Annotated in this window: 46 protein-coding genes, 3 tRNA genes, 1 other RNA gene and 2 pseudogenes (1 of these 52 running past the window's edge); 24 read left to right on the plus strand and 28 right to left on the minus strand. The window is 64.3% G+C overall.

Annotated elements, in window-relative coordinates:
- Positions 1 to 116 precede the first annotated feature (116 nt).
- The 11 genes from ffs (at position 117) to GGD90_RS13820 (ending at position 8,870) form a co-directional block, all read left to right on the plus strand.
- An RNA gene (gene ffs, locus GGD90_RS13770) (signal recognition particle sRNA small type) lies at positions 117 to 215 on the plus strand.
- A gap of 131 nt (positions 216 to 346) precedes the next feature.
- Positions 347 to 2,086, plus strand: coding sequence for a DNA polymerase III subunit gamma/tau (dnaX, locus tag GGD90_RS13775; RefSeq protein ID WP_153116448.1), 1,740 nt, complete (start codon positions 347 to 349; stop codon positions 2,084 to 2,086).
- Positions 2,087 to 2,105: 19 nt separating this feature from the next.
- Positions 2,106 to 2,429, plus strand: coding sequence for a YbaB/EbfC family nucleoid-associated protein (locus tag GGD90_RS13780; protein ID WP_153116447.1), 324 nt, complete (start codon positions 2,106 to 2,108; stop codon positions 2,427 to 2,429).
- Between the two features lie 61 nt (positions 2,430 to 2,490).
- A complete protein-coding gene (gene recR / locus GGD90_RS13785) occupies positions 2,491 to 3,087 on the plus strand; it encodes a recombination mediator RecR (RefSeq protein ID WP_153116446.1) in 597 nt (198 codons plus the stop codon).
- Between the two features lie 130 nt (positions 3,088 to 3,217).
- Positions 3,218 to 3,814 carry a ubiquinol-cytochrome c reductase iron-sulfur subunit gene (gene petA / locus GGD90_RS13790; protein ID WP_153116445.1) on the plus strand — a complete coding sequence of 199 codons (597 nt, stop codon included), beginning with the start codon at positions 3,218 to 3,220 and terminating at the stop codon, positions 3,812 to 3,814.
- 3 nt (positions 3,815 to 3,817) lie between these two features.
- On the plus strand, positions 3,818 to 5,119 hold the full coding sequence (locus GGD90_RS13795) for a cytochrome b (protein ID WP_153116444.1): 1,302 nt from the start codon (positions 3,818 to 3,820) through the stop codon (positions 5,117 to 5,119).
- A complete protein-coding gene (locus GGD90_RS13800) occupies positions 5,116 to 5,841 on the plus strand; it encodes a cytochrome c1 (RefSeq protein ID WP_153116443.1) in 726 nt (241 codons plus the stop codon). Before GGD90_RS13795 ends, GGD90_RS13800 begins: the two co-directional genes overlap by 4 nt.
- A gap of 99 nt (positions 5,842 to 5,940) precedes the next feature.
- Positions 5,941 to 6,540: a glutathione S-transferase N-terminal domain-containing protein gene (locus tag GGD90_RS13805; RefSeq protein WP_153116442.1), complete on the plus strand. Its 600-nt coding sequence runs from the start codon at positions 5,941 to 5,943 to the stop codon at positions 6,538 to 6,540.
- Positions 6,541 to 6,652: 112 nt separating this feature from the next.
- Positions 6,653 to 7,078, plus strand: a complete 426-nt coding sequence (locus GGD90_RS13810; protein ID WP_153116441.1) for a ClpXP protease specificity-enhancing factor — start codon at positions 6,653 to 6,655, stop codon at positions 7,076 to 7,078.
- A 281-nt stretch (positions 7,079 to 7,359) separates the two neighbouring features.
- The gene (ybiB, locus tag GGD90_RS13815) at positions 7,360 to 8,343 is read left to right on the plus strand and encodes a DNA-binding protein YbiB (RefSeq protein ID WP_153116440.1); all 984 of its coding nucleotides are present in this window, start codon (positions 7,360 to 7,362) and stop codon (positions 8,341 to 8,343) included.
- Positions 8,344 to 8,459: 116 nt separating this feature from the next.
- On the plus strand, positions 8,460 to 8,870 hold the full coding sequence (locus GGD90_RS13820; RefSeq protein ID WP_153116439.1) for a sirohydrochlorin chelatase: 411 nt from the start codon (positions 8,460 to 8,462) through the stop codon (positions 8,868 to 8,870).
- A gap of 84 nt (positions 8,871 to 8,954) precedes the next feature.
- On the opposite strand, the gene GGD90_RS13825 is transcribed toward GGD90_RS13820, so the two are convergent.
- From GGD90_RS13825 to cbiT, 4 genes and pseudogenes are all read right to left on the minus strand, one after another.
- On the minus strand, positions 8,955 to 9,710 hold the full coding sequence (locus tag GGD90_RS13825) for a fused MFS/spermidine synthase (protein ID WP_153116438.1): 756 nt from the start codon (positions 9,708 to 9,710) through the stop codon (positions 8,955 to 8,957).
- Positions 9,711 to 9,759: 49 nt separating this feature from the next.
- Entirely contained in the window at positions 9,760 to 10,545 is a 786-nt protein-coding gene (cobA, locus tag GGD90_RS13830; RefSeq protein ID WP_153116437.1) for a uroporphyrinogen-III C-methyltransferase, read from the minus strand.
- A 20-nt stretch (positions 10,546 to 10,565) separates the two neighbouring features.
- Positions 10,566 to 11,054: a cobalamin biosynthesis protein gene (locus GGD90_RS18085; RefSeq protein ID WP_228273704.1), complete on the minus strand. Its 489-nt coding sequence runs from the start codon at positions 11,052 to 11,054 to the stop codon at positions 10,566 to 10,568.
- Positions 11,031 to 11,573, minus strand: a pseudogene (gene cbiT / locus GGD90_RS18090) (precorrin-6Y C5,15-methyltransferase (decarboxylating) subunit CbiT); the annotation flags it as partial. The gene GGD90_RS18085 and the pseudogene cbiT, both read right to left, overlap by 24 nt.
- 453 nt (positions 11,574 to 12,026) lie before the next feature.
- On the opposite strand from cbiT, the gene GGD90_RS13840 reads away from it, so the two are divergent.
- On the plus strand, positions 12,027 to 13,094 hold the full coding sequence (locus tag GGD90_RS13840) for a serine/threonine protein kinase (protein WP_456114921.1): 1,068 nt from the start codon (positions 12,027 to 12,029) through the stop codon (positions 13,092 to 13,094).
- 227 nt (positions 13,095 to 13,321) lie between these two features.
- Here GGD90_RS13840 and GGD90_RS13845 read toward each other — a convergent pair whose 3' ends face one another.
- The 5 genes from GGD90_RS13845 to GGD90_RS13865 all read right to left on the minus strand — a co-directional run bounded on the left by GGD90_RS13845 (position 13,322) and on the right by GGD90_RS13865 (position 18,765).
- The gene (locus GGD90_RS13845; protein WP_153116436.1) at positions 13,322 to 14,002 is read right to left on the minus strand and encodes a hypothetical protein; all 681 of its coding nucleotides are present in this window, start codon (positions 14,000 to 14,002) and stop codon (positions 13,322 to 13,324) included.
- 10 nt (positions 14,003 to 14,012) lie between these two features.
- The gene (locus GGD90_RS13850; RefSeq protein WP_153116435.1) at positions 14,013 to 16,118 is read right to left on the minus strand and encodes a hypothetical protein; all 2,106 of its coding nucleotides are present in this window, start codon (positions 16,116 to 16,118) and stop codon (positions 14,013 to 14,015) included.
- Between the two features lies 1 nt (position 16,119).
- Positions 16,120 to 17,766, minus strand: coding sequence for a hypothetical protein (locus GGD90_RS13855; RefSeq protein ID WP_153116434.1), 1,647 nt, complete (start codon positions 17,764 to 17,766; stop codon positions 16,120 to 16,122).
- A 40-nt stretch (positions 17,767 to 17,806) separates the two neighbouring features.
- A complete protein-coding gene (locus GGD90_RS13860) occupies positions 17,807 to 18,280 on the minus strand; it encodes a hypothetical protein (RefSeq protein ID WP_153116433.1) in 474 nt (157 codons plus the stop codon).
- 410 nt (positions 18,281 to 18,690) lie between these two features.
- Positions 18,691 to 18,765, minus strand: a tRNA-Arg gene (locus GGD90_RS13865).
- Positions 18,766 to 19,030: 265 nt separating this feature from the next.
- Here GGD90_RS13865 and GGD90_RS13870 point away from each other — a divergent pair.
- The 3 genes from GGD90_RS13870 (at position 19,031) to GGD90_RS13880 (ending at position 23,641) form a co-directional block, all read left to right on the plus strand.
- A complete protein-coding gene (locus GGD90_RS13870; RefSeq protein ID WP_153116432.1) occupies positions 19,031 to 21,070 on the plus strand; it encodes a methyl-accepting chemotaxis protein in 2,040 nt (679 codons plus the stop codon).
- A gap of 62 nt (positions 21,071 to 21,132) precedes the next feature.
- Positions 21,133 to 21,657 carry a peroxiredoxin gene (locus tag GGD90_RS13875; RefSeq protein ID WP_153116431.1) on the plus strand — a complete coding sequence of 175 codons (525 nt, stop codon included), beginning with the start codon at positions 21,133 to 21,135 and terminating at the stop codon, positions 21,655 to 21,657.
- Positions 21,658 to 21,661: 4 nt separating this feature from the next.
- Entirely contained in the window at positions 21,662 to 23,641 is a 1,980-nt protein-coding gene (locus GGD90_RS13880) for an ATP-binding cassette domain-containing protein (protein WP_153116430.1), read from the plus strand.
- Between the two features lie 286 nt (positions 23,642 to 23,927).
- Here the strand turns inward: GGD90_RS13880 and GGD90_RS13885 are convergent, their stop codons facing one another.
- Entirely contained in the window at positions 23,928 to 25,703 is a 1,776-nt protein-coding gene (locus GGD90_RS13885) for an ABC transporter transmembrane domain-containing protein (protein WP_153116429.1), read from the minus strand.
- Between the two features lie 429 nt (positions 25,704 to 26,132).
- Between GGD90_RS13885 and GGD90_RS13890 the strand changes: the two genes are divergently transcribed.
- Together GGD90_RS13890 and GGD90_RS13895 are read left to right on the plus strand one after the other, a co-directional pair.
- Positions 26,133 to 27,728 carry a FecR family protein gene (locus tag GGD90_RS13890; RefSeq protein WP_184415194.1) on the plus strand — a complete coding sequence of 532 codons (1,596 nt, stop codon included), beginning with the start codon at positions 26,133 to 26,135 and terminating at the stop codon, positions 27,726 to 27,728.
- Between the two features lie 29 nt (positions 27,729 to 27,757).
- Positions 27,758 to 30,673 carry an EAL domain-containing protein gene (locus tag GGD90_RS13895; protein ID WP_184415196.1) on the plus strand — a complete coding sequence of 972 codons (2,916 nt, stop codon included), beginning with the start codon at positions 27,758 to 27,760 and terminating at the stop codon, positions 30,671 to 30,673.
- A 70-nt stretch (positions 30,674 to 30,743) separates the two neighbouring features.
- On the opposite strand, the gene GGD90_RS13900 is transcribed toward GGD90_RS13895, so the two are convergent.
- From GGD90_RS13900 to glgC, 14 genes are all read right to left on the minus strand, one after another.
- Positions 30,744 to 31,574 (minus strand): hypothetical protein, encoded by an 831-nt coding sequence (locus GGD90_RS13900; protein ID WP_153116426.1) that lies wholly within the window; start codon positions 31,572 to 31,574, stop codon positions 30,744 to 30,746.
- 141 nt (positions 31,575 to 31,715) lie between these two features.
- Positions 31,716 to 31,792, minus strand: a tRNA-Pro gene (locus tag GGD90_RS13905).
- A 37-nt stretch (positions 31,793 to 31,829) separates the two neighbouring features.
- A complete protein-coding gene (locus GGD90_RS13910; RefSeq protein ID WP_153116462.1) occupies positions 31,830 to 32,225 on the minus strand; it encodes a MerR family transcriptional regulator in 396 nt (131 codons plus the stop codon).
- Positions 32,209 to 32,511, minus strand: a complete 303-nt coding sequence (locus tag GGD90_RS13915) for an integration host factor subunit alpha (RefSeq protein WP_153116425.1) — start codon at positions 32,509 to 32,511, stop codon at positions 32,209 to 32,211. The genes GGD90_RS13910 and GGD90_RS13915 overlap by 17 nt, the downstream gene beginning before the upstream one ends.
- Positions 32,512 to 32,523: 12 nt before the next feature.
- The gene (gene pheT / locus GGD90_RS13920; protein ID WP_153116424.1) at positions 32,524 to 34,899 is read right to left on the minus strand and encodes a phenylalanine--tRNA ligase subunit beta; all 2,376 of its coding nucleotides are present in this window, start codon (positions 34,897 to 34,899) and stop codon (positions 32,524 to 32,526) included.
- A gap of 49 nt (positions 34,900 to 34,948) precedes the next feature.
- Complete coding sequence (gene pheS / locus GGD90_RS13925; protein ID WP_153116423.1) at positions 34,949 to 35,995, minus strand: phenylalanine--tRNA ligase subunit alpha; 1,047 nt, start codon at positions 35,993 to 35,995, stop codon at positions 34,949 to 34,951.
- Positions 35,996 to 36,062: 67 nt separating this feature from the next.
- Positions 36,063 to 36,422: a 50S ribosomal protein L20 gene (gene rplT / locus GGD90_RS13930; RefSeq protein WP_153116422.1), complete on the minus strand. Its 360-nt coding sequence runs from the start codon at positions 36,420 to 36,422 to the stop codon at positions 36,063 to 36,065.
- Positions 36,423 to 36,433: 11 nt separating this feature from the next.
- Positions 36,434 to 36,631: a 50S ribosomal protein L35 gene (rpmI, locus tag GGD90_RS13935; RefSeq protein WP_153116421.1), complete on the minus strand. Its 198-nt coding sequence runs from the start codon at positions 36,629 to 36,631 to the stop codon at positions 36,434 to 36,436.
- 117 nt (positions 36,632 to 36,748) lie between these two features.
- Entirely contained in the window at positions 36,749 to 37,270 is a 522-nt protein-coding gene (gene infC, locus GGD90_RS13940) for a translation initiation factor IF-3 (RefSeq protein ID WP_153116420.1), read from the minus strand.
- A gap of 26 nt (positions 37,271 to 37,296) precedes the next feature.
- Entirely contained in the window at positions 37,297 to 39,213 is a 1,917-nt protein-coding gene (thrS, locus tag GGD90_RS13945) for a threonine--tRNA ligase (protein WP_153116419.1), read from the minus strand.
- 230 nt (positions 39,214 to 39,443) lie between these two features.
- Complete coding sequence (gene glgA, locus GGD90_RS13950) at positions 39,444 to 40,919, minus strand: glycogen synthase GlgA (RefSeq protein WP_153116418.1); 1,476 nt, start codon at positions 40,917 to 40,919, stop codon at positions 39,444 to 39,446.
- Positions 40,920 to 41,063: 144 nt separating this feature from the next.
- The gene (locus GGD90_RS13955; protein ID WP_153116417.1) at positions 41,064 to 43,061 is read right to left on the minus strand and encodes an alpha-amylase/4-alpha-glucanotransferase domain-containing protein; all 1,998 of its coding nucleotides are present in this window, start codon (positions 43,059 to 43,061) and stop codon (positions 41,064 to 41,066) included.
- Between the two features lie 12 nt (positions 43,062 to 43,073).
- Positions 43,074 to 44,720, minus strand: coding sequence for a glycoside hydrolase family 57 protein (locus tag GGD90_RS13960; RefSeq protein WP_228273700.1), 1,647 nt, complete (start codon positions 44,718 to 44,720; stop codon positions 43,074 to 43,076).
- Complete coding sequence (glgC, locus tag GGD90_RS13965; protein ID WP_153116416.1) at positions 44,717 to 46,042, minus strand: glucose-1-phosphate adenylyltransferase; 1,326 nt, start codon at positions 46,040 to 46,042, stop codon at positions 44,717 to 44,719. The genes GGD90_RS13960 and glgC overlap by 4 nt, the downstream gene beginning before the upstream one ends.
- Positions 46,043 to 46,100: 58 nt before the next feature.
- Here glgC and glgB point away from each other — a divergent pair, with 58 nt between their 5' ends.
- Positions 46,101 to 47,999, plus strand: a complete 1,899-nt coding sequence (glgB, locus tag GGD90_RS13970; RefSeq protein WP_221227782.1) for a 1,4-alpha-glucan branching protein GlgB — start codon at positions 46,101 to 46,103, stop codon at positions 47,997 to 47,999.
- Between the two features lie 4 nt (positions 48,000 to 48,003).
- Here glgB and GGD90_RS13975 read toward each other — a convergent pair whose 3' ends face one another.
- Together GGD90_RS13975 and GGD90_RS13980 are read right to left on the minus strand one after the other, a co-directional pair.
- Entirely contained in the window at positions 48,004 to 49,005 is a 1,002-nt protein-coding gene (locus GGD90_RS13975; protein WP_153116414.1) for a glucokinase, read from the minus strand.
- Positions 49,006 to 49,530: 525 nt separating this feature from the next.
- On the minus strand, positions 49,531 to 50,751 hold the full coding sequence (locus GGD90_RS13980) for a hypothetical protein (RefSeq protein WP_153116413.1): 1,221 nt from the start codon (positions 50,749 to 50,751) through the stop codon (positions 49,531 to 49,533).
- A gap of 213 nt (positions 50,752 to 50,964) precedes the next feature.
- Between GGD90_RS13980 and GGD90_RS13985 the strand changes: the two genes are divergently transcribed.
- The 4 genes and pseudogenes from GGD90_RS13985 (at position 50,965) to GGD90_RS14000 (ending at position 53,867) form a co-directional block, all read left to right on the plus strand.
- Positions 50,965 to 51,354, plus strand: coding sequence for a hypothetical protein (locus GGD90_RS13985; protein WP_153116412.1), 390 nt, complete (start codon positions 50,965 to 50,967; stop codon positions 51,352 to 51,354).
- Positions 51,355 to 51,730: 376 nt separating this feature from the next.
- Entirely contained in the window at positions 51,731 to 52,576 is an 846-nt protein-coding gene (locus tag GGD90_RS13990; RefSeq protein WP_153116411.1) for a replication initiation factor domain-containing protein, read from the plus strand.
- Positions 52,573 to 52,716 (plus strand): annotated as a pseudogene (locus tag GGD90_RS18410) (helix-turn-helix domain-containing protein); the annotation flags it as partial. The gene GGD90_RS13990 and the pseudogene GGD90_RS18410, both read left to right, overlap by 4 nt.
- A 59-nt stretch (positions 52,717 to 52,775) precedes the next feature.
- On the plus strand, positions 52,776 to 53,867 hold the full coding sequence (locus GGD90_RS14000; protein ID WP_153116410.1) for a tyrosine-type recombinase/integrase: 1,092 nt from the start codon (positions 52,776 to 52,778) through the stop codon (positions 53,865 to 53,867).
- 66 nt (positions 53,868 to 53,933) lie between these two features.
- On the opposite strand, the gene GGD90_RS14005 is transcribed toward GGD90_RS14000, so the two are convergent.
- Positions 53,934 to 54,010 (minus strand) — tRNA-Val (locus GGD90_RS14005).
- Between the two features lie 225 nt (positions 54,011 to 54,235).
- On the opposite strand from GGD90_RS14005, the gene zapE reads away from it, so the two are divergent.
- The gene (gene zapE, locus GGD90_RS14010) at positions 54,236 to 55,366 is read left to right on the plus strand and encodes a cell division protein ZapE (protein ID WP_184415198.1); all 1,131 of its coding nucleotides are present in this window, start codon (positions 54,236 to 54,238) and stop codon (positions 55,364 to 55,366) included.
- Positions 55,367 to 55,422: 56 nt separating this feature from the next.
- The gene (locus GGD90_RS14015) at positions 55,423 to 56,271 is read left to right on the plus strand and encodes a secretin N-terminal domain-containing protein (protein ID WP_221227783.1); all 849 of its coding nucleotides are present in this window, start codon (positions 55,423 to 55,425) and stop codon (positions 56,269 to 56,271) included.
- Positions 56,272 to 56,402: 131 nt separating this feature from the next.
- On the opposite strand, the gene GGD90_RS14020 is transcribed toward GGD90_RS14015, so the two are convergent.
- On the minus strand, positions 56,403 to 57,671 hold the 3' portion of the coding sequence (locus GGD90_RS14020) for a homoserine dehydrogenase (protein WP_153116409.1). It continues 42 nt past the right edge of the window; the window shows 1,269 of its 1,311 coding nt (coding positions 43-1,311); the start codon falls outside the window, past its right edge; its stop codon occupies positions 56,403 to 56,405.

A 57,671-nucleotide genomic window follows, 5' to 3' on the forward strand; every position in this document is an offset into this window, starting at 1 on the left:
CCAACGCCCTCCCCGCTATCCAGCGGCGAGGGCGTCGGCCGTCTACTGACATCCCCTCCCCGCACCTACCGCAGAGTACCGCCAGCGCACTCCCCGGCTGTGGTATTATTTGCCCCGGCGGGTCTCCCCGCATTGCAGGATGGTGAACCTGGTCAGGTCCGGAAGGAAGCAGCCACAGCCGTTATCTGCAAGTGCCGGGGGTAAGGCTCGCCACTTCCTTTTCTGCGTCGCATTCGCTGGCGGCGCTTCCGGAGGCCGGGTTCGTCCTTCCTGCTGATTTTTGCGCCGCATCGTCAGGCAGTTCGCTGCGGTCCGGCGGCTGAGTGCTTCTGCTAATATTCCGCGCATGAGCTACCAAGTCCTGGCGCGTAAGTGGCGTCCAAAATCCTTTTCCAGTCTGGTCGGGCAGGAGCATGTGGTGCGTGCTTTGGAGCACGCGCTGAATGAAAAACGTCTGCACCACGCTTATCTGTTCACCGGCACGCGCGGCGTTGGCAAGACGACCATTGCGCGCATTCTCGCCAAGTCGCTGAACTGCGAGCAGGGCATCTCGGCGCAAGCCTGTGGCGTCTGTTCGGCCTGCCAGGAAATTGACGCCGGCCGTTTTGTCGATCTGCTGGAAGTCGACGCGGCCACGAACACGCGCGTCGAAGAGATGCGCCAGTTGCTCGAGAACGCGGTGTATGCGCCGACGCGCGGTCGCTTCAAGGTCTACGTGATCGACGAAGTGCACATGCTGTCAAGCTCTGCCTTCAACGCCATGCTGAAGACGCTCGAAGAGCCGCCGGAGCACGTCAAGTTCATCCTCGCGACGACTGATCCACAGAAAATTCCGGTCACCGTCCTCTCGCGCTGCCTGCAATTCAATCTCAAGCAGATGACGGTGCCGGCAATCGCCGCTCATCTGAAAACCATCCTGGTTGCAGAGTCGATTTCCGCCGAGCCGGCAGCGCTGACGCTGCTGGCGCGTTCGGCGGCCGGCAGCATGCGCGATGCGCTGTCGCTGCTCGATCAGGCCATCGCCCACGGCGCCGGCCGCGTCGAAGAGGCGCTGGTCCGTGACATGCTGGGTACGGTCGATCTCGACTACCTTTTCGATATTTTCGCCGCGCTGATTGCCGGTGATGCGACGGCGATGCTTGCCGTTGCCGACGCGATGGCGCAGCGCAGCCTGTCAGCCGAACTCGCCTTGCAGGAGATGGCTAGTCTGCTCACGCGCGTTCAGGTCGCGCAGATCGCTGGTGCCGCCGATGCCGATTCGCTCGGCGTCGATGCGGCGCGCATCAGCGAGCTGGCTGAGCGTCTCGAGATCGAGTTCGTCCAGCTGGCCTATCAGATTGTCGTGCACGGCCGCCGCGATCTGGCGCTCGCTCCCGACGAAAACTCGGGCCTGTTGATGACCTTGCTGCGCCTCTTCGCTTTTCGGCCGCAGTCGCGTGCTGAACCCGTAGGCGCTTCATCGCTGTCATCGCGCAGCGTGATGCCTGCTTCGCCGCGGCGGTTGCAGACGCCAGGCGCTGTGGCAACCAGCGCCGTCGCCGAGAATCCGCTCGTCTCCGCAACGCCACCGCAGCCGGCTCCGGCAGTATCCGTGAGTACGCCGGCGTCGGCGCTCCCCGTAGAAGACTTCGTCGCGAGCGTTACACCGGCAGTGCAGCCGGCAAGCGCTCGGCACGTCGCCAATGAGCCGCCAGCGGCGGCGGAGTCCGCTGTGCTCGATTGGCACGTCCTTTTGACGTCCCTGGCGGTCAGCGGCATGGCGCGCGAACTCGCTCAGCACTGCGAAGTGCGCCGCTTTGGTGCGAGCGAAATGGTGTTGCGGCTGTCGTCCGCGCATCGCCATCTGCTGATGCGCGCCTCGCAGGAAAAGCTGCAGCAGGTGTTGTCCGAGCACTTCGGGCGCGCACTCAAACTCAATGTCGAAGTCGGCGATGTCGAAAACGTCACGCCGGCCGAGTCGGCGCGCCAGGAGCGGCGCGAACGTCAGGACCGGGCCGTCGTCGCGATCGAGCAGGACGGTTTCGTACGGGCGGCGATCGATCTCTTCGCTGCTTCGCCGGTTGAATCGTCAATCCAGCACCTTTAACAGCACTGAGGAAATAATCATGATGAAAGGCGGAATCGCCGGCCTGATGAAACAGGCTCAGCAAATGCAGGAAAACATGAAGAAGGCGCAGGAGCAGTTGGCGCTGGTTGAGGTCGAGGGCCAGGCCGGCGCCGGCCTCGTCAAGGTGGTCATGACCTGCAGCAACGAAGTGCGCCGTGTGAGTATCGACGCCTCGGTCATGGATGATCGCGAGATGCTTGAGGATCTCGTCGCAGCGGCTTTCAACGCGGCCGTCCGTCGCGGGCAGGAAGTCAGCCAGGAGCAGATGGCCGGCCTTACCTCCGGACTCAATCTGCCGGCCGGCTTCAAGTTGCCGTTCTGATCGCCGGCAGCAAGCGGTCAGGCGGGTCAGCTTCTTCGTCGACCACCGCGCAGATTCCGTCGTGAGCCCCTCAAGTCTCGAAAGTCTCGTTGAAGCCTTGCGCTGTTTGCCGGGTGTCGGTCCGAAATCGGCGCAGCGCATGGCGTATTACCTCCTGCAGCGTGACCGCGAGGGTGCCGCTCAACTCGCTGCTTCGCTGGTCACGGCTTTGTCGGCTTTACGCCACTGTCAGCGTTGCAACACGCTCACCGAGGCGGATGTCTGCGAGCGCTGCGCGTCGCCGCGGCGCGACGCGAGCCTGCTCTGCGTCGTTGAAACGCCGGTCGACATGAACATGATGGAGCAGACGTTGGCGTATTCCGGCCTTTACTACGTACTGATGGGGCGCCTGTCGCCACTGGACGGGATCGGGCCACGTGAACTGGCGCTTGAGCGCGTCGTCGCCCGCGCCAGTGGTGGCGAGGTTCGCGAAGTAATTCTGGCGACGAATTTCACCAACGAAGGTGAAGCAACGGCCCACTATCTGAGCGAGCACCTGAGTGCCAGAGGTGTGCGCGTGACGCGTATCGCCCGCGGCGTTCCGGTGGGTGGCGAGCTTGAGTATGTCGATTCAGGAACGCTCGCGCAGGCCTTCCGCGAGCGTCGTTCTTTGGCTTGATTTGTGCTTATTGATGGCGCCGCAAGCGGCGCCAGGGTGCTGCAGCGACCGTCCTCTCTTTCAATGATCGAGATTACGGGCGTATAATCGCGGGTTTTCAATTCCTTCCATAGTCCTAGGGATCTGCGCTATGAGCAACGAAAGCAAAGTGGACGGCGGCAGGCGGCGGTTGATAGTCGCTACGGCGGCCGTCGGTGGGGTGGGAGCGGTCAGCGCACTCGTCCCTTTTCTGTCCAGTATGTTGCCGTCCGAGCGCGCCAAAGCGGCGGGCGCGCCGGTTGAGGTCGATGTCAGCAAGCTGGAGCCGGGTCAGATGATGACCGTCGAATGGCGTGGCAAGCCGGTGTGGATCATCAACCGTACCGAAGAAATGCTGCAGTCCTTGGTCAAGGCCGCCGATCTCCTGGTTGACCCCAAGTGTGAAGAGCCGCAGCAGCCGGAATACTGCAAGAACGATACGCGCTCGATCAAGCCGAACCTGATGGTCGTCGTCGGCATCTGCACCCACCTCGGCTGTTCGCCGGGGCAGAAGTTCAAGACGGGTGCCGAAGAAGGCATGCCGCCCGAGTGGCTGGGCGGCTTCCTCTGCCCCTGCCACGGCTCGACCTTCGACTTCGCCGGCCGCGTGTACAAGAACAAGCCGGCACCGATCAATCTCCCGGTGCCGCCGCACACGTATCTTTCCGATACGCGTCTCGTCATCGGCGAAGAAAAGAAGGGGGCGTAAGCGATGGCCAGCACCAACTTTGAAAAGTACAAGTCCGACGGTTCGCTGCAGGGCAATGTGCTGGAGTGGTTCGACGCGCGCTTCCCGGCAACGTCGATGTGGAAAGCACACCTGTCCGAGTATTACGCACCGAAGAACTTCAACTTCCTTTATTTCTTCGGTTCGCTGGCGATTCTGGTGCTTGTCATCCAGGTCGTCACCGGCGTCTTTCTCGTCATGCACTACAAGCCGGACGCCTCGCTCAACGCGAGCGGCATTCCGGTGGCCTTCGCCAGCGTCGAATACATCATGCGCGACGTGCCGTGGGGCTGGCTGATCCGGTACATGCACTCGACCGGTGCCTCGGCCTTCTTCATCGTCGTGTACATGCACATGTACCGTGGCCTGATCTACGGCTCGTACCGTCAGCCGCGCGAACTGATCTGGATCTTCGGCTCGCTGATCTTCCTCTGCCTGATGGCCGAAGCGTTCATGGGCTACCTGCTGCCGTGGGGACAGATGTCCTACTGGGGCGCGCAGGTCATCGTGAACCTGTTCTCGGCGATTCCGCTGGTCGGTGAGCCGCTGTCGACCTGGATTCGCGGCGACTTCGTCATCGGCGATGCGACGCTCAACCGCTTCTTCTCCTTCCACGTCATCGCCGTGCCGCTGGTGCTGATCGGCCTCGTCGCCGCGCACATCCTGGCGCTGCACGAAGTCGGGTCGAACAACCCGGATGGTGTCGAAATCAAGAAGAAGAAGGACGCCAACGGCATCCCGCTCGACGGCATTCCCTTCCACCCGTACTACACGGTGAAGGACATTGCCGGTGTGGTCGTCTTCCTGATGGTCTTCTCGGTCATCCTGTTCTTCGCTCCTGAAGGCGGCGGCTACTTCCTCGAGTACAACAACTTCTTCCCGGCCGATCCGCTGAAGACGCCGCCGCATATCGCGCCGGTGTGGTACTTCACGCCGTACTACTCGATGCTGCGCGCCATGGTCTGGCCGTTCCTCGGTCTTGACGCGAAGTTCTGGGGCGTCGTGCTGATGGGCGCCGGTGTCGTCATCATCGCCTTCCTGCCGTGGCTCGACCGGAGTCCGGTCAAGTCGATCCGCTACCGTGGCCCGATCTACAAGGGCTTCCTCGTGGCTTTCCTCGCCGCCTTCTTCATGCTCGGCTACCTCGGCACGCAACCGCCGACCCCCGTGGGTAACTTCCTCTGTCAGGTCGGCTCGCTGGTGTACTTCGCCTTCTTCCTGGCGATGCCCTGGTACACCAAGATCGACAAGTGCCAACCCGAACCGGAAAGGGTGACGTTCAAATGAAATCGCGTTCGCTGAAAAATCTGCTGCTGGCGCTCTGTTTCGCGCCCTTGGCTGCTTTCGCCAACAGCGGGATCCAACTCGACCGGGCGCCGGACGTTCAGGGCGATCAGGCAGCATTGCAGAACGGCGCCAAGCTGTTCGTGAACTACTGCCTGTCCTGCCACGGTGCCAGCTACGTTCGGTACAACCGTCTGATGGAACTTGGCCTGAGCGAAGAGCAGGTCAAGGAAAACCTGATGTTCACCGCCGACAAGGTCGGTGAGCCGATGCGCATCGCGGCGCGTCCGGAAGAGCAGAAGAAGTGGTTCGGCGCCAGCCCGCCCGACCTCTCGCTGATCGCCCGCGCGCGCGCTTCCGGCGACGGCAGTGGTGCCGACTGGCTGTACACCTATCTGCGTTCCTTCTATCGCGACGAGGATCGTCCGACCGGCTGGAACAACGTGATTTTCGCCAATGTCGGCATGCCGCACGTGTTCTATCAGTTGCAGGGTGTGCAGCATCTCAACCACGAAACGCATCAGCTGGAACTGGCCGAGCCGGGTCAGCTGTCGGCCGCCGAGTACGACAAGCAGGTCGCCGATCTGGTCGGCTTCCTGGTGTGGATGGCCGAGCCCGATGCCGGTTTCCGCAAGAAGCTCGGCGTCGGCGTTCTGCTCTTCCTCGGTGTGCTCTTTGTCGCCGCCTACGCGCTGAAGAAGGAATACTGGAAGGACGTGCACTAAGCGTTCTGCCTGCTCCGGACTTCCGGTTTGCGGCATCGTCGACAGGGGGCGTAAAGCCCCCTGTTATCACGATGCCGAATTTATTTTGAGGGATTGATCATGATGAACCTCTACTCGGGAACTACCTGCCCGTTCAGCCACCGTTGCCGCATCGTTCTCTACGAGAAGGGGATGGACTTCCAGGTGATCGACGTTGATGTCTTCAACAAGCCCGAAGACATCGCCGTCATCAACCCGCACAACCGCGTGCCGGTTCTTGTCGAGCGCGATCTGGTGCTGTACGAGCCGAATATCATCAACGAGTACATTGACGAGCGTTTTCCGCATCCGCAGCTGATGCCGGCCGATCCGATCATGCGCGCCCGCGCACGGCAGCTGCTGATCACCATGGAGCGCGAAATCTTCGCCTACATCGAGCCGCTGGAGAAGAACCAGAAAGCGGCCGCGGACAAGGCGCGCCAGCATATCCGCGATCGTCTGACCGAGATGGCGCCGGTGTTCGCCAAGCAGAAGCACATGCTCGGCGATGAGTTCTCGATGCTCGACGTGGCGATCGCGCCGCTGTTGTGGCGTCTTGATCACTACGCGATCGAACTGCCGAAGAGCGCGGCGCCGCTGATGAAGTACGCCGAGCGCATTTTCAGCCGCCAGGGCTTCATCGACGCGCTGACGCCGTCGGAAAAGGCGATGCGCAAGTAAAGAGCGACGTGCCGGTGCGCTTCTCGCCGCACCGGCAAGCCGTTTCCCGACCGTCGTTTGACCCATCTCCGCCGGGATTCAGCAGAATTCCGGCTGCTTACGCGGAGCCTCTGTGGACCTGCCGTCGACCAAGCCCTACCTGATTCGCGCCATCCATGAGTGGTGCACCGACAACGGTTTCACGCCCTATCTGGCCGTGACCGTTGACGCGCACACCGTCGTTCCGCGCGAGTACGTCCGCGACGGGCAGATCGTCCTCAATATTGCCTACGACGCGACCAATCGCCTGACGATCGGCGCTGAGTGGATCGAGTTCCAGGCGCGTTTCGGCGGCGTTGCACGTGAGTTGTCGGTACCGGTGGCGGCTGTCAGCGCCATCTACGCCCGCGAGAACGGCGCCGGCATGGCTTTCGAGCCCGAAGCTTCAACGTCGCCGGCGACAGCGGTCTTGGCGTCCGATGGCACGACTTCGCCCGATTCTCCCCCCTCCGATTCGCCTCCGCCGGCGAGTCGCCCACGCCTGCAGCGCGTCAAGTAATTCGCCCTGCGGCGGGGCGTCTTGCCCAATCTTTGCACCACGATGATGCGCCAAGGCTGGCCGGACGACTGTCCCGTCAGCCTTTTTGCTTTTCTTGCACTTGGCATGGCTGTTGCTGAGTAGTCCGCCACGGAGCAATGTGAGCGGATTGTGCCAGTGCCCGACGCGCTTGATGGTGTGTCGAAGCGCTCAGGTGTGCCGCAGCAGGAACGAAGACCTGGCCAGGCAGTGGCCAGCAAAAAGACAAGGGCCGGCGCGTATTGCTGCCGCGAGGAGAGACCATGAATTACACCAGTGCCATCCGCGAGATCGCGCGCGGCACCGAAGGCGCCCGCGACCTTACGCGCGACGAAGCCCGACAGCTGTACGCGGCGATTCTCGACGGCGGCGTTCCCGACCTGGAGCTGGGAGCGATCACCATCGCCCTGCGCATGAAGGGGGAAACCGTCGACGAAATGTCCGGTTTCCTTGCCGCTGCCGGCGAACGGGTGAACGCCTTGCGCGCGCCGTCGGGGAGCTTGCGCCCGGTGGTCATCCCCAGCTACAACGGTGCACGCAAAGGCGCCAATCTGACACCCTTGCTCGCCTTGCTGCTGCAGCGTTACGGCGTGCCGGTGCTGCTGCACGGGCTGATCGAAGGCTACGGCCGCGTTACCAGTGCGCAGATCCTGCGCGAGTTCGGCATTCTGCCCTGCACCAACCGCACCCAGGTGCAGCAGGCGATCGACGGGCGCGAACTGGTTTATGTACCCTTGTCGCTGTTGTCACCGGGGCTTGCCGATCAACTGGCGCTGCGCAGCCGGCTTGGCTTGCGCAATTGCGCGCACAGCCTAGTCAAGATGCTCGACCCGTTCAACGGCAGTGGCCTGGTTCTGGCGGCGGCGACGCATCCCGATTACCTTGACAGCATGCGCGAAATCCTGCTCGCCAACGGCGCGCACGCGCTGCTGCAGCGGGCGAGCGAGGGCGAGCCCTACGCCAACCCGCTGCGCCGGCCGCGCATCGAGCATCTGCACGAAGGCGTCGGTGAGGTACTTTTCGAGGCCGAACACGAGAGTCTGAAATCGTTGCCCAACCTGCCGGAAAACTGCGAGGCGCGCGCCACCGCCGACTGGATTCGCCGCGCGCTGGCCGGCGAACTGCCGATCCCGCAGCCGATCTGCAACCAGCTTGCCGCCTGCCTCTTTGCCAGCGGCTATGCGACCGACCTCAATCAGGCCAAGGCCATCGTCGCCGTCGATGGCGCCGGCGCGGCGCATGCCTGACTGAAACGCAGCGGGCGCAGGTTCAGCCCACATCGCTTGGCTTCCTCTCGCCGGGCGTGGGCTCCAGGATCCGGCTCGCGCGACGCGGCCGCTTGATTACGCTAGACTGCGGCGCCATGACCGCCGCTCAGACTTCCGCCGAAACGCCTGCCACACCGACGCTGATCCTGGTCGCCCATGGCGCGCGCGATCCGCTCTGGGCGGCGCCTTTGCAGCGGATCGCTGCGGCGGTGTGCGCGCAAGCCCCGCAGCAGCGGGTGCGCACGGCTTTTCTCGGCATGCTCGCGCCGTCGCTCGAAGAGTGCATTGCCGAAGCGATTGACCGCGGTGAGCAGGATTTCCTGATCGTTCCGGTATTCATCGCCGAAGGCGGCCATCTCAAGCGCGACCTCCCGGACCGACTCGTCGCCTTGCGTGCGCAGTATCCACAAGCGTGTTTTACGCAGGAGCGCGCCCTTGGCGAAGCCGAGTCGGTGGTGCAGGCGATGGCGGCGCATGCCCTGGCGCAGGTGCAGCGCGCTGATTGAGTCAGCCCGCTGACTCCCGCCGAGCAGCCGCATGATCGGGTCGTTGGGCAGGAACCTGCCGCTTTCAGGGCGCCGCCAGATGCCTCAGAAGCAGAGTCTGCCGCCGCTGAAGGCGCCGGCTGCGGCGAGCCGTGCCACCGTCGGCAGCAGGTTCAACCCGCTTTCCAGACGCAGCGCCTCGGCGCGTGCTTTCAGCGTGTCGGGATCGACGTCGACCTTTTCGCCGACGGCGGCAAAGGCGATGACGTTGCCGCTGTCGCATGAGGGAAAGACACAGCAACGATCGTCGAAAGCCGCCGCAATGCGTGCCGCGCTCGCCTGAAAACCGCGGTTGCGGCCGAGCAGATTGACCGAGAGCAGTCCAGTGTCGGTGAGATGCGCGCGACAGGCGGTGTAGAAAGCGGCGGTATCGAGCGCGCCGGCGCGGCCACTGCTGTCGAAACCGTCGAGCAGGATCAGGTCGAAGCTTCGCTCCTCGCGCAGCAGGTAATCGACGGCGTCGGCGATGACGACATTGAGGCGCAGCGGATCGTCGGGCAGGCGGAAATGCAGGCGCGCCGCCAGTTCGACGCGCTCGTCGATTTCAACGACCGTGCTGCGCGTCTGCGGCAGGTTGCGATGGATGAACTTCGCCAGCGAGCCGGCGCCGAGGCCGACCAGCAAGGCGTTCTTCGGCCATGGCGCGTCGCGCAGCAGCAGGCCGGCCATCATCTCGCGCGTATAGGCGAGTTCGAGATCAAAGGGCCGACGCACGCGCATCGCGCCCTGCACCCAGTCGGAGCCGAAGTGCAGCGAGCGGATGCCGGCTTCTTCGCTGATGTCGATGCTGTAGCGTGCCATGCGGATGGGCTTCCGGTCGCCGAGGGAGCTGCGAGAGTGGCGCGGCCGCTCAGGCCGCCGGGGAGGTGGCAGTGTCGCTGGCGCCCGTGTCGGCGGCGCGCGCGGCAACCTCGCCGACCAGCAGCAGTGCCGGCGCCTTGATTGCACGTTCGGCGATGCGTGCGGTCAGCGTCGCCAGTGTCGCCGCGTGGATGCGCTGTGCCGGCGTCGCGCCGCGCTCAATGATCGCCACCGGCATGCTGCCGGCCATGCCGTGCGCCAGCAGCTCGCGCGCAATCTCGCCGGCGTTGGCCACCCCCATGTAGAAGGCGATGGTCTGTCCGGGACGGGCCAGCGCTGCCCAGTCGGGCTCCTGCGCGCCGGGCTTGCCGTGGCCGGTGGTCAGCACCAGCGAGCGCGCTTCGTCGCGATGCGTCAGCGGAATGCCGGCGGCCGCCGCGCAGGCCGCGGCTGCGGTCACGCCGGGGATGATGTCGACGGCAATGCCGGCGGCGCGCAGCGCGTCCATTTCCTCGCCGCCGCGACCGAAGATGAACGGATCGCCACCTTTCAGCCGTGCCGTGCGCTTGCCTTCGCGTGCCAGGCGCACCAGCAGCGCATTGATTTCTTCCTGCGGCAGCGTGTGCCGCGAGGCGCGCTTGCCGACGTAGATGCGCTCGGCGTCGGCGCGCGCAAAGTGCAGGACGTCGTCGCCGATCAGGTTGTCGTACACCAGCGCGTCGGCGGCTTCGATCGCGCGCAACGCGCGCAGCGTCAGCAGGTCAGCGGCACCAGGGCCGCAGCCGACGAGGGTGACGGGCGCCGGCGTGGCAGCGCCACTGGGCGGGCAATTCATCGTGACTTCTCCAGACTGCATCAGACGGCGCCGGATGTTGAGCTCGGCGCGGTGGTGAGATCGGTGGTGCTCAGCCGGGCAATGGCGACGGTGACATGCTTGCCGTCGGCGCCACGGAACTTCTGCTTGCCGACGAGCAGATCGCCGCCGGCCGCAGCCAGCCGTGCTGCCGCTTCGGCGACCGAGGCGCTGCCGGCATGCTGCAGCGCCTGCGGCGAAGGATTGGGGACGGTAACGCCGTCGAGTTCGCTTGCCGCAAAGAAGTGCAGCGGCCAGCCCTGACCAGCGGCGAATTCGCGCAGGCCGGCTTCGTCGGCCTTGTGCTCGCTGCTGGCGATGACACTGACCGCGTCGGCACCGATGCCGCCAACAGTCAACGCAGTTTCGACGGCCAGCGCAATGCTCGCCGCGCTGCTGCCGCGGTCGCAGCCGACGCCGACGCCGACGGCAAAGCGTGCGGCTTCGTTCGCAGCCGCCGTCGCGCATTTCGTCGCAGTGAGTATCCACACCGGGTTCTCGGCCGCCAGCCGCAGCGTCTTCAGGATCGGGCGGCTGCGTGCGGCCTGCAGTTGCACCATTTCCCAGGAGGCGACGCCAGCGTCGGCGGCCGCGTCGAGCGCGCTTGTTGCGCGCGTCAGATTGTCGAGGGTGACCAGGTTGATGACCAGTCGACCGCCCGGACGCAGACGCGTCAGCGCCAGTTCGATCAGCATCGCCAGTTCGCCGCCCGATCCGCCGATGAAAACTGCGTCCGGCGTCGGCCAGTCGCCGAGGCCGGCAGGTGCCTTGCCGACGCAGAGCGCATAGTTGCGCACTCCCAGCCGGGTGGCGTTGTCGGCGGCGATGGCGGCGTCGGCAGGGTTCTTCTCGATGGCGTAGACAAAGCCGTCAGCGGCGATCCGCGCGGCTTCGATCCCAACCGAGCCGGAGCCGGCACCGATGTCCCAGACGACGCTGCGCCGGCCGAGCGCGAGCTTGGCCAGCGACACCGCGCGCGCTTCGAACTTGGTGATCAGTCCGCCGCGTGGCTGGCTTGCGTCCGTTGCGCCATTGGTACCGGCATCGTCACGCGGATGGCGGCAGAGAAAGGCGTCGTCGGCCAGTCCGAAAACGACAGCGTCTGTTTCTTGCGGCGGCAGCTTGCCGCCATCCGGCGCGCGCGACATCTTCAGCCGGCCGTCGACGTCGGGCGCCGGGCGGTGCGAAGGAAACGGCAAGGGCGGCGACGGATCATCGACGGGCAAGGGAGGCTGCTCATGGCGGGAGCGGCTGCGGCGGAACCGCCGGGCCGGGCGAACAACGCGCGTAAGCGCTTGATCGAGGGGCGCATCTTACCCGCACGAGGCCTTGCCGGGCAAGCTGAGCCGGGCGCTTCCCGGCCATACTGCCCGTATCTTTTCGCCGCTGCCGGCGCGCGTCCCGGTTCGCCTGCCGCAGACGCCGGGTGTATGCTGGCGCGCCACGGCGCAAGAGCGCAGGAGATGAGCAATGAAGGAGCAACTGGCGACGCGACGCACCCTGCGCAGGAATCGGGGCAGGGCATGAGCGATAACCCACCAGCCACGCCTGCCGCGTCCGACACGCCGTTCTCGACGCTGACGCCCGACGCGCTGCTTGACGCACTGGTTGCCGTCGGCCTCGAACCGGACGGCCGCCTGCTCGGACTCAACAGCTTCGAGAACCGCGTCTATCTGGTCTGGCTCGACGATGGTTCGTCGCGAGTGGTCAAGTTCTACCGTTCCGGGCGCTGGAGCGATGCGGCGATCCTCGAAGAGCACGCGTTCGTGCAGGAACTCGTCGCGCATGAAATCCCGGCGGTGGCGCCGCTGTGTATCGATGGCCGTACGCTGCACCGCTTTGGCGACCTGCGTTTTGCCGTCTTCCCCCGCCAGGGCGGCCGCGGCCCCGAATTCGAACAGCCGGAAACACTGCTCCGTATGGGGCGCGTGCTCGGCCGTCTGCACGCGGTCGGTGCGCTGCGTCCGTTCCAGGAGCGGCGCACGCTCGACGTGCACAGCTTCGGCGAAGCGCCGAGCGATTACCTCTACGAGGAGCGCTTCCTGCCGGATGAGCTGGAAGACGTCTACTTCGGTGTCGTCGAGCAGGTGCTCGAGGGCGTCCGCTACGCCTTCGACCGCGCCGGTGGCGTTGCGCAGCTGCGTCTGCACGGCGATTGTCATGCCGGCAATGTTCTATGGACTCCGCAGGGGCCGCACTTCGTCGATTTTGACGATGCCTGCACGGGACCGGCGGTGCAGGACCTGTGGATGCTGCTCTCGGGCGACCGCGCCGAACAGCAGCGGCAGCTTGGCGAAGTCCTTTCCGGCTACGAGGATTTCCGCGAATTCGACCGGCGCGAACTGCATCTGATCGAAGCACTGCGCAGCCTGCGCCTGATCCACTACGCCGGCTGGCTGGCGCGTCGCTACGACGACCCTGCCTTCGTGCAGGCTTTCCCGTGGTTCAACACGGTGCGCTACTGGCAGGAACGCATTCTCGAGCTGCGCGAACAGATCCCGCTGATGGAAGAAGCGCCGCTCGTCGTTTGAGCACCTGTCCGAGCGACTAGGGCGCCAAACTCAGCAGATTCCTGGAAAGATGTTTTTGGCAGGTCACAATGAATGGCTTCACCCCGGTTGTCGATCCCGGGAGGAAAAAACTTTGCGCGATTCTTCGCTGAATGTTCATCAGGATAGCCATTTGATTGGGCGCCGCACGCATCGCTGCATGCGGCGCCTGTTGACCCGCAGGCGTGCGGGGTTACTTCGTTATCAAACTAGATGCTGCTAATGTCCTGCGGCTTCGAATCGGCGGTGACCTTCGGCAGCTCGATCTTGGCGCCGCGGAGAACGTTGACGAACTTCGGCAGAACCTTGCCCGCGTTGCTCGCGGCATCGCCGAGCAGCGGCAGTGCGTCCTTCACCGACGCCAGCTTCGGCAATGCCATCGGATTGCCGCTGGCGCCCTGCAATAGCGCCTGTCCCGACTTGGAAAGGTCAACCGCACGCGCGCCGGCAATCAGGTAGTTGGTGACGGCAGCACCGACCTGCTTCTGCTTTTCCTTGTCGAGGCTCTTCGTTTTGTCTCCGAGATCCTTCGATTCGGCGAGTTGTGCGACCTTGGCGCCTTCCGACTTGTTGATTTCGGTGACGATTGCGTTCTGCTCCTTCGGGTCGGTCGTAGCATTCAGCTTTTCCAGCTTGGCTACCGCGTTAGCGCGTTCTTCATCGCTCGCATAGGCGGCGGTGATCGCCAGCAGTGCCTGAGCCGCGTACTTATTGACCTGCGAACTCTTCTCGGTGAAGTTTTTGATGTCGTTGTCCAGTGTGCCGGAATCGGCGCTCCCAGCCTTGGCACCACCACCGAAGCCGCCAAGGCCGCCAAACTGTGCCATTGCTGGCGTTGCGGCGGTGATGGAAACGATTGCGGCGACGACCAGTGCGTTGAACTTGTTCATGCATTGCTCCTTACTTTGGGTTGAACTTCCGGGATAAATCTTCGAGCGTGCGCAGGCTTTCCTCCATCGATTTCAGTCCGATGAAGTTGTTGCGTTCGGCTTCGGCGAATCCTTCGATCGTTACCTCTTGCGCCACGACTGCTTGCTGTGTTCGCGCACCGCCCTTTTCGACGATGACCGAGCCAGCGCTGAGGAAGGTCGAGGTGCACGACTCCTTGCACTCACCGCTTTTCTGGACCAGCTTGTAGCCAGGTTTGAAACAGAACTCGGTCGGCGTGAAATGTGGCAGGCGGAACCGGTAAAAGCCCGAGGCGAGCAGACGGTTGGCGTCGCTGTAGAAATCGGCGTCGGAAATGCTCACCAGATAGCGCGGGCTGCGATAGGCGACATGGTTGAACAGCGGCGCCAAGTAGTCGGCTTTCAATGAGCCTTCGGCGCGATAGATGTCTCCACAAGCCGACATTTCCGGCAAGTGGCCGCGCAATGGTGTGAGGACGCGAACGATGTCCCCCTTTTCCGGCTTCGGCACATCGGGCGATGAGATCGAATAGGCGAAGCGCGCCTGTCCGCCATCCTGCTCTGGTGGCTGCGTCGTTCCGTCGAGAGCCTGCTTCATCAACGCAGGCTTGCCGTTGATGCTGACCGAGAGCGGGCGCAGCACTTCGTAGACGATGTTCTGTCCCGTTGCCGGCAGGCCATCGACCCAGAAATTTCCGTCGCTGACGCGCGCGATACGGAAATCGGTCGGCGTCAGCTTGATGGATTTCCTGAAGTTCTCAGCCAGACGCGAAGTTGCGTTCTTGAGCGCGACTTCCTGCGCGTTGGCTAGGCTCAGGCCGCGGTTGTCGACCTTGTCGAGTTCATAGCGGTCGCTGCCGAGCTCGGCAAAGACAACGTTGCCGTCGTTGTCGACAACCTGCGCGCTCACCGCGCTGATGAAGGTTTCCGACGTCTTGACGCTGTTCGCTGCCTTGTTCAGCGCTACCGGTGACAGCGAGTGCTCGAAACGCAGGAAGAACTGCGGCGCGTCACTGCGGCTGTCGGAGACCGTCCGCGCGGCCGGATACTTGTCCCAGGGGACGCAGTTTGCCAGCGCACGCACCGAATCCATCGTGTCGCTGAAGTTGACGTCGACCGGCGCCAGCTGGAACGGCGCGTTGAAGCCGATGTCCTTGGCAAACAATTCTGCGACGCGATTCGACCAGAGCTTTTCCGGCTTGTTGCTCGTCACCGGCATAAGTTTCGGCTTGCGCGCGTCGTCGACGCCGGTCTCGAAGGTGAACAGGTAGTCTTCGCCTTCGCTGACCGAGCCGGCAATCGGCAGCAGAACGGTGTAGCCGCTGTCGACGCTGATCACGCGGAACAGCGCCTGCTTGCCCGCCGCAGTGACCGCCTCGAGTTCGAGCCCGGGCTGGAAACCGATCTCGAAGCCCTTGTTGGCGACTAGGAACTTGCCGTCGCGACCGATGATCCTGACCGGCGTCTCGTTCGGATTGAAGTTCCGGCGCGCAGTTTCGAGCAGCGAACTGATCAGCTTCCTGCTGTTGTCTGCCAGTGCGTTGCTGATCGATGCCGCGGTTTTCGGCAAGCCCATTTCCTGTTTGGTGAACAGGAACGGCGTGTAGATCGTTTCACTGATCGTATACGCAATCTTGCCCCGCTCCGGCTTGATCAACTGCAGGTTGATCGTCAGCGGGATTAGTAGTTCGACGTTTGCGCCGCGATCAACCTCGAAGTAGGAGGCCCGCGTGACGCCGATCGCGATCGCGTAAGCCGAGCCGACCGGTGCCACAAATCCTTCGCCACATGCCTGATTGTCGTTGTTGACGAACTTGTAGCTGCCCTTGACCGTATCGCGCACCTGTCTTGCATGGACGGTCGATTGCGGATAGATGCTGGCGACGCCGGCAACGAAGTAGCCGAGCAGATCGCGCTGCATCTCCGGCGTGAAGTACTTGACTACGCGACGGTCGACCAGCGGGCGCACTGTTTCCGTGGCTCGCTCGCTCAGCCCCTCGATTTCCTTGACCGGGAAAATGTAGAACTGCGACGCGCCGACGTTCGTCGCTGCGATCGCCGCGGCAAACGCTATCGACAGATGGCTTCGGCGCAGCATCTCAGAAGTCCTTCGGGCAGCTGCCTTCAACGCAGATCACCATCCGGTTGCCATTGGCCTTGGTCGATGCCAGCTTCATTTCACCCATCGAGTCGGCCATGTCCTCGACCAGATCTTGCACCTTGCTGCGGAAGTTGCCCTTCGCCTGCATCACGTAGGTACGTGCGTTGTCGGTCACGTTGTCCTCGGCGAACTGCTCGGCCATTCCCTGCAATTTGTCGGTGATCTCGCGGCGGACTCGCGGCGGGATGCGCGTCTTGCTGTAGATCGTCACGTAGAAGCTCTGCCCCTGCGTCGCCGCGATCTGCAGTTCGCGCGTCGCCGTGTTGCCGACGACCTCGGCGAGCTCGGTTGCCATTGCGGTCGCCAGGTTGGCGCGGCAATCCTGGTCCGAAGAGCCCTGAGCGCGCTTGTTAATTGTCCCGGAAACGAGACCGTCACCGCTGTCAACGTTGAATGACTGAAGCTTCAGCGAGCCACTGCACACCGATCCGCCGCTCGGCGAACTTCCCTCAGAACTCATCACCGATTCACCGTACACGACGTATTTCGCCTTGAACGCGCCGCTGCCGGCCTTGACTGTGTATTCGGCAAACTTTCCCTGCCGTTCGATTTCCGAGATGCGTGTCTTGCCGCTGCCCGGTTTGACACGCAGGTCGCGCTCCGGCGTATAAACGATTCCGAACTGCTTGACGACCTGCTCAAGGCGCGCAGAGATCAGTGCAGCTGCCCCGTCGGCCGGTTTGGCATTGTTGGTGTCGGGAAAGGTCTGCTTCATCCTGAACGAGACCTTGTCGTTCTGCTGGTTGACGTTCTTCACGTCAGAGCCATATGAGGCTTGGCGCGACGAAGACGCCGAGTTGGCGCTCGCCGAACTGGCGCTGCCGGCGAAACTCGATTGCGACGAACCGGCATAGCTGCTTTGCTGAGCGCCCGCGACCCGCGTGTCGCGGGCCGCAGCGGCAGAGCCGCCGTAGCCGTCAGAGATCGCCGCTGCGCGCTGGTCGCGGGCTGCATACGCGCTCGACTGGTTGCCGGCAACTGAGGTTCTGTCACTGGCGGCCACGGCCACCGACGAGCGCGACGCCGATGACGCCGATGACGCGGCGCTCGACGCTGACGCTACTTTGGCGCTCTTGTCCGAAAAGCTGCTCTTGTCGTGGGCGTATTCGACCTCGGTCGTCAGCGGCTGTCCCGGCTGCAGGTTGGTGGCAATGCCGTAGTACTCGTCGATCAGGAATACGACCTTGGCTTGCGCCATCGACGTATTGGACATCAGGCCAAGGCTACGTGCCAGATCGAAAACCTGTGCACTGTCGGCTTCGAGGTTAGTCCTCGCGGTGAGAAAGTCGCCCTCGGTAACGAAGCTGGTTTTCAGATTGGGCGACAGTTGCGTGGCGAGATCGCTGATCGCTCCGGCGGTTCTGCCGTCGGCTGCGCTGAGATTCATGCGTAGGCGTAGCAACGCGGCGACAGCGTCACGTTCAGCTGCTTCACGGGCGACGCGGCGCGCGTTGATCAGATCGCCATTGCCGGAAACGCTCACCTGCGCCTGACCATTGGCGGAAAGGGTTTCGGCGACGCTCGTTGCAGAAACGCTGCCCAGGGCACAGGCGGCCAGGGCGAGCACGATTTTTTTCAGTTGCATGGGGAAACTCCCTGCGAGGAATGAAGGGACTGACTGCGGATCAGTTCGTGATGCTGGCGCGCGCGCCTCCGGCACGAACTTCGATGCCATTCGGCCCGATGCTGGCCGCGGCGCCGCCATTGCTTGGGTCGAGAGCAGAGGGGCTTGGCGGCAGGGCGAGTTGCGCCGGGGGAGCGGGGTTTTCCTTTGTCACGATCACGGTCGTGCTGACGCTCGATCCCTTGTTCATCATCTGCATGTGGCGAACTGCGCTCTCAGTGTCGCCCGTCGCCATGTACAGTTTCGCGAGCGTCGCGTGCAAACTTCCCTCGGTATCGGCAGTGGATTTCAGAAAATCCTCTCCGAGCCGCACGGCGTCGGCAGGCTTGCCCTCCTCGGCCAGTTTCAGCACACGCAGATTGATTTCGACGCTCGTCGGTGGCCGCAAGAGGTCGGCGGTTTTTTGCTGCGCCTGCTCGCATGCAGCCAAAGTCAGCGCAGAAATACAGAGAAACAGAAATGTAGATATTTTCATTGCTGACTCATTGGTCTTTTTAAAAAAATACCATGGCCAATACAAGTTATGCAATATGACTTACGCCATAGAATATGCAGCGTTTCGGTAGCCATGAGTGGGATGGCCCTCTGTAGGCTGCAGCCGGTTTCGCTGACACCTCGTTAAGCTGGAAGATGAGACAGGAGGTGGCAGAGTAAGGACTGAGTGCGACAGGGGATGTCGTTTCGCTATGCGAAGCACTTGATGCGGTTGATCACACTGGGACGTGTGCCACCGTGTAGGCCGGGAGTATTTCGACACCCCCGACCGCCTCGGATTTGGCGAGAACTGATTGGGCTGGTAAAGGATGTCGTGGGCGTGAAAAAGGCCGAAACCCCTTGCTGATTCAGGGGGGTTCGGCCTTCTTTGGTCTTCGCTGGATCGCTGATTGGTCCCCCCGACAGGAATCGAACCTGTATTTGTCGCTTAGGAGGCGACTGTTCTATCCATTGAACTACGGAGAGAGGGCGCACATTGTAGCCGGAGCGGCGGCTTCGGCCAAATCGGCCCGCAGGCCGGGAGTTCGGCGGATTTTCCGCGTCGTCGGTGATTGCTCTGCGTGAAATTCGTGCCTGACGATTTTGCAAATTTTGGTGCAAATGGCTAAAATATTGGCATATTCGTCCTTGTTCGTCGGCTTGCATTCCCGGCGAGTGGGAGTTTTGCGCAGGATGTCAAACGAATGCCCGGCTTTCGCAGGGCGTTTACTGGCTGACAGGAGTCGCTGAATTGAACCTCTACCGCCGTTTGCCCGTTGCCCAGCAGCTCATTTTTGCGACTGTTGCCCTTTTGCTGCTCGTATTTACGGCGCTGACCTTCATCGGTCAGTGGATGGCCGGACGCGCTGCGTTGCGTGCGGCGAGCGAGTCGCTTGATCAGCAGACGCACATCATGCTCGGTACGCTCGATAGCTATTTCGACAGCGTGCAGGCGCGGGGCGAACGGCAGTCACGGTTTTTCCTGAAATCTCTCGGTGGCGAAATCACCCTCGGCGAGGGCTCGGTGCGTACCGGCGACGTCGAGACGCCGGTGATTCTCGTCGGTGGGCAGGTCATCAACGGCACGAATCGCCAGCTGGTCGAGTTCAAGACGCTGACCGGCGACGAGGCAGGCATTCTGGTTGTCCATCAGGGCAAGGTCCTGCGTGCGTCGACCCTGTTCAAGAAGGACGACAAGGTGATGTACGGCAGTGAGGTCCCGGCCAGCGATCCGATGGCGGCGGCGCTGCTCAAGGGCGAGGAGTATCGCGGACTGACCGTGCGCAACGGCGTCAATTACTTCAGCGTCGTCTATCCGCTCAAGGATGCGCAGGGCAAGGTCTACGGCGGCGTTTCGATGCGCATCAACCTCGAAACCGAAATGAAGCAGATCCGTGATCTGTTCGGCAAGATTGTCGTCGGTCGCACCGGCTACGTCTTCATCATGCGGCCTTTGCCCGATGAAAAGGCGGTCGCCGAACTCGTGCTGCACCCGACGGCACAGGGCAAGACGCTTGCCGAAGCGGCCTCCGATCCCGGCGCGCTGGCCGCCTTGCGCGACATGCTCGCGCGCAAGAATGGCGAGGCCCGCTATTTCATGCCCGATGGCGACGGCCAGATACGCGAAAAGCTGACGGTGTCGGCAACGTCCGACAAGTGGAACTGGACGCTGGTCACCAGCGGCTGGCTCGACGAGTTCCTTGAGGAAAGTGTCCAGCTGCGCAATACCCTGATCATCGTTTCGCTCGTTTCGGCGGCGATACTCTGCCTGGCGATCTTCTTCCTGGTGCGGCAGCGTCTGGCGGCGCTTGGCGCGCTGTCCGGCGAGGTGGCCAAACTGGGCGAGGGCGATCTGCGCGTCAACATCCCGGCGGCGGCGGCCGACAGTCGCAACGAGGTGGACGTTCTGGCACGGGCCATCAACCTGATGGTCGAGCGCTTGCGCGCCCTGCTCGGCGAGATTACCGGTGCCGCCGGTCGGCTTGGTGGCGCTGCCAGCCAGTTGCAGTCGGCGGCCCAGGAAACCACGGAAAGTGCCGAGCTGCAGTCGCAGTCGGCGTCGGGGATTGCCGCGTCGGTCGAGCAATTGTCGGTGAGCATCAGCCACGTCGCCGACAGCGCGCGCGACGCCAGCGAATACTCGAGCGAAGCCAAGGGCTCGGCGGCGAAGGGGCGCGAGGTCGTGGCGCGGACGATGGGCGAGCTGGAGAACATCGCCACGGCAATCCATGCCTCGGCACAGCAGATCGAGTCGCTCGGCGAACGTTCGCAACAGATTTCCGGCGTCGTCGGCGTCATCCGCGAAATCGCCGAACAGACCAACCTGCTGGCGCTCAACGCGGCGATCGAGGCAGCACGTGCCGGCGAGCAGGGGCGCGGTTTCGCCGTCGTCGCCGACGAGGTGCGCAAGCTGGCTGAGCGGACGGCGCTGTCGACCGCCGAGATCGAAACGACGATCACGGCGATCATCGGTGACACCGGGACTGCCGTCGAACGCATGCAGGCGGTCAGTCGCGAGATGGGTAGCGGCGTCGATCTGGCGCGCGCCACCGGCGATTCGCTGTCGCAGATCGACGCGCAGGCAGAACGAGCGCTGGTCACGGTGCGCAGCATCGCCGAGGGAACGCGCGAACAGAGCGCCGCCAGCCAGGAAATTGCGCGGCTGATCGAACGCATCGCGCAGATGGCGGAGGAAAATACCGCGACTGCCGCCAACAACGCCAGTCAGGCAGAGAGTCTGCAGCGCCTGGCCGACGAATTGCAGGGTATGCTTGCGCGCTTCCGCCTGTAAGTCTTACCCGTATCCGTGATCTGCGGGGCGCCGGCGGCGCCCCTTTTTTATGGAGAAGCTTCATGTTCAAGAACTGGCTGATCGCCGCACTGTTGTGTTTTACCGGAGCGGCTACGGCCGCTGACGTTCCCGCCGTCGGCACGCCGGCGCCGGGCTTTGCGCTGCCCGATCAGGACGGGCGCGAGTTCCGTCTCGATGCGCAACTCGGCAAGTGGGTCGTCCTCTATTTCTATCCCAAGGACGACACCCCCGCCTGTACCAAGGAAGCCTGCAGCTTCCGCGATGACCACAGCAAACTGACGGCGCTGGGCGCACAGATCGTCGGCGTCAGCGTCGACGACACGGCCTCGCACGCGGCTTTCGCGCGCAAGCACCGCCTGCCTTTCCCGCTGCTCGCCGACCGTGGCGGCGCCGTCGCCAAGCGTTACGGCGCGTTTTCGGACTGGCTGGTGGTCAGCTACGCGCGCCGCTACACCTTCATCATCGATCCGCAGGGCAAGGTCGCCAAGGTCTACATCAATGTCGACGCCGAGCACCATGCCGCAGAAGTGATCGCTGACTTGAAACGTCTGTCGGGAAAGAACTGAGTCAATGCCGCAACTGATCCTCACCGCCGCCGGGCTGGCTTTCGGCTCGGCAGCACTGCTCGACAACGCCGAACTGCAGCTTGATCCGGGCGAACGCGTCGCGCTGATCGGCCGCAACGGCTGCGGCAAGTCGTCGCTGCTGCGCGTTCTCGCCGGCTTGGGCGCGCTCGATGACGGCGAGGTCTGGCGCGCGCCCGGTCTGTCGGTCGCTTATGTCGCGCAGGAACCGCCGTTCGACCCCGATGCTTCGGTGTTCGAAGCGGTCGTCGCCGGCATGGGCGATATTTCCGCGCTGCTCGCCGAATACCACGCCGTGTCGCACGCCCTGGGCGATGCCGGCGGCAGCGATGCGTCGGCCGCAGCGCAGCACGAAGCGCTGCTTGTCCGCCTGCATGAACTGCAGCAGGCGCTGGAAGCGCGCGACGCCTGGGCGTTTGAGGCGCAGGCCGAACGCGTCATCCAGCGCTTCTCGCTCAATCCCGAAGCGCGCGTCGGCAGCCTTTCCGGCGGGCAGAAAAAGCGCCTGGCACTGGCGCAGGCACTGGCCATCTCTCCCGAGGTGCTGCTGCTCGACGAGCCTACCAACCACCTCGACATCGCCGCCATCGAATGGCTCGAAGAACTGCTGATCGGTTCAAGCGCGTCGCTGCTGTTCATCACCCACGACCGGCGCTTTCTCGACCGCGTGGCGACGCGCATCGTCGAACTCGATCGCGGCCGGCTGGCGTCCTTCCCCGGCAGCTTCACCGAGTACCAGCAACGCAAGGAGCGCATGCTCGCCGACGAAGCGGTGCATAGCGCCAAGTTCGACAAGTTCCTGGCGCAGGAAGAGGTGTGGATCCGCAAGGGCGTCGAGGCACGGCGGACGCGCAACGAAGGCCGTGTGCTGCGCCTCGAACACCTGCGCCGCGAGCGCGCCGCGCGCCGCGAACGCGTCGGCCGCGTCAGCATGGCACTCGATTCCGGCGAGCAGAGCGGCAAGCTCGTTGCCGAGCTTGAAGGTGTCAGCAAGCGCTTCGGCGAGGGCGAAAAGGCGCTGACTGTCGTCCGCAACTTCTCCTGTCGTATCCAGCGCGGCGACAAGATCGGCTTGATCGGTCCCAATGGTGCCGGCAAGACAACACTGCTGCGCCTGATCCTCGGTGAACTGGCGCCGGACGGCGGCAGCGTTCGCCTCGGCAGCAAGCTGCAGGTCGCCTACTTCGACCAGTTCCGCACGCAGCTCGACGAAGACGCGACGCTCGCCGACGTGATCTCGCCGGGTTCCGACTACGTCGATCTCGGCGGCGAGAAGAAGCACGTCATCAGCTACCTCGGCGACTTTCTCTTTCCGGCGCAGCGTGCGCGCTCACCGGTGCGTTCCCTCTCGGGCGGCGAGCGTAACCGCCTGCTGCTGGCGCGCCTGTTCGCCCGGCCGGCGAACGTGCTGGTGCTCGACGAGCCGACCAACGACCTCGATATCGAGACGCTCGAACTGCTCGAGCAGCGCCTGCAGGATTACGCCGGAACGCTGTTCCTCGTCAGCCACGACCGGACCTTCCTCGACAATGTGGTGACACAGACCATCGCTGCCGAAGGCGACGGCGTCTGGCGCGAGTACGTCGGCGGCTATCAGGATTGGGCCGACTGGCAGGCGCAGCAGCGGGTGGAGCAGGAAGCACAGCGCCGCGCCGACGCTGCGGCGAACAGTGCGGCAGCACGCCAGACGCCGGCAGCGGGCAAGACGACGGCTGCCGCACCGGCGACGCCGCGCAGCAAGCTCAGCTACAAGGAAGCGCGCGAGCTCGAAGCACTGCCGGCGCGAATTGCCGAACTCGAGGCGGAGCAGAAAGCAATCGCCGCCCGCCTGGAAGATCCGTCGCTCTACGCCGGCTCGGCGCAGGACGCGCAACAGGCGCAGACGATGTCGTCGCGGCTGGCCGAGATCGACGACGAACTGCTCGAACTGCTCGAGCGCTGGGAGACGCTGGAAGCGCGCGCCTGAGGCGGCGGTTCCGGAAAAAGGCGGCGGTGGGGCGCGGCGGCCGGGGTGGGGCAGGCAGTCGGGTATCGGTAGTCAGCGCACGGTAGTCAGGGCTCGGTAGTCAGCGCGGCGCGCACGCCGGACCGGGCGCCGGGTACTCCTCATGGCTGCACAAATCGTCGCACCCGGCGCCCGGCCCGGCGTGTGGTACAGCTGTGGCCCAGCTTTTGGCGGAGCTTGTGACCACTCCGCGATTTATCTCCGGCCAGCGAGCGCCGCGCAGCTTCGGAAAGAATCGGCGCTCCCGCTATGCGGCGAACTGCAGGCGCGCCAGATGCGCGTAGAGGCCGTCCTGCGCGAGCAGTTCGGCGTGCGTGCCGCTCTCCACGATGTGGCCGTGGTCGAGAACGACGATGCGATCGGCGCGCTGCACCGTCGCCAGCCGGTGCGCGATCACCAGCGTCGTGCGGTTTTCCATCAGCCGGTCGAGCGCCGCCTGCACCAGACGTTCGCTTTCGGCGTCGAGCGATGAGGTGGCCTCGTCGAGCAGCAGGATCGGCCTGTCGGCGAGCAGCGCACGGGCGATGGCGATGCGCTGGCGCTGACCGCCGGAGAGCTTGACGCCGCGTTCGCCCAGATCGGTGGCGTAGCCCTCGGGCAGTTCGCCGACGAACTCGTCGGCGTGCGCGGCGATGCAGGCGGCGCGCACTTCGTCGAGGCTGGCGTCGGGGCGGGCGTAGCGCACGTTTTCGAGCACGCTGGTGGCGAAGATCACCGGTTCCTGCGGTGCCAGCGCAATGTGCCGGCGGATGGCGCGCGGGTCGGCGGCGGCGAGATCGACGCCGTCGATGCGAATGGCGCCGCTGTGCGGGTCGTAGAAGCGCAGCAGTAGCTGGAAGACCGTGCTCTTGCCGGCGCCCGAGGGGCCGACCAGCGCCACCGTTTCGCCGGCCGCCACCGTCAGGCTGAAGTCGGCGAGCGCCGCCGCGTCGGGGCGCGATGGGTAACGGAAGCCGACCGCGTCGAAGACGATTTCGCCACGGGTTCTTTCCGGCAAGGGCTGCGGCACTGCCGGCACGGCGATTTCCGGGTGCACTGCGAGCAATTCGAGCAGGCGCTCGCTGGCGCCGGCGGCGCGCTGCAGATCGCCCCACGACTCCGACAAGGCGCCGACCGAGCCGGCAACAAGTGCCGCGTAGAAGACGAAGGCCGACAGCTGGCCGGGGCTGATCTCGCCGGCGAGCACGTCGTGTCCGCCGACCCACAGGATCAGCGCGATCGCGCCGAAGACGAGGACGATCACCGCCGCAACCAGCCCGGCGCGGCTGCGGATGCGCTGGCGCGCGGTCTCGAAGCCGGCTTCGACGCGCGTGGCGAAGTCGCCGCGGTCGGCGTCTTCGTGGCCGTAGGCCTGCACGACGCGGATTTCATGAATGGTTTCGTCAATGCGGTTGCCGAGGTCGGCGACGCGGTCCTGGCTTTGCCTTGCCAGCACGCGCACGCGCCGGCCGAAGAGGACGATCGGCGCGACCACCAGCGGCACGCCGCCGAGAACCATCAGACTGAGCTTGACGCTGGTGGTGAGCAGCATGACCAGCCCACCGGCGAGCAGCAGGCTGTTGCGCACGGCGATCGACAGGCTCGAACCGACGGCATTCTCGATCTGCGCCGTGTCGGCGGTCAGGCGCGCGATGACGTCGCCGGTGCGGCCGGCTTCGAAGAACGAGGGCGGCAGCGTCAGCAGGTGGTCAAAGACGCGCCGGCGCAGGTCGGCGGCGACGCGCTCGCCAAGCCAGGAGACGGTGTAGAAGCGCATGTAAGTTGCCGCCGCGAGCAGGGCGATGACGCCGAACATGATGAACAGCGCGCGATCGAGCCAGGCCGGGTCGCCGGCGGCAAAGCCGCGGTCGATCACCGCGCGCAAGCCTTGGCCAACGCCGAGCAAGGCCAGCGCGGCGACGATCAGGGCGATGGCGGCGATGAGGACGCGGCCGCGGTAGGGGCGCAGCAGGCTGAAGAGCGCGACGGCGGGGCGGGTGGGGGGCGGCTGACTGGTGGCGGAACTGCGGGTACTGACAGGCATTCATCGTCCTTGGCTGATGTGATGCGGGGCCGGCTGGCCTTCTTCCATTGACTGTGAGGCAGCGGCTTACGTTCGCGTCCCGGCAGTTAAACGACAACTTTCGCCGGCTGCAAGCAACCGTGGACGAAGGCCGGCAGGTATGTTTTCTCTGCCGGGATAGCGAATTGACATCATTTTGCGTGCAAATCGGCGAGCTTCCGCCCACGCTATGCCAGCGTGCAAAAATTCCTTAAACGTCATTCCGGTATCCGATAGAATTTGTCGGGTATTTTTTTGCGCGATCATGGCTGTTCCCTCGGCCGGGGCAGTTGTTTATCCTGTTGTTCGCCTGCAGTTTTCTGCTTTTGCGTATGCGAGGAGCCAGCCTTGAAACTACCTGAAAACCGATGTCAGCGTCGTGCCCGCTTGCCGCGGCATTGGCTCGCGGGTGTGGCAGCCGGCCTTGTTCTGCTGGGCAGCGCAAGTGCCGACGAGCGCGCGGCGGGAGCCAACTGGGCGCACATCACGCGTCCCGGCGATACGCTGATCGGCTTGGCCGACGCCTATCTCACCCGGCCGAGCGACTGGCAGCAGCTGCAGAGTCTCAATCAGGTGGAAAACCCGCGCCGCCTGCAACCGGGACAGCCACTGCTGATTCCGTTCAAGATGATGAAGTCGGTGCCGGTCGGTGCCGAAGTGCTAATGGTCAATGGTGAAGCGAGCGTACGCTCGCGCGCCGGTGACGAAACGCCATTGCAGGCAGGTAACTGGGTGCGCGTGGGCGACAAGCTGCACGTCGGCGCCGGCAGCAATCTGACCTTGCGCTTTCCCGACGGCTCGCGCCTGCTGGTTCTCGAACAGAGCACGCTGACGCTGAGCAAGGCGGTGCGTCTGGGCAAGAGCGATACCTATCGCATCCAGATCGATCTTTCCGAGGGCAGCGTCGACTCGCGCGTGACGCCGCTGAAGCAGCGCCCCGGCCAGTACGAGGTGCGCACGCCGGCGCTGCGCATGTCGGTGCGCGGTACCGAGTTTCGCGCTGCCGTGGGTGCGACGCGCAAGCTGACGCGCGGTGAGGTGCTCGCCGGCAGGGTCAGGATGAGCGGCGCCGGCCGGGAGGTCGTTCTCGGCAAGGGCTTCGGCACGCTGGCGGCGCTCGGCGAAGCGCCGCACGCCTCGCGTCCGCTACCGGTGGCGCCCGATCTGCGCGAGCTGCCGACGCGGCTCGAGCGCCTGCCGCTGCGTTTCCCCTGGCCGCAAGCTGCTTCAGCGCACAGCTTCCACGCACAGGTATTCGACAGCCGCGACAGCCTCGTCCTCGACGGCGTATTCGGCGACGGCGGTGCGAAATGGGCGTCGCTTGGCGATGGTGACTACACGCTGCGCGTGCGCGCCATCGGGTCCGACGGGCTCGAAGGTGTCAACGCCAGCCACCGCTTCACGCTCGCGGCGCAGCCGGAACCGCCTTTCGCCAGTACGCCGCGCGACAAGGGCCACGGCGACAGCACCCGCTTCAGCTGGACGGAAACCGCCGGCGTCGTTGCCTATCATTTCCAGCTGGCGAGCGACGCCGGTTTCAGCCAGCCCCTGCTCGATCTGCCGGCGCTGGCAGCAACCGAAACGACGCAGCCGGTGGCGCTCGGCCACTATTTCTGGCGCGTCGCCAGCATCGACGCGCGCGGCAAGCAGGGGCCGTTCGGCGACGTGCAGCGTTTCGAGCAGAAGCCGATGCCCGCGAGTCCGCAGGCGTCGTCCGAGATTGGCGACGAGAAGCTGACGTTCCGCTGGCAGGCGGGAGAGCCCGGGCAGAGGTATCTGCTGCAACTGGCGAAGGTCGCCGACTTCAGCGAGATCGTCGTCGAACAGGAAACCGATCGAGCGGTGATCGAACTGGCACGCCCCGACGCCGGCGACTACTTCATGCGCGTCAAGGCGATCGACAGCGATGGTTTTGCCGGACCCTTCGGCACCACCCAGCGCATCGCCGTGCCGTCGCGCTTTCCATGGTGGCTGCTGCCTCTGCTGCTGGTGCCGCTCGCGCATTGACGTTGCTGATGTTCCCGGCCGTGCGCTCCTTGCCGATAGTCTTTGTGGCGCTGGTCATCAGCTGGCTGCTTTCGCTGAGCACACCCTACCAGCGGCTGGCACTGTGGCTCGACGATGCGCAACAGGGCACCGTTGCCCGCGAGTATTTTTTCAAGGACTCGCTGGTCGTCGATATCGACGAGGAGTCGCTGCGCAAGCTCGAGCCGTTTCTCGGTGTCTGGCCGTACAAGCGCGACATTTTCGCGCTCGTCGCCGACTATCTCGGCGAGGCTGGCGTGCGTTCAGTCGCCTTCGACATCTTGCTCGCCGAACGGCGCGCCGGCGATCCCGCCCTTGCCCAGGCTGCCGAACGCAACCGCAATCTCGTCTTCGCGGCGGCCGGGCTGTCGTATCCGCTGGCGATCAGCGAAGCCGAGCGGCAGCAGTTGCTAGCGGCTGCCTGGACGCTGCCGGCGGCGCTGCCGCGCGAGCACTGGAGCGCTTTCAGTCTGCCGCTGCCCGAGTTCTGGCAGCCTTCGGCCGTTGCGGCTGCAGGCGGCGAAGCGCTGACCGGGGCGGGGCCGGGAATCGTCTCCGTGTGGCCCGACGTGGACGGTACGGTGCGGCGCATTCCGCTGTTTCACCAAGCCCAAGAGAGCAGTTTGCCGACGCTGGCGCTGGCCGCCCTGTTGGCCAGCGAACCCCGGCCGGCGGCCGACTATCTTGCCGCGACGGGCGAACTGAAGCTCGGTCGGCACGTCTGGCCGATTGACGGCAATGGTCGAGCGACGCTCAACTATCCGCGCAACCCCGACAGCATCCGTACCGCGCCGTTTTACGTTCTGGCGCTGGCGGCGATGGGGGCTTCCGGCGCACAGCTCGATACCGACTGGCTGAGAGGCAAGGTAGTGTTCATCGGCAGCTCGGCCATCCAGGCCGACAGCGTGCCGACACCACGCGGCCTGCTGCCCGGTGCTCATGTTCTGGCGCTGAGCTATGAAAACCTCGCCAACGACCTCTTTCTGAAGCCCGCACATTGGCTGGCAAACGCCGGCCTGCTGGCGGTGGCGTTGTTTCTGCCCTTGGGCCTGCTCCGGCGGCGCGCTCCCTCGCTTGCCGTCATCGCTAGCGGCGCGCTCACCGGCCTACTGCTGGCCTACGTCAGCAATCTGGCTCTGCTGTCCGTCTGGCAACAGCAAAGCAGTCTGCTCTTCGCGCTCAGCGCGGTGATCCTCTCCGGCCTGCTGCAACTGGCCATGCTGACCGCCGTCGATGCCAGGCGGCGTAAGGATGCCGAACATCAGATGCGCATCGCCGCAGCAGTTTTCGACGCCAGCAAGGAGGCGATTTTCGTCACCGATGCCGACCGGCGCGTGGTGTCGATCAATCCGGCGTTCACCGAAATCACCGGTTACCAGACGAGCGAGGTAATCGGCCGCTATCCGCGCGTGCTCAGTTCGCGCCGCAACGAACTCGGCACGCGCCAGCTGATGCGCGAAGCGCTGTCGCAGAAGGGCTACTGGCGTGGCGAGCGCTACGGCCGACGCAAGAACGGCGAAACCTATCCGCAATGGCTGTCGATCAGCTCGGTTGCCGACGCGCAGGGCAAAGTCGAAAAGTGGATTGCGATCTTCTCCGATATTTCGGTACCGAAGGCGGCCGAAGCACAGATCAGCTTTCTTGCCCACTTTGATCCGCTCACCCAGTTGCCGAATCGCAACCTGTTGCAGGACCGGTTGAATCTTTCGGTGGCCGCGGCCAGCCGCCATCAGCAGAACGTCATCCTGATGTTCCTCGACCTCGACCGTTTCAAGAATATCAACGACTCGCTCGGCCACCTCATCGGTGACCAGTTGCTCAAGCAACTGGCACAACGGCTGACCGTCCTGTTGCGCGAAGGCGACAGCGCTTCGCGCCTCGGTGGCGACGAGTTCGTGCTGCTGCTGCCGAATACCGATGCCGAAGGCGCGGCGCACGTCGCAGGGCGCATTCTCCAATCGGTTGCCCAGCCGTTCTACATCGGCCACCACGAACTCAACGTCTCGGCGAGCATCGGCATCGCCGAATACCCCGAAAACGGCAGCACCCTCGACGATCTTTCGCGTTGCGCCGACTCGGCGCTCTATCGTGCCAAGCACGCCGGGCGCAACAACTACCAGTTCTATACCGCCGAGATGCACGAGCGTGCATGCGAGGTGCTGAGCATCGAGAACAGTCTGCGCCATGCGCTGGAGCGGGGTGAATTCCTCATCCATTACCAGCCACAGGTGGACGCCCGGACACGGCAGATGGTCGCGCTGGAAGCCCTGATCCGCTGGCAGCATCCGGTGTGGGGGCTGGTCTCGCCGGACCAGTTCATTTCCATCGCCGAGGAAAGCGGGCAGATTCGCGAGATCGGCGATTGGGTGCTCAAGGAGGTGCTGGCGCAGATCAGGGCGTGGCGTGCGGCGGGCCTGCCGGCGGTGCCGGTGGCGGTCAATCTGTCGCTGGCGCAGTTCCGCCAGAACAGCCTGTGCGATCAGCTGATCGACTCGCTCGCCGCCAGCGGCGTCGAACCGGCGATGCTCGAGCTGGAGCTGACGGAGAGCATCGCCATGGAGGACATCTCCTTTACGGTCGACAGCATGGACCGCATGCGCGCGCTCGGCATCCGCTTTGCCATCGACGATTTCGGCACCGGCTACTCGTCGCTGTCGCATCTGAAGCGTTTCCGCGCCGACAAGATCAAGATCGATCAGTCATTCGTGCGCAATCTGTCGATCGACAACGACGACAGGGCGATCGTCATGGCGATCATCAACCTTGCGCACAATCTTGGTTCGCGCGTCGTCGCCGAAGGTGTCGAGACGCCCGAACAGCTCGAGTTCCTGTGCGCCAATGGTTGTGATGAGGTGCAGGGCTACTACTTCCAGCGACCGGTGGAAGCGGAGAAAGTCGCGCTGCTCTTCGGCCGGAACTTCACTTAGCTCGTCCGGCATGCGCGATGGCTGATTCGGGCCGCCGCGGCACTCAACAGCCGGTACGGAAGGCGGTCTTTCAGCTCCGCTCGAAGTAGGGCAACAGCGCCTTGGCCGCTTTGATGCGTTGCTTGGCGCTTGCCGACGGATCGTTCATCACCGCCAGCAGAAAGCTCTGCGGGTCGGCGAAGCCGCCGCCAAGATTGAGTTGGTGCGCTGCGCTTCGGCGATCCGCGCCGGTCGACGCCACGTTGTCCGCGCCGGTCGCTGGCGTCTTCACATCGCCATCAGTGCTGACGGGCGACTCGAGAATCCTCAGCGCGGCGTCGAAGTCGTCGGCCTTGATGCTGTGCAGGCGGGCCAGAAGCTCGGCCTGAGCGTCCATGTTCGGCGCGCTTTCGAGTCCTCCTTCGTCGATGAACATGCTGCCCATGCTCGGGTCGATGAACGCCGACCACCTGCCGGAAACCTGATCCAGCGCTGGCACCAGTTCAAGCGGAGTCGGCAGCGCCGGCACGTTCCCGGTGCCAACGGGATGCAAGCCGAGCGCGGCCACGGGCATTTCGCCGAGGCAGCGCCGACGCAGGGCCTCAAGGAAACGGCCGGCCTGTGCCGGAGCTTGCGGCTGGGCCAGCGACAGCCAGAGCTGAAAGCCAGTGCATCCCGAAACCGAGATCGCCGGCGCTGGCAGGCCCAGTTCCTCCTGCACACAGCGATTGAGCTTTGCCACCAGCGGCCAGTCGCTAGAGTTGCGGAAACTGACGAGCAGCGTACGGACCTGAGCGTTCGCGTCGACCGGGTCAAGCGGCAGGGAGACGTCGCCGGCCAGTTGTGCGGCGACGAGATCGGGCGTCAATGCGCTGCCCGGAGGCAGATAGAGTCGCCGCAATTCCTGGATCAGTCTGTTCATTGATCACCATCAGGTCGGGAGCAGCCAGCGAATGCCTCTGGCGCACATCGTCGGGCACATGCGCTGACAAGCGGGGCGAAAAGCAGAACGACTCAGAAAGCAAAAAGGCCAATCCGGAGATTGGCCTTTTTTCAGTTTCTTTGGTCGGGGCGGCGGGATTCGAACTCGCGACCCCTTGCACCCCATGCAAGTGCGCTACCAGGCTGCGCTACGCCCCGACTGGCCGGCATTATATCCGAAAACGCCCGCTGCGCCTCAATTTCCGAGCACTGCGGCGGTACTGGCTTCGGGGCGGAGCAGCGCGGCGATTGCCAGCAACTCGGCACGCACAGCGTCAAGCGTCGGCACGCTGCTGTCGGCGGCTTCTTCGGGCAGACCTTCATCGAGGCGGTTGCGTGCGCCGCTGATCGTGAAACCCTGGTTGTAGAGCAGTTCGCGGATGCGCCGCACGAGCAGCACCTCGTGGTGCTGGTAGTAGCGGCGGTTGCCGCGGCGCTTGACCGGCTTGAGTTGTGTGAATTCCTGTTCCCAGTAGCGCAGGACGTGCGGCTTGACGCCACAAAGCTCGCTCACTTCACCGATGGTGAAGTAGCGCTTGGCCGGAATCGGCGGCAGCGGCTCGCGGCCGGCGTCTTTATGCGACGGTTCCATGGTTGCCATTTTCTACTTCGGCCTTCAGTTTCTGGCTGGCATGGAAGGTGACGACGCGGCGTGCGGTGATCGGGATTTCCTCGCCGGTCTTCGGGTTGCGTCCCGGACGTTGCGGCTTGTCGCGTAGCTGGAAGTTGCCGAAGCCGGAGAGCTTGACGCCGTCGCCTGTTTCGAGGGCGTTGCGGATTTCCTCAAAGAACGCTTCAACCATGTCTTTGGCTTCGCGCTTGTTGAGTCCGACCTTCTCGAACAGGAGGTCGGCGAGTTCTGCCTTGGTCAATGTCATTATTTTTCCTCGTCAGACACGGAGCTGCGCGGAGAACGCCTGCTGCGCATAATCGATGAGTTTTTGCACGGCGAAATCGACTTCCGAGTCTTGCAAAGTTTTTTGAGTATCTTGCATAACTATCCGGAAAGCAACACTTTTTTTCCCGTCGGGGACGCCTTTGCCGGTGTAGATATCGAACAGGCGCAGTTCCTGGACGGGCGGCGGACAGTGCGCGGCAAAGCCGTCGAGCAGCGTTTGCAGCGGCAGATCGTAGTCGACGAGCAGCGCCACGTCGCGGATCGCCGGTGGCTGCCGCGAGACTTCGACAAACTGCGGCAGGTGTGCGCGCAGCAGTGCGGCAAGTTCAAGTTCGAAGAGCACCGGCGCCTGCGCCAGCTCGTATTTCTGCACCCATTGCGGATGCAGCTCGCCGATGAAACCGATGGCTTCGCCGTCAAGCACGACGCGGGCGGTACGGCCGGGGTGCAGCGCCGGGTGTGTCGCTTTCTCGAAGCGGGCGACGGCGGGCAGCAGTAGCGCTTCCAGATCGGCCTTGAGATCGAAGAAATCGACGGCGCGCGCCGGTCTGCCCCATTGTTCGGGTTGCGCACCGCCGAAAGCCAGTCCGCCGAGCCGCCAGGGCTGGCGGAAGCCGGCGACCGGCGCACCCGCCTGGTCGCGCAGGAAGCAGCGGCCGGTTTCGAAGATGCGCACGCGGTTCTGCCGCCGCCGCAGGTTGGCTTGCAGGGTGCCGACAAGGCCGCCGATCAGCGACGAGCGCATCACCGCCAGTTGGCTGGCGATCGGGTTGGCGAGCCGGACCGGCTTACGGTTATCGGCGAAGTCGGTTTCGCGTGCCTCTTCGACGAAAGCGAAGTTGATCACTTCCTGGAAGCCGCGATCGGCGAGGATCTGGCGCAGGCGCGGCAGCGGCCGGGAATCTTCGCTCTGCGCCAGCATCGACAGCATGGCGCGTGGTGGTTGCGAGGGGATGTTGTCGTAGCCGTAGAGGCGGGCGATTTCCTCGATCAGGTCTTCCTCGATTTCGAGGTCGAAGCGATAGCTCGGCGGTGTCACGACAAAGTCGTCACCGTCGCGCTGGCAGTCGAGCGCCAGATGGCCGAGCAGTTCGGCGATGGTGTCCGGCGCAAACTCGACGCCGAGTACGCGCGCGACGCGTGCCGTGCGCAGGCGCAGCGGTGGCCGCGCCGGCAGTTCAGCGAGCGCTTCACTGAGCGGACCGGACTGGCCACCGCAGATGGCGACGACCAGTTCGCTGGCGCGTTCGAGCGCACGCAGCGTGCCGGCGAAATCGACACCGCGTTCGAAGCGGTGCGAAGCGTCCGAGGAGAAGCCGTAGCGGCGGGCGCGGCCGGCGATCGCTGCCGGCGCGAAGAAGGCCGATTCAAGGAAGACCTCGGTTGTGTCGAGGGTGATCGCGCTGTCGTTACCGCCCATGATGCCGGCCATCGCCAGCGCCTTTTCGTCGTCGGCGATGAGCAGGACGTCGTCGGCGAGCGTCAGCGTTTCGCCGTTGAGCAGGCGCAGCGTTTCGTCCGGCTGCGCCATGCGTGCGCGCACCGTTCCCTGCAGGCGGGCGTTGTCGAAAGCGTGCAGCGGCTGGCCGAGTTCGAGCATCACGTAGTTGGTGATGTCGACCAGCGCCGAGATCGGGCGCAGGCCGCTGCGCAGCAGGCGGCGGGCCATCCATTCGGGCGTTGCTGCACGCGCATCGACGCCGCTGATCACCCGGCCGCAGTAACGCGGGCAGGCTGCCGGCGCAGCGAGTGCGACGCTGCGCGCTGCGCTGCCGGTGACGGTAACGCTGGCGACAGCGGGGAACTGAGCCTTCGTGCCGGTGAGCGCCGCGACTTCGCGCGCGATGCCGGTCAGCGACAGGCAGTCGGCACGGTTCGGCGTCAGCTTCAGCGTCAGCATGCGGTCGTCGAGGTCGAGCAGGCGGCGCACGTCGTCGCCGGCTTGTGCGTCGGCGGCCAGCGGCAGCAGGCCCGAGGCGTCTGCGTCGATGCCGAGTTCCTTGGCCGAACAGAGCATTCCCGAGGATTCGATGCCGCGCACCTTCGCCACCTTGATGACGAAATCGCCGGGCAGGACGGCGCCGGGCAGCGCGCACGGCACTTTCATGCCGACGGCGACGTTCGGCGCGCCGCAGACGATCTGCGCCACGGTTCCATTGCCGATGTCGACACGGCAGACGTTGAGACGGTCGGCGTTCGGGTGCTTGGTGACTTCCAGCACGTGGCCGACGACGACCTGGCTGAAAGCGGGCGCGACCGCTTCGACCTCTTCGACTTCAAGGCCGGCCATGGTCAGGAGATGCGAAAGCTCGTCGCCGCTGCGGTCGGTGGCGACGAAGGAGCGGAGCCAGGATTCGGAGAATTTCATGATCGGTGAGTGGCCTCTGGGCGAGTGCTACACGAGTTCCGGACGGGTTTCAGACGAACTGGCGCAGGAAGCGCAGGTCGCCGTCGAAGAACAGGCGCAGGTCATTCACGCCGTAGCGCAGCATGGTCAGGCGGTCCGGCCCCATGCCGAAGGCAAAGCCGGTATAGCGTTCGGGGTCGATACCAGCGTGGCGCAGCACGTTCGGATGCACCATGCCGCAGCCGGCAATCTCCAGCCAGCGGCCCTTCAGTGCGCCGCCCATGAAGGCAACGTCGATTTCAGCCGAAGGCTCGGTGAACGGGAAGAACGAGGGGCGGAAGCGCACCTGCAGATCATCGCTCTCGAAGAAGCGGCGCAGGAAGTCGGCGACGACGCCCTTGAGGTCGGCGAAGCTGATGTTCTCGCCGATCCACAGGCCTTCGACCTGATGGAACATCGGCGAGTGCGTCGCGTCGGAATCGACGCGATAGACGCGCCCCGGCGCGATGATGCGGATTTCCGGCATCGTTTCGAGATGCGCGTAGCGGGCGACGTGCGCCTGCATGTAGCGTGCCTGGATCGGGCTGGTGTGCGTGCGCAGCAGGATGCCGTCGGCAACGCCGCCGGCCTCGTCCTGCAGATAGAAAGTGTCGTGCATCGAACGCGCCGGGTGGTCGGCCGGCGTATTGAGCGCGGTGAAGTTGAAGAAGTCGGTCTCGATCTCCGGGCCGTCGGCAACGTCGAAGCCGATCGAGCGGAACAGCGACTCGATGCGTTCAAGCGTTCGCGTCACCGGATGCAGGCCACCGCGCGTTTCGCCGCGGCCGGGCAGCGTCACGTCGAGTGCCTCTTCGGCCAGTCGCGCCGCCAGCGCCTGCTGACGGATCGCTTCGCGACGCGCGTTCAGTGCCGCTTCAACGCCTTCCTTGACGCGGTTGATGGCAGCGCCGGCAGCCTTGCGCTCGTCGGCAGGCAGCGCGCCCAAGCCCTTGAGCAGCGCGGTGATGCTGCCGCTTTTGCCGAGGAAACGTGCCTTGACCTGTTCCAGTGCGTCGCCGTCGTCGGTCGCCGCGAAAGCCGCTACGGCTTCCTGGATGATGGGATCGAGTGTTTGCATGAATTTACCGGGAAAACGACCGAAAAAAAAAGGAGGCGAGCGCCTCCTTTTTAGTCACCTGCGAAGCTTAGGCGGCGAGGCCGGCTTTTGCCTGTTCGGCGATAGCCGCAAAGGCCGGCTTGTCGAACACGGCCAGATCGGCGAGAACCTTGCGGTCAATTTCGATCTGGGCCTTCTTCAGGCCGTTCATGAAGGTGCTGTACTTCAGGCCGAGTTCGCGGGCGGCGGCGTTGATACGCGCAATCCACAGCGTACGGAACTGACGCTTCCTCTGCCGGCGGTCACGGTACTGGTACTGACCGGCCTTCATCACCGCCTGCTTGGCGATGCGATATACGTTCTTGCGGCGACCGCGGTAACCCTTGGCCTGGGCAAGAACCTTCTTGTGGCGCGCGCGCGCCGTTACACCACGTTTGACTCTGGGCATCTTTTATCTCCTTACGCGTACGGCATCATCGAACGAACCATGGCCTTGTCGGAATCATGGACTCCGGTCATGCCGCGCAGTTGGCGCTTGGTCTTCGTCGATTTCTTGGTCAGGATGTGGCGCTTGAACGCCTGGCCCCGCTTGATGCCGCCGCTGGCGCGAATCTTGAACCGCTTGGCGGCCCCGCTCTTCGTCTTCATCTTGGGCATTGAATGCTCCTTATTTGACATGGCTACAGGTGTCTCCCGACGGGAGTGCTTGTCAACCCGGAACCACTTGTGGTGCTGCTCAAACCGGCTGGCCACCCAAACAGGTGGTCAGCCTTGCTACTTCTTCTTGTGCGGCGAGAGGATCATGATCATCTGCCGACCTTCCATCTTCGGCATCTGCTCGACCACCGCGAATTCCTGCAGATCGGTCTTGATGCGTTCGATCTGGCGCATGCCGATTTCCTGGTGGGCCATTTCACGGCCGCGGAAGCGCAGGGTTACCTTGACCTTGTCTTCCTCTTCCAGGAAGCGCGTCATGTTGCGCAGCTTGATCTGGTAATCGTTTTCATCGGTACCGGGGCGGAATTTGACTTCCTTGACCTGCACCTGTTTTTGCTTGAGCTTCTGCTCGTGCTGTCGCTTCTGCTCCTGGTACTTGAACTTGCCGTAATCCATGATCCGGCAAACCGGCGGTTGCGCCATCGGCGCGATCTCGACAAGATCAACTCCCGCTTCTTCAGCCAGTTGCAGTGCTGTTCTGACGCTTACGATCCCGAGTTGCTCACCTTCTTCGCCGACCAGGCGAATTTCCGGTGCATTGATCTCTTCGTTCGTGCGGTGCGACTTTTGCAGTGCGATGGTTTCGCTCCTCGTTTCGACAAAAACTAAGCCGTGCCACTTCGCGCCGCGACTTCTGCGAGAAGTCGCTCGACCAGGGTCTCGATCGGCATCTGTCCGAGATCCTGGCCGCCGCGGGTACGCACGGCTACCAGATTGGCTGCCATTTCCTTGTCGCCGACGACGATCTGGTAAGGCAGCCTGTTCAAGCTATGTTCGCGTATTTTATAAGTAATTTTTTCATTGCGCAAATCGGCCTCAACGCGCAGACCAGCCTTGCGTAGTGTTTGCGCAACATGTGTTGCGTATTCGCCCTGCCGCTCGGAGATATTCAGTACCACGGCCTGCACCGGCGACAGCCACAGCGGCATGGCGCCGGCATAGTGCTCGATGAGGATGCCGATGAAACGTTCGAGCGAACCGAGGATGGCGCGGTGCAGCATCACCGGCGAATGGCGCTCGTTGTCGTCGCCGACGTACTCGGCGCCGAGGCGTTGCGGCAGCGAGAAATCGAGCTGCAGCGTGCCGCATTGCCAGACACGGCCGAGACAGTCCTTCAACGAGAACTCGATCTTCGGGCCGTAGAAGGCGCCTTCACCGGGTTGCAGTTCGTAGGCGAGGTTCTTGGCGACAAGCGCGTTGGCCAGCGCCGCTTCGGCGCGGTCCCAGGTTTCGTCGGCACCGATGCGCTTCGCCGGACGGGTCGACAGCTTGACCAGAATGTCGGTGAAGCCGAAGTCGGCATAGACGCGTTGCAGGAGGTCGATGAAGTCCGAGGTTTCGGGGAGGATCTGTTCTTCGGTACAGAAGATGTGCGCGTCGTCCTGGACGAAGCCGCGCACGCGCATGATGCCGTGCAGCGCGCCCGACGGTTCGTTGCGGTGACAGGAGCCGAACTCGGCCAGACGCAGCGGCAGGTCGCGGTAGCTGCGCAGACCCTGGTTGAAGATCTGCACGTGGCCGGGGCAGTTCATCGGCTTGACCGCGTAGTCACGGTTCTCCGAACAGGTGGTGAACATGTTCTCGGCGTAGTTCTGCCAGTGGCCCGAACGCTCCCACAGCGAGCGGTCCATGATCGTCGGCGTCTTCACTTCCTGGTAGCCGGATTCGTTGAGCACGCGGCGCATGTACTGCTCGACTTCCTGCCAGATGGTCCAGCCCTTGGGGTGCCAGAAGACCATTCCCGGCGCTTCGTCCTGCAGGTGGAAGAGATCGAGCTGGCGGCCGATGCGGCGGTGATCCCGCTTTTCCGCCTCTTCGAGCATGGTCAGGTAGGTTTCGAGCTCTTCCTTCTTGGCCCAGGCGGTGCCGTAGATGCGCTGCAACTGCTCGTTCTTCTGGTCGCCGCGCCAGTAGGCGCCGGCCACCTTCATCAGCTTGAAAACCTTGAGCTTGCCGGTCGAGGGCACGTGCGGACCGCGACAGAGGTCGATGAAATCGCCCTGACGGTAGAGCGAAACGTCTTCGCCGGCGGGGATCGCGGCGATCAGTTCGGCCTTGTACTTCTCGCCGAGCGAGAGGAAGAAGGCAGTGGCCTCGTCGCGCGGCAGTACTTCGCGGCTGACCGGCAGATCGCGCTTGGCCAGTTCACTCATGCGCTTTTCGATCGCCGCCAGATCTTCCGGCGTGAACGGGCGCGAGTAGGCGAAGTCGTAGTAAAAGCCGTTGTCGACGACCGGGCCGATCGTTACCTGCGCTTCCGGATAGAGCTCCTTCACGGCGGCGGCGAGCAGGTGCGCCGTCGAGTGGCGGATGATCTCAAGGCCTTCGGCGTCGCGGTCGGTGATCAGCGACAGATCGCTGTCGCGCTCGATGACGAAGCTGGTATCGACCAGCTTGCCGTCGACCTTGCCGGCGAGGGCAGCGCGGGCGAGGCCGGCGCCGATCGACGCGGCGACTTCGCGCACCGATAGCGGCGCGTCGAAAGAACGGATGGAGCCATCGGGCAGTTTGATCTGGGGCATGATTTTTCCGGTCACGGAAGTAAAAAAGTGCGGTCAGGCCGCACTTTTGGAAATTCGGGTGCTGACTCGCCGTGGTTCAGGGCAGTGTGCTGCGACGCGTTCGGCGGGACATGTAGGTTTCTCCTTGATCAGCGAGGCCGATTTTCGCAGAAGCCGGGGTTTCGCTCAAGGCGCAGCAATCGGCGGCGCCTTGAGCGAGAGCCTTGCCAGCCCCCGTTTGGGTGGCTCGCTCAGGCTGCCAGCTCCTGCCGGCGCTCGGCGACGGCGCGCTCGTACAGCGCCAGATAGTCGTCGGCGGCACGGCGCCATGAGCGATCGCCGCGCATGCCGTTCTGCTGCAAACGGCGCCAGACGCTGCGCTCACGCCAGGTGCGCGTGGCGCGTTCCAGCGTCAGCCACAAGGCATGTGCGGTCGGCTCGGCAAAGACGAAACCGTTCGCCGTATTGTCGGCCAGCGTTTCTTCGTTGCAGTCGACCACCGTGTCGGCAAGGCCGCCGGTGGCGCGCACCAGCGGCGGCGTGCCGTAGCGCAGGCTGTACATCTGGTTGAGACCGCAGGGCTCGAAGCGCGAGGGCATGACGAAGATGTCGGCGCCGGCTTCGATGCGGTGCGCCAGCGTTTCGTTGAAGCCGAAGACGCAGGCGATGCGGCCGGGGAAGCGCTCGGCGAGCACGCGGAAACCGGCTTCCAGCGTCGGGTCGCCACTGCCGAGCAGCGCCAGTTGTGCCGGCAGGTGCGTGGCGATGCCTTCGCCGAGCGCGAGCAGCAGGTCGAGGCCCTTCTGTTCGGTCAGCCGGCTGACGACGCCGAGCAGCGGCAGTTCGTCATTCACCTCCAGACCGAGTTGCACCTGCAGCGCCGCCTTGTTCGGCCGTTTGGCGTTTAGCCGGCGCGCGTCGTAGGGGCTCGTCAGCGCCGGGTCTTTGGCCGGGTTCCAGACATCGCTTTCGATGCCGTTGAGAATTCCCGAGAGCTTGCTGCGGCGGTAGCGCAGTAGCGGCGCCAGACCGTAGCCGAGCGTTTCGTTGAGGATTTCGGCGGCGTAGGTCGGGCTGACCGTGGTCAGGCGCGTCGAGAACTGCAGGCCGGCCTTGAGGAAGGAAAACTGCCCGTAGTACTCGGCCGCGTCGAAACTCCAGGCTTGTGCGGGCAGACCGAGCGCAGCAATTGCTTCACGGCCGAAGTTGCCGGGGAAAGCAATGTTGTGCACCGTCAGCACGCTTGCCGCGCCGCCTTCGTAATGCAGGTAGGCGGCGGCGAGTGCCGACTGCCAGTCGTGCAGATGCACGATGTCGGGCTGCCAGCCGAGCGGCGAACCGGCCTGGCCAAGACGCGCGGCGACGCGCGAGAGCAGGCCGAAGCGGCGGTCGTTGTCGGGCTGGTTCCTGCCGGCAGCGTCGAGATAGGGGCTGCCGGGGCGGTCATACAGCTCGGGACAGTCGAGCAACAGCAGCGGCAGGCCGTTGCCATCGGCGGCGAGCAGGCGGCAGGGCGGCAGCGCCGGTGCCAGCGATGGCAGTTCGGCGACGAGCTGCGCGTCGGGAAAGGCCTGGCGCAGCGCCGGATAGGCGGGAACCAGTACGCGCACGTCCTGGCGACGGCGGCGCAGCGCGGCGGGCAGGGCGCCGGCGACATCGCCGAGGCCTCCGGTCTTTACCCAGGGGGCGATTTCGGAAACGGCAAAAAGAATGGCAAGTCGGGTCATTTACGGCTGTTCCTGTCGGCGCGCACCGGCGCCGGGGCGTTGCCGCGCGCGCAGGCGCAGCGCGGCGGTTGATGAAAAAGGGGGGAGAGAAATAGCTTCATGCCCATCGCGACCACGAGGCACGCACTACCGGGCATCCTCGATTTACTCCGCGCGCACCGGGCTCAGTCGCAGGACGATCTGCGTGTTGTCGCTGTCGATAGCAAAAGACGCTACGAATTCAACGGCCTGCATGATCTTTTCGAAGCCGGCCTCGGACTGCGAGACGGTGAAGTGCGGGGCAGCAGCAAACGCCGCCGCGGGTTGCGCGGCGATGCGCAGCGTGCCGCCAAGCACGCCGTCTTCGAGCTCGACCTGCGTCGCCTGTGCGACGGCAAGCGGCTGGCCGAAGCCGCCGGGGATGCTGCCGTCGGCCAGACGGTAGCGGCCGGCGTAACCGTCGCAGCTGGGCAGCGCCAGATTGAGCGTGACGCCCAGTCGGCGGCCGGCGAGGCCACGGCACTGCCAGCGCACTTCGAGTACGCCGTCGGCGACGGTGTAAGTCTTGTCGATGCCGTCGCGGGTGAAGGCGAGCGTCGATGCGGCGGCACCGCCCTTTACGTCGACCGCGCGGTAATCGGTGAGCGCTTCGCCGTCGAGCAGGTCGATGGCGATGGCGCGCGGCAGCGCGTCGGGAACGATGTCGGCCGGCGCAATCGGGTGCTTGCAGCGGACGATGTCGTGCGCCGAGGCAATGCCTTCGCCCACCGGCGTTTCGCCCGGCGTCTGGTCGATGCGCGCGTGGTAGTGCTCGGCGTAGCGGCGCAGCGTGTCGCCGAAGTTGTGCTGCAGCGGGTAGCTCGACAGCTCGCACAGCGCGGCGAGACCGTCGTCGCGCACGGCGATCTGCAGCCCGGCGTCATGCAGCAGCCATTCGCGGCGACCATCGAAGTCGATATCGCCGACGCTTTGTGCGGCCCGCGGTGCCAGCCGGTCGAGCGCGGCTTCGAGTTCGATCAGGTTGTTCCAGATGGCGCGGCGCAGGTGTGGCAGGTAGAGGCCGCCGAACAGCCCGTGCCAGTAGGCGTCGTTGGCCTGCGCGCGATAGAGCGCGTCGGTCAGTTCGACCGGTGCGGTCGGCAGTGCCGCCAGTCGCGCCGACAGGCCGAGCATGCGCTTGTGCATCCAGTTGCCTTCGGCGTAGCGGCTGAGGAAATTGCGCCAGATGCCGCCGCGCAGGTAGGGGCGGTTGCGTTCGAGTCGCCCGGCCTGCTTTTCCTGCTCGACGAGCGCGGCGTAGTCGGCAGCGGCCGGCGCCGGCAGCGTCCATTCGTTCATTTCGCTGTACGAGGCGGTCGGCAGGTAGATGACGCCGCGGCCCGGATGCGTGCGCCGATAGTCGGCGTAGGTGCGGGTGACGATGTGCGGGCTGGCAAGTACGCCTTCGATGAAGGACTTCAGCCAGCCGCGGTTATAGACCCAGTCGTAGGTTTCCGGCCAGACGCCGAACTTCTCGATGTCGTCGAAATAGACGGCGGCGCTGCGCCCGTCGGCGGCGAGACCTTCGAGGTAGGCGACGGCCTCGTGCGCCGGCGAAAACGGCAGGCGATAGCGCAGCTGTTCGGAGATCGCAAAGAGGTCGAGCGGCACGCCGCCGTCCTCGGTGGTGAAGTAACCGTCGAGCGCTTCCGCCGGCTGGCCGGCGTAGAGGAAGTGCGTGTCATCGACGGCAACGTAGTCGATGCCGGCATCCGCCAGCGAGCTGACGATCGACGATTCCCAGACGCGCTCGGTCAGCCAGGCGCCGCTCGGGCGGGTACCGCCCCAGTCTTCCAGCTTGTCGGACAGGCGGGTGATCTGGCCGACGCGATCACGCGCCGGAATCGCCGCCAGCACCGGCTCGGTATCGCCGGAGCCGACCAGTTCGACCTGGCCGCGCCGCGCCATTTCGGCAAGCAGCGCCATGTCTTCGGGGTAATGCTCGCGCAACCAGTCGAGCAGCCAGCCCGAGAAGTGCGCGGCGAAGCGGAATTCCGGGTAGGCATACAGCGTATGCAGGAAAGGGCGGTAGCAGCGCTCGTGCGCATCGGCGATCACTTCCGGGAAGTTGCCCACCGGCTGATGGGCGTGAACTCCGAAGAGCAGGCTGACGGGAGAATTCATCGCGACTTTCGGTTAGTTGGCACGGCGCATGGTGCCGCTGGCTTCGGGGCTGCCTTGTCCGGAGCTGATGCTCTGCTCGAGCGCGGCGGGTGCCGGCAGCTTGAGCAGGCGATAGAGGTCGCGCAGGTTGTCGCGGAAGAGTGCGTCGAAGCTGGCGACCGCTTCGCCGGGGTTGTAGTCGCCAAACCACCAGAACCAGTCGGAGCTTTCGCAGACGGTCAGTCGCGCCTTGACGGCGGCGGTCTCGGCGGCGTCGAGGCGGCCGCTGCCGAGTACCAGATCGGCGCTGTGCTTGGCTTCGCAGAGCAGATCCCAGGCGCGGTTCTTCGCCGGGTCGCCGATCCAGGTCGAAAAGGTGCCGTAAACCCAGCTGCCGGCGGCGAACTTCGGCAGCGTCTTGCAGCGTTCGCGCTGTTCGACACTGGCTGTCGCCATGCTCACCGTGCGGATTGCCGGGTGCGTGGCGAGCGCGCCATAGAGGTCTTCGAAGAAGTGCCAGCCGTTGTACGGATAGGTTTCCCAGGCGTTCTCGCCGTCGAGGATGACGCAGACGACGCCGTCGGGGTGTTCGCCGCCAACGCGCTCGACTTCGCCGACGAAGTGGCTTGCCGCATCGCGACCGTGCCAGCGCGCGTACTCGAAGCCGATCAGGTCGGAGATGTGCTCGTCGCGGAAAAAGAGGCTCAGTTCGCTGCCGGCCAGCCGCCACGGCCGGTAAATGTCGGCGGCGGCGCCGGCCGAATTGAAGAGGACTGCGGCGCTGCTCGCCGTCCAGCGCAGCGGCCGTTCGCTGATCTGCTCGAGGAAGGGCGCCGACAGGGCGCCCTCGGCCGGCCACAGGCCCTGCGGCGCCACGCCGAAGCGCGCGCCATGGCTGGCGATGGCTTCGTCGAGCTGGGCGGCGACGCGGTTGCGCCCGCCCGGATAGCTGGGTGCCGCCGGCAGCGGGCAATCGGGCCAGGCTTCGCGCGCACTGGCAAAGTCGATCAGCAGCGGCGACAGAGGATGCGCTTGCGGCGAGCACGACAGTTCGATCTGGCCCGATTCGCCGAGCGCCCGCCAGCGTGGAATCAGGCCGGCGAAAGTCTCGCCGAGCACGCTGAGCAGCCGTTGCCGGTCGGCCAGGCTGAAACCGCCGCCGCGCGCCATCAGTTCGGGGATGACCTGTTGCTCGCGGCGCAGCGTCTCGCCGCACCAGGCGAGCAGATACCAGACGGCGAGGTCGCTGTAGTAGCTGCCGGCCAGATAACGCTCGGTGTCCTCGCCGATTTCACGCAGGCGGCGGTAGAGGTCGCGCAGCCGCCGGTAGGGTGCGAAGGGCTCAAGCATGGTCGGCTGGTGGCAGCGGAAGGCGATGCCGGTGATCCAGCTGCGTTGTTCGGCGCTCAGCATTTCCGGGTCGGCGCAGGCGGCGACGGCGAGCAGCTGGTCGCGCCACTGCCCGGTGTGAAACTGCTCGCAGTAATCGTCGATCTGGTCGAGCAGCACCGGCACGAAATTGACCGTGCAGTGCATCTGCGGGTGCCGCTCGAGATGCGCTGCCATATCGGTGTAATCCTTGATGCCGTGCAGCAGCACCCAGGGCTCGAAGAATTCGCCAGTCACCGGCCGGCGGTAATCCGGCTGGTGCATGTGCCACAGGAAAGCGAGACTGATCACGGCGCGACCGGGAATTCGCCCTGGCCGAGCATTTCCGGCGTGATCAGCGTGACCCCCTTCTCGCTGACGTGGAAGCGGCGGCGGTCTTCGGCCGGATCGACGCCGACGACGAGGCCTTCGGGAATGCGGCAATTCTTGTCGACGACGCAGCGCTTGAGCACCGCGTGGCGGCCGATATCGACGTGCGGCAGGATCACCGAATCCTCGACCGTTGCCCAGCTATGCACCTTGACGTTGGAGAAAAGCAGCGAACGGCGCACGGTGCTGCCGGAAATGATGCAGCCGCCGGAAACCAGCGAGTCGATCGCCTCGCCGCGGCGCTTGTCGTCGTCGAACACGAACTTCGCCGGCGGCAGTTGTTCCTGGTAGGTCCAGATCGGCCAGTCCTTGTCGTACATGTTCAGTTCCGGCGTAACCTTGGTCAGCTCCATGTTCGCTTCCCAGTAGGCGTCGATGGTGCCGACGTCGCGCCAGTAGGGGACATCGTCGGTCATGCCGACGCAGGAATCGACGAAGCGGTGCGCGCAGACGCGGTAGCGCGGAACGATGTGCGGAATGATGTCCTTGCCGAAATCGCGGCTCGAGCGCGGTTCGGCGGCGTCGCGGATCAGCTGCTCGAAGAGGAACTTGGTGTTGAAGATGTAGATGCCCATCGACGCCAGCGCGCGGTCCGGGTGGCCGGGCATCGGCGCCGGGTTGGCCGGCTTTTCGCTGAAGCTGACGACGCGGTCGCGCTCGTCCACGCCCATCACGCCGAAGCCCTTGGCTTCCTCGATCGGCACGTCGATGCAGGCAACAGTCATGTCGGCCTGGCGCTTGACGTGGAAGGCGAGCATCGCGCCATAGTCCATCTTGTAGATGTGGTCGCCGGAGAGCAGCAGCACGTAGTCGGGGTGGTAGCGGCGCAGCAGGTGCATGTTCTGGTAAACGGCGTCGGCAGTGCCCTGGTACCACTGCACTTCGTCGATCTGCTGTTGCGCCGGCATCAGCTGGACGAACTCGTCGAAACGGCCGTCGAGGAAGCTCCAGCCGCGCTGGATATGCTGGATCAGGCTGTGTGCCTTGTACTGCGTGGCAACGCCGATGCGGCGGATGCCCGAATTGACGCAGTTCGACAGCGTGAAGTCGATGATGCGGAATTTGCCGGCAAAGAACACCGCCGGCTTGGCGCGGTAGTCGGTCAGCTGCATCAGGCGACTGCCGCGTCCTCCCGCCAGAACCATGGCGAAGGTGTTACGTGTGAGCTGGCTGATGAAGCGGCTGTCACCATGCTCACGCTGGTCAAAGTCGCTGTCGGATCTGTTTTCGGTTTCTACGGGCATCTCTTGGCTCCGGACAAAGGCATATGCGGCGATCAGTTTGTGGCTATCATACTTCGCCATGAACCCTATTACAGCCCATCGCGCCGAAATCGCCCCCAGCGCGGACGACCTCTACCTCTACAACGAGGGGCGCAACACCCAGGCTTACGGCATGCTCGGTGCCCATGTTCAGGACTCCGGCGGCGTCGTTTTCCGCGTCTGGGCGCCGAACGCCGCGCGTGTTTCTGTCGTCGGCGAGTTCAACGGCTGGGACGGCAACGCCGATCCGCTCGCCAGTCTCGGCGCCTCGGGCGTCTGGGCCGGTGTTGTCGGCCATGCAACGCCGGGGCAACTCTATCGCTTCGAAATTTTCACCGCCGAGGGTTACCGTCTTGTTAAAACAGACCCTTACGCGCGCGAATGTGAGCTGCGGCCGGGTAACGCCTCGCGTATCGCCGCGCCCGGCGACTACCTCTGGGGCGACGCGCAGTGGCTGCAGGAGCGCGCCGCGTGCGACTGGCTGCACGCGCCGATGTCGGTCTATGAAGTGCATCCCGGTTCGTGGATGCGCCACCCCGACGGTCGCCTCTACAACTGGCGCGAACTCGCCGCCAGCCTCGTTCCCTACGCCCGCGACAAGGGTTTCACGCACATCGAGCTGCTGCCGGTAACCGAGCATCCGCTCGACGAATCCTGGGGCTACCAGACCACCGGCTATTTCGCGCCGAGCTCGCGCTTCGGCTCGCCGGCCGACCTCAAGTTCTTCATCGACGCCAGCCACCAGGCCGGCCTCGGCGTACTGCTCGACTGGGTGCCCGGCCATTTCCCTGGTGACGACTGGGCGCTGGCCGATTTCGACGGCAGCGCGCTCTACGAGCACGCTGATCCGCGTCTTGGCCTGCACGCCGACTGGGGAACGCGAATCTTCAATTACGGGCGCCATGAGGTGAAGAGTTTCCTGCTCTCGTCGGCGCACTGGTGGCTCTCCGAATACCACTTCGACGGACTGCGCGTCGACGCCGTCGCCTCGATGCTCTACCTCGATTACTCGCGCCAGCCGGGGCAGTGGCTGCCGAACCGCTTTGGCGGGCGAGAGAACCTCGACGCCATCCAGTTCCTGCGCGAACTGAACGCCATGGTGCACGGCGACTTCCCCGGTGCGCTGACGCTGGCCGAAGAGTCGACCGCCTGGCCGATGGTGTCGCGACCGGTGTGGCTGGGCGGACTCGGTTTCTCGATGAAGTGGAGCATGGGCTGGATGAACGACAGCCTGCGCTACTTCGCGCGCGACCCGCTCTACCGGCGCTGGCACCACAACGAGCTGACCTTCGGCCAGATGTACGCTTACAGCGAAAACTTCGTTCTGCCGCTGTCGCACGACGAAGTGGTGCACGGCAAGGGTTCGCTGATCGGCAAGATGCCCGGCGACGACTGGCAGCGCTTTGCCAACCTGCGCCTGCTGCTCGCCTGGCAGATGACGACACCGGGCAAGAAGCTGCTGTTCATGGGCTGCGAATTCGGCCAGTGGCGCGAATGGAGCGAACAGCGCGAACTCGACTGGGGCCTGCTCGCCGATGGCCGTCATGCCGGCGTGCAGGGTCTGGTGCGCGATCTGAACCAGCTCTACCGCGCGCAGCCGGCGCTGCACGAACTCGATTTCGAGCCGGCTGGCTTCGAGTGGATCGACTGCCACGACGCCGAGCACTCGGTGCTTTCCTGGTTGCGCCGCGCGCGCGATGGCCGCCATGTCGTCGTCGTCTGCAACTTCACGCCGCAGCTGCGTCAGGGCTACCGCATCGGCGTGCCGCAGACCGGCACCTATCGCGAGGTGTTCAACAGCGATTCGGCGCACTACGGCGGCAGCAACGCCGGCAACGGCGGTGCCGTCAACGCTTACCCCGGCGAATGGATGCGCCTGCCGGCGAGCGTCGACCTGACGCTGCCGCCGCTGGCCTGCGTGGTGCTTGCGCTCGACTGATTCCCTAGCGGCGCAGGAGCGCTCGCGCCTTCGCCAGCGCGCCGAGCAGCCCGAGGCGTTCCTCGCGCACCAGCCGTACCGGCATTGCCTCGGCCAGCGCGCGGTGTTCGCGCTTGGCGTTGAAGGCGGCAAGAAAAGTTGCCGCTTCGGCATCGCCGATCAGCTTGCCGGCAATGCCGCCGGCGAGATAGACGCCGCCGCGTGCCAGCCAGGAGAGCGCCAGATCGCCGGCAAAGGCGCCGTAAGCCGATAGCCATAGCGATAGCGCCGCGGCGGCGGTTGCCGGATGCGGGCAGGCATCCGATACCGCATCCGGCCCGGCTTTCGGCTGCGTTCCTGCCGCGCCGTGCTGCTTCGCCGCTGTACCAATGGCCGCCGGCGACCAGTTGCCGCCACCGAGAAAGGCATGCACGCGCGCCAGCCCCGGTCCCGAGATGATGTCTTCAGCGGTAACGCGGCCGTGCTGCGCGAACAGGTGTTGCCACAAAGCGGCCTGTTCGGCCGACTGCGGCGAGAAGCCCTGATGCCCGCCTTCGCCGGCGACGACGACCGTCTCGTCCGCATGCCTGAGTACGCCGGCGACACCGAGCCCGGTGCCGGCACCGACGACGACGCGTGGCGCCTCCGCCAGCGGCGCGCCGGCCTGCAGCGTCGCGCACGCGTTGGCCGGCAGCAGTTCGATGCCGCTGGCCGCGGCGACGAAATCATTGACCAGCGCGACGCGGCCGAGCGCGAAATCCGCCGCCAGCGCTTGCGCGTCAAGTCGCCACGGCAGGTAGGTGAGCTTCGCCGTGCCAGCATCGACCGGGCCGGCGAGGCCGAAGCAGGCGGCGCTCACCGGCACCTTGTGGCGCGCGCGGAAATCGGCGAGCAGTGGCGCAAAGTCGGGCCAGTCGGCGCTGGCGTAACGCACTTCGTCGACGATGGCGAGCGCGCCGTCGGCGCGCAGTTCGGCCAGCGCCAGCAGCGTCTTGGTGCCGCCGAGATCGCCGCCGAGCAGCATCATGGCCGTGCCCCGGCGGTGGCGATGGGTGCGGCGCTGGCGCACAGTACAAGGGCGTGGGTCAATCCGCCGGCAGCGGCAGGCTCAGAGACGAAGACAGACGGGGTGTGCGAGAGGTGAGAGGTATGCATGGCAGCGGGACTTGTGCCTGGGTGGATGGCGTCCCGGCATGCTAACGCATCCGGCGTCGCAAGCGCGGCGAGGTCCTGTACTGATGCCGGCATCGCGTTCGGCGGGAAAAGCCCAAGCGCCACGACGCGTGCCGGCCGGAAAACAAAAAAGCCACCCGAAGGCAGCTTTATGTTGTGGTTTCTACCTGATTCTTTGGAAGAATCTGGTAGGCGCGATTGGACTCGAACCAACGACCCCCACCATGTCAATGGGGCTGGGCCGAAAGCGCCGTCTCTAAGTGTTTGATTGCGCTTGATCTTGGCGCTTGCCGGCGGTGAAAGATAGCCTGACATAGCTGTGATTTGCGAACGCTTTCATGTTGTTGCGTCATAGTTCCGTCATAGGCCCTAGGTTCTCTTAAATCCTACCTGACTCCTTTAGGCTGTTCTCGATGGCATCAGGAAGTTGCGTTAGCTTAGGTACAACTTTTACTTTAAAGTGGTTGTGCAATTTGGCTTCTGAAATCATCGATGCGGTAAAGCCATCGGCTCGAAATAAGTCCACGAATGGGAAATGTGCGCAGTGTAGTGCGTCGCCAAAGTCACCTTCATCTGGAGGTCTACCCTTTCCCGACAATACCAGTTGTCGCCTAGCAATCCGGCTTTGAACCGTCAGTGCGCAAGTCATACCAGGAGCAGTCTCCCACGGAGACATTTTTGTCTGCAAAGAAGATGGTGAGACAGGGTTTTCACTCATTCTCGCGACAATCGTTCTTTGCATGTTCAGAATTTCTTTGTCAAATTCTCTTCTGAAGAACTGCTCAAGTTTTTCATGCGGCAGACCGTCGGCAATTGCTTCGCGATACGCGTTGCGTATATCCTCTGAGTGCTTTAGAAGGTCGGAGTTGAGTTGGTTTGCCCCTGTTCGTAATAGACTGCACATTGGGGTAATCTTTTCCCATTGCTTCAAGAACCACTGAGGCCAATATCTGAGGTCGCTTACTGAGCTACGAACTAGCTCTCTAAGTTCACTTTGTTGGGCGCCCGTTTCTAACGCGAGTGCTAGCTTTTCCGCGGCTCCGGGAGGTAAAGGGTAACGATCTTCAATTTCCCTAACCACACTGGCCCGCCCCTCCCGAAGCTTGGCCTTGCCGGCGGTTCGCAATCGTCCTTGCGGGTCAAAAAACGTTCTTTGCAGTTTTCTGCGCGTAGATCGATCATGTCCTGCGTTGCTTATCTCGTTGCGAAGAAGTGCAGTGGCCGAAAGAGACTCAACGTCGATGCCATCGATGGGAGGAACCCATTGTCCATCATTTCTGTATAGCCACTCGGAGTATGATTGAAGATTGAATTCTCCAGTGTTGCTGCATTCTCTTTCGAGAATCTCTATAGTTGAAGCGAAACACTTTTTGCCGCATAGTTGAGATATTTTATCGATTCGGTTCCTTGCCAGTTCTATGTCCTCTTTTCTTAAAGGGGATGCTTCGATTACATGGATGTAACTGAAGCGCATTTCAATAAAACCAAGCTCTTGCCAAGAAAGCAATTTTTCCTCAATGGAATTTAAATGATCTGGCTTGTTGCTCTCTGATAGGTCCGAGAAATCGGCGCTGTCGAGATATATTTGAAGCGGGCGCATCGTACACTCCACTTAAATTGATCGGGAAATTCATAAATACGATCATTCGAAGAAAACCTAATCAATTTTTCCGAGGCTTGGTGGGCAAGAAATAGTAAGGTTCATTTTCGTATCGTACTGCGCATGTGGATGACGAATCCACCACTCTGCAGGCAGTTGATGGTTTTCGGCTAACGGGTTACAGTTACCCTTCCCGAAAGCGAGGCCTCCTTCATGACCCTCACGCCCGCCGAAATCCAGAAGAACATACACTCACTGGCTCCGTTCGATCGCGAGCGCATCGAGCATTTGCACGACATCGAGCGCCAAGCCATTGCCAGGTTTTCCGGCCAGCTCGACGAGCTGGAAGCAGCCATTGGCATGCTTCACATGGGCGATCACCTAGGATGGAAGCCTCTCGTTCTAGTTCACAACAAGCGGACGATCCGCAAGTACGAGGAAGTTCTCGGCATCAACATTCGCGAGTTCTTTCCGGAAGAGGGGCCGAGCGCCCATCGCTCCCTTGGCTACAAGATCGCCAAGAAGCTGGGTAACTTCTGGAAGGCGGTCAGCGGCGAGGTCAAGGACGACGAGCTGAAAGCGCAGCGGCGCGAACTGGCGTAAGGGGTAATAAAAACCCTTGACGAGGGTTCCAAGTACCCCTTATTCTGAGGGGCATGAAAACCCCTTCGTCGTCCGCTACAGAGCAAGAAGACAACTCGACCGGCCTCGGGCTGGCCGCACGGATTGCCGCGCGAGCGGCAAACGTACGGCCAAACGAGGCCGGAACCGCGGTGCTTGCGTCCGTGGTGGCCGAAGATCGGGCGACATCCCCCCGTCTGGTAACACGGGAACACGGGGGGAAAGTTTTGATACCCCCCATCATCAAGACTGCGCGGCAATCGACCAAGGCGCTGCTAGTAGGGACCGGAAAACAGGTGGCGATGTTGCGTCGACTGTAAGGTCGGGCGTCCATCCCTTCGCCGCGCTCACGGACTGGTTGAGCGTTTCGTTTCCTTTTGCCGGTACGTCGCAGGCGGTAGCAGCGCTGTTTCGCGGCGTCATCGAGAATCTCGGCCCCAGGTTCGGGGGGCTGACGGATCGCCGTCGAGGTTTGAACGGTTTCACCCACTTGTTCCAGTTCGATCATGGCGGCGCGATGTTCGCGTATGGCGGGCAGCGTGGCATGGGCTTCTTGTCTATCCCCGGCGAGGGCTGCGCCTTGGTCGAGGATTGGGGCAGGGCGCACGCGTTCTTGCGTGACGTGCTGAAGGCGCGCATCACGCGCTGGGATGGCGCCGTCGATGACTACGAAGGACGTTATTCGGTCGACCTCGCGCTGGCGTGGTTTCTCGAAGGACGTTTTGGTACGCGTGGCAACCAGCCGCGCATGAAACAAGTTGGTAACTTGGCTGCCCCGGACGGATCGGGGCGGACGCTCAACATCGGCATTCGCAAGAACGGGAAGATGCTGCGCATCTACGAGAAAGGGCGCCAGCTTGGCTGTGCCTCTTCACCGTGGACGAGGTGGGAGCTTGAACTCCACAACCGGGACCGGGAAGTACCGCTCGATGTGTTGTTGAATCCGGGGCCATACGTGGCCGGCGCCTATTCGTGCCTTGGTTGGGTCAGTGAAGAGGCGTGCCGCGTACGGACCTTGCGCAAAACCGGCGAGATTTCCTACGAACATCTGACGCCCTGGGCGCGGGTTGCTTACGGGACGCACTTCAGTGTGATGCTGGGCGTTGAAGGCAGCGCCGAGGCCGTGCTTGAAAAACTGGTGATGCCGGGGACGCCGCGACGCTTGCGCCTTCCTGTCATCGCGCCTTCCGGGGGCGATGCATGAAAACGCTCACGCTGAAAGAGGCGGCGAGCTTCCTCCACATTCACCCGATCACGCTGCTGCGCAAGGCTCAGGCCGGCGAAGTGCCAGCAGCGAAGCCCGGCAAGTGCTGGGTCTTTCTCGACCTTGACCTGGCGGAATACCTCCGCTCACACTACAGGTGGCAAGCGTCGAGGGATAGCTCCGAAAGAAAGGAGGCCACATGGCTATCTATCGACAGAAGGAGTCGTCTCTCTGGTGGATCGACATTACCATCGGAGGACGAAGAGTACGCCAGAGCACTGGGACTGCCGACCGCACGCGTGCGCAGGAGTATCACGACCGCCTGAAGGTTCAATGCTGGGAACAGCAACGGCTCGGCGCCAAGCCGCGCTACACGTGGCGCGAGGCGGTTGTCCGCTACCTGCGCGAATCGGCGGGTAAAGCGTCGCTTGAGAACGACCGCCATGCGCTGCGCTGGCTCGATCCGCATCTTGGCGAGAAGACGCTCGATCAGGTCGACAAGGCGATGGTCGAGCAGATCACCGCCGAGCGCGCCAAGCCGTATGTCCGCGTCTACAAGAGCGGCCAGAAGCGCGAATGCAAGCCGGGTGTCGATACGGTCAATCGCTTCCTGACGACGCTGCGTGCGCTGCTGAACAAGGCGCGCGACGAGTGGGAGTGGATCGAGCGGGCGCCGAAGGTGAAGGCGCTTAAGGGGGCGAAAAGTCGGGTGCGCTGGATTTCACGCACCGAGGCCGACAAGCTCCTTGCCGAACTGCCGGCGCACTTGGCAGCGATGGCCGAATTCACCTTGCAGACCGGGCTGCGGCGGGCGAACGTGACACATCTGCAGTGGTCGCAGGTCGATCTGGCGAGACGGACGGCGTGGGTGCTTGGCGAGAACGTCAAGAACCGGAAGGCGCTGGCGGTGCCGTTGTCGAACAAGGCAGTGGAGGTGCTGGAAGAGTGGGGCGGCAAGGATACGCGCTGGGTCTTTCCGAAGGCTGGGCGGCCTGTCCATCAGACGAGCACCAAGGCATGGTTCGACGCATTGAAGCGGGCAGGGATTGCGGACTTCTGCTGGCACGATCTGCGGCACACCTGGGCGAGCTGGCACGTGCAGAACGGAACGCCGCTGCATGTGCTGCAGGAGCTGGGCCGCTGGTCGTCGTTGAAGATGGTGCAGCGGTATGCCCACCTCAGCGGCGAACATTTGCGGGCGTGGGTCGATCAGCCGGCTTTGCTCGCAGTGCAAAAGGCTGAGCCAGTGCAGGCGGTGAGCGATGGCGAGCAAGTCATAGTTTCGCCATAGTCAACGAAAAAACCGCCCGGAGGCGGTTTGAACGTTAGCGGAATGCGTTGATTCCGCTAAGAAATTTGGTAGGCGCGATTGGACTCGAACCAACGACCCCCACCATGTCAAGGTGGTGCTCTAACCAGCTGAGCTACGCGCCTCCCGTTCGCCGAAACCTTGGCGTCCCGAAGGAAGCGCGCATTATAGCGACTCTTTCGCGGATTGCAACACGTGTGCGCAAACTCTTTACATTGCCGATGATGCTTTACACTGCCGGCCACGCGCCGCGGCGCAGTGCGCACGCCGGTGTGCGCGAGCGCTTGCCCGGGAACGGCCGTGCCCTGCGCCGGTCTGTTGCCTTGATCACTTCAAGTCATTTTCGAGTCATGCCCTACCGAATCCTCAATGTTTCCGAGCACGGTGTGCTCGACAGCTATCTCGCCAAGCTGGCCGAAAACGGCTACAGCGCGGACGCCGCGCAACTCGCGGCAGCCAGGCGCCTGCAGCAGCTCTACAGCGAGCTGCTGGCGTTCAAGGTGGCGCGGCGCACCGCCTGGCGCAAGATGCTGTCGCGCGCGACACCGCCGCGTGGCGTCTATTTCTGGGGCGGTGTCGGCCGCGGCAAGAGCTTCCTGATGGACTGCTTCTTCGCCGCTGTTCCCTACCAGCGCAAGCGGCGCGTGCATTTCCACGCCTTCATGCAGGAGGTGCATTCGCGACTGAATGCGCTCAAGGGCGGCAGCGATCCGCTGGACAAGGTTGCCGACCAGATCGCCGGCGAGCTGCGCCTGCTCTGTTTCGACGAGTTTCACGTCTCCGACATCGCCGACGCGATGATCCTCGGCCGCCTGCTCGAAGCCTTGTTCGCGCGCGGCGTGGTCATCGTCATGACTTCGAACTACCCGCCAAAGCGGCTTTATCCGGACGGCCTGCAGCGCGAGAACTTCCTGCCGACGATTGCGCTGATCGAGCGCCAGCTCGACGTGGTCGAGGTCGACGCCGGTATCGATTACCGGCAGCGCTCGCTTGAGCGCGTCGAGACCTTCCGCGTGCCGGCCGACGCCGCGGCCGAAAGGCAGCAGGCGGCGACCTTTGCCGAACTGGCCGCCGGGGAGGGAGCGGGGGCGATGGCCGGTGAAGGCGCGGGCGAGATCGACATTCTCGGCCGGCCGATTGCCTTCCGCCGGCGTGCCGCCGGGGTGATCTGGTTCGACTTCGATGCGCTGTGCGGCGGCCCGCGTTCGCAGAACGACTACCTCGAACTGGCGCGGCGCTTTCCGACCGTGCTGCTCTCGGGCATTCCGCAGATGGATGCGCGCCACTCGGCCGAGGCGCGCCGCTTCACCTGGCTGGTCGATGTGTTCTACGATTTCCGCGTCAAGCTGATCGCCACCGCCGCCTGCGAGCCCGAACAGCTCTACGTCGCCGGCACGCAGGCCAGCGAGTTCTTTCGCACCGCCAGCCGCTTGACCGAAATGCGCACGCGCGAGTATCTGGCGCTGCCGCATCTGGTCTGAAGCGGGTGCCGCGGGTGGCGTCGACGCTTCCGGCATTGAACTGAAGAGGAGTTGTCATGCGTCGCCTGCTCCTGCTGCTCTGCTTTCTTGCTGCGCCGGCGCTGGCGCAGGAGCTCGAAGTCATTCCGCTCAAGCATCGCAGCGTCGAGCAACTGCTGCCCGCCTTGCGACCGCTGCTCGAGCCGGGCGGCGCCCTGTCGGGAATGGGCAACCAGCTGATCGTGCGCGCTTCGCAGCGCAATCGCCAACAGCTCAAGCAGGCGCTGGCGGCGCTCGATACGCCGCAGCGCCGGCTGATGATTCGCGTCAGCCAGAACCGCGACGGCGAATCCGCGCTGCAGGCGGGCAGCGTCTATGGCGAGTTTGCCGGCAGCGGCAGCCGCAATGTGCGCATCGTCGGGCCGTCGGCTGGCGTGGCGGGTGGTACGCGCATCGAGGTACAGCGCGGGGGCAGCCGCATCGGCGGCAGCGTCGTCGACACGCGCGACGCGAGCGAGGCGCGCGCCAGCCAGTCGGTGCAGGTGGTCGAAGGCGGCAATGCCTTCATCCAGGTTGGCCGCGCGCTGCCCTTGCCGCTGCGTCAGACCTGGGTCGGGCCGGGCGGCGCGGTGAGCAGCGAGTCGGTTGTCTATCGCGACGTCGGGCAGGGCTTCTACGCGCGGCCGCAGCTCAACGGCGAGCGGGTGACGCTGGAGATCAGCCCGCAGGCCGACAGCGTCGGCGCCGGCGGGGCCATCGAGGTGCAGCGTTTGACCACGACGGTGTCCGGGCGTCTCGGCGAGTGGATCGAGCTCGGCGGCAGCGGCCAGCTGGCGAGCCAGAGCGGCGGCAACGGCTGGACAGTGGGCAGCAGCGAGGCGCGCGACAGCCGCAGCGTCTGGCTGCGCGTTGACGAAGTGCAGTAGAAAGGGCGGCGGCGGGCGCCGCAACACCAGTCCGCGCCACGGGGGGAGCTGGAAGCTACTGCCGTAAAGGCGCCGCCGACAGAGCAGCGCCTGCCCCGGAGAACCGCGGGCAGGCGCGTGAGCTTGGGCTACTAGAGCAGGTTTTCCAGACGCAGGCGGATCAGCGGTGCCTTCACCGCTGGCAGCGACTGGATCAGCGTGATCGCGGCGTCGATCTGCCGTTCGCGCGTCTGGTGCGTGAGGATGATGATGTCGGTCTGCTCTTCGCCTTCGTCCGGCTCGCGCTGGATCATCGCGTCGATCGAGATGCCCTGATCGGCGAGGATGCGTGTGATGTCGGCGAGCACGCCCGGCTTGTCCTCGACGCGCAGACGCAGGTAGTAGCTGGTGCTGATCTCGGCCAGCGGCAGGATCGGCAGGTCGACCAGCGACTGCGGCTGGAAGGCCAGATGCGGCACGCGGTGTTCGGGATCGGCGGTGTGCATGCGCGTCACGTCGACCAGATCGGCGATCACTGCCGAAGCGGTCGGCTCAGCGCCGGCGCCCTTGCCGTAGTACAGCGTCGGGCCGACGGCGTCGCCCTTGACCAGCACCGCGTTCATCGCGCCTTCGACGTTGGCGATCAGGCGCTTTTCCGGGATCAGCGTCGGATGCACGCGCAGCTCGACGCCTTCCGGCGTGCGCCGCGTGATGCCGAGCAGCTTGATGCGGTAGCCGAGCTGTTCGGCGTAGCGGATGTCTTCCGCCGCCAGCCGGCTGATGCCTTCGACGTGCGCCTGCTCGAAATGCATCGGAATGCCGAAAGCGATGGCGCTCATGATGGTCAGCTTGTGCGCCGCGTCGACGCCTTCGACGTCGAAAGTCGGGTCGGCTTCGGCGTAGCCGAGGCGCTGCGCTTCGGCAAGCACGGTGGCGAAGGACAGGCCCTTGTCGCGCATCTCCGAGAGGATGAAGTTGGTGGTGCCGTTGATGATGCCGGCGATCCACTCGATGCGGTTGGCCGACAGGCCTTCGCGCAGTGCCTTGATGATCGGGATGCCGCCGGCGACGGCGGCCTCGAAGGCGACGATGACGCCGCGCGCCTGCGCCGCGGCGAAGATTTCGTTGCCGTGTACCGCGAGCAGCGCCTTGTTGGCGGTGACGACATGCTTGCCGTTGGCGATGGCGCGCAGCACCAGTTCCTTGGCGATGCCGTAGCCGCCGATCAGCTCGACGACGATGTCGATGGCGGGATCGTCAACGACGGCAAAGGCGTCGTCGGTGACTTCGGCGCGGCCGGCGGTGACTTCCTTCGCCAGCGCCAGATTCTTGTCGGCAACCTTGGAGATGCGGATCGGCCGGCCGGCGCGACGGGTGATTTCCGCCTCGTTGCGGGTGAGAACGGTGAAAGTGCCACCGCC

Source organism: Rhodocyclus tenuis (assembly GCF_014197755.1).
Lineage (GTDB): Bacteria > Pseudomonadota > Gammaproteobacteria > Burkholderiales > Rhodocyclaceae > Rhodocyclus > Rhodocyclus tenuis.

Coding starts and splice junctions, on each gene's coding strand:
- dnaX (WP_153116448.1), top strand. CDS start 347: ATGAGCTACCAAGTCCTGGCGCGTAAGTGGCGTCCAAAATCCTTTTCC.
- GGD90_RS13780 (WP_153116447.1), top strand. CDS start 2,106: ATGATGAAAGGCGGAATCGCCGGCCTGATGAAACAGGCTCAGCAAATG.
- petA (WP_153116445.1), top strand. CDS start 3,218: ATGAGCAACGAAAGCAAAGTGGACGGCGGCAGGCGGCGGTTGATAGTC.
- GGD90_RS13795 (WP_153116444.1), top strand. CDS start 3,818: ATGGCCAGCACCAACTTTGAAAAGTACAAGTCCGACGGTTCGCTGCAG.
- GGD90_RS13800 (WP_153116443.1), top strand. CDS start 5,116: ATGAAATCGCGTTCGCTGAAAAATCTGCTGCTGGCGCTCTGTTTCGCG.
- GGD90_RS13805 (WP_153116442.1), top strand. CDS start 5,941: ATGATGAACCTCTACTCGGGAACTACCTGCCCGTTCAGCCACCGTTGC.
- ybiB (WP_153116440.1), top strand. CDS start 7,360: ATGAATTACACCAGTGCCATCCGCGAGATCGCGCGCGGCACCGAAGGC.
- GGD90_RS13820 (WP_153116439.1), top strand. CDS start 8,460: ATGACCGCCGCTCAGACTTCCGCCGAAACGCCTGCCACACCGACGCTG.
- GGD90_RS13825 (WP_153116438.1), bottom strand. CDS start 9,710: ATGGCACGCTACAGCATCGACATCAGCGAAGAAGCCGGCATCCGCTCG.
- cobA (WP_153116437.1), bottom strand. CDS start 10,545: ATGAATTGCCCGCCCAGTGGCGCTGCCACGCCGGCGCCCGTCACCCTC.
- GGD90_RS13840 (WP_456114921.1), top strand. CDS start 12,027: ATGAGCAATGAAGGAGCAACTGGCGACGCGACGCACCCTGCGCAGGAA.
- GGD90_RS13845 (WP_153116436.1), bottom strand. CDS start 14,002: ATGAACAAGTTCAACGCACTGGTCGTCGCCGCAATCGTTTCCATCACC.
- GGD90_RS13850 (WP_153116435.1), bottom strand. CDS start 16,118: ATGCTGCGCCGAAGCCATCTGTCGATAGCGTTTGCCGCGGCGATCGCA.
- GGD90_RS13855 (WP_153116434.1), bottom strand. CDS start 17,766: ATGCAACTGAAAAAAATCGTGCTCGCCCTGGCCGCCTGTGCCCTGGGC.
- GGD90_RS13860 (WP_153116433.1), bottom strand. CDS start 18,280: ATGAAAATATCTACATTTCTGTTTCTCTGTATTTCTGCGCTGACTTTG.
- GGD90_RS13875 (WP_153116431.1), top strand. CDS start 21,133: ATGTTCAAGAACTGGCTGATCGCCGCACTGTTGTGTTTTACCGGAGCG.
- GGD90_RS13880 (WP_153116430.1), top strand. CDS start 21,662: ATGCCGCAACTGATCCTCACCGCCGCCGGGCTGGCTTTCGGCTCGGCA.
- GGD90_RS13885 (WP_153116429.1), bottom strand. CDS start 25,703: ATGCCTGTCAGTACCCGCAGTTCCGCCACCAGTCAGCCGCCCCCCACC.
- GGD90_RS13900 (WP_153116426.1), bottom strand. CDS start 31,574: ATGAACAGACTGATCCAGGAATTGCGGCGACTCTATCTGCCTCCGGGC.
- GGD90_RS13910 (WP_153116462.1), bottom strand. CDS start 32,225: ATGGAACCGTCGCATAAAGACGCCGGCCGCGAGCCGCTGCCGCCGATT.
- GGD90_RS13915 (WP_153116425.1), bottom strand. CDS start 32,511: ATGACATTGACCAAGGCAGAACTCGCCGACCTCCTGTTCGAGAAGGTC.
- pheT (WP_153116424.1), bottom strand. CDS start 34,899: ATGAAATTCTCCGAATCCTGGCTCCGCTCCTTCGTCGCCACCGACCGC.
- pheS (WP_153116423.1), bottom strand. CDS start 35,995: ATGCAAACACTCGATCCCATCATCCAGGAAGCCGTAGCGGCTTTCGCG.
- rplT (WP_153116422.1), bottom strand. CDS start 36,422: ATGCCCAGAGTCAAACGTGGTGTAACGGCGCGCGCGCGCCACAAGAAG.
- rpmI (WP_153116421.1), bottom strand. CDS start 36,631: ATGCCCAAGATGAAGACGAAGAGCGGGGCCGCCAAGCGGTTCAAGATT.
- thrS (WP_153116419.1), bottom strand. CDS start 39,213: ATGCCCCAGATCAAACTGCCCGATGGCTCCATCCGTTCTTTCGACGCG.
- glgA (WP_153116418.1), bottom strand. CDS start 40,919: ATGACCCGACTTGCCATTCTTTTTGCCGTTTCCGAAATCGCCCCCTGG.
- GGD90_RS13955 (WP_153116417.1), bottom strand. CDS start 43,061: ATGAATTCTCCCGTCAGCCTGCTCTTCGGAGTTCACGCCCATCAGCCG.
- glgC (WP_153116416.1), bottom strand. CDS start 46,042: ATGCCCGTAGAAACCGAAAACAGATCCGACAGCGACTTTGACCAGCGT.
- glgB (WP_221227782.1), top strand. CDS start 46,101: ATGAACCCTATTACAGCCCATCGCGCCGAAATCGCCCCCAGCGCGGAC.
- GGD90_RS13975 (WP_153116414.1), bottom strand. CDS start 49,005: ATGATGCTGCTCGGCGGCGATCTCGGCGGCACCAAGACGCTGCTGGCG.
- GGD90_RS13980 (WP_153116413.1), bottom strand. CDS start 50,751: ATGCGCCCGCTTCAAATATATCTCGACAGCGCCGATTTCTCGGACCTA.
- GGD90_RS13985 (WP_153116412.1), top strand. CDS start 50,965: ATGACCCTCACGCCCGCCGAAATCCAGAAGAACATACACTCACTGGCT.
- GGD90_RS14000 (WP_153116410.1), top strand. CDS start 52,776: ATGGCTATCTATCGACAGAAGGAGTCGTCTCTCTGGTGGATCGACATT.
- zapE (WP_184415198.1), top strand. CDS start 54,236: ATGCCCTACCGAATCCTCAATGTTTCCGAGCACGGTGTGCTCGACAGC.
- GGD90_RS14015 (WP_221227783.1), top strand. CDS start 55,423: ATGCGTCGCCTGCTCCTGCTGCTCTGCTTTCTTGCTGCGCCGGCGCTG.